The sequence below is a fragment of the Arthrobacter sp. JUb115 genome, from assembly GCF_004365035.1.
GTDB lineage: Bacteria > Actinomycetota > Actinomycetes > Actinomycetales > Micrococcaceae > Glutamicibacter.
This window is the reverse complement of sequence record NZ_SOBS01000003.1, coordinates 396,402-452,837: the sequence shown is the minus strand read 5'-3', so window position 1 is coordinate 452,837 and position 56,436 is coordinate 396,402. Positions and strand designations below refer to the sequence as shown.

Here is a 56,436-nt window from a genome sequence, read left to right as displayed (position 1 = left end):
GACCGGCACTAGCCCCGCGGAATCCGTAGATGGATTGGTTAGGGTCACCCACCGCGGTGACCGGATGGCCTTCGCCATAGAGTTGAGAGAAGAGCACCATCTGCGCGTGCGAGGTGTCCTGGAATTCATCCAGCAGCACCACCTTGTGGCTAGCCCGTTCGGCGAGCGCAGCTGCCGGCACCTCCTGGGCGATACGCGCTGCGTGGGCCACCAAGTCGCCGTAGTCCATCACCCCGAGGCGCTTCTTTTCCCGGGCGTACTCTTCAGCCAACTCAGCGATGGTGGCACGTGAAGCCAGCTTGTCGATGAGCTTGAGGGCTGCTTGGGTAGTTTTCTTGGGCTTCTCTGCGTCCATCGGCAAGGTGCGCAGGCGTGCCACCAGGTCATCAATCCACTGATGGGCCTCAGGTGCGGTGACCAAGTGCTCGGATGCTTCCGAACTGAAGGAAACGATGGCATCAATCAGTGTGCTGGTGGCACTGTTCAGGTGCTCGTAGTTGCCGGTGTATCTTTCCAGCACCGAGTGGGCCACCTGCCATGATTGGGCCGCGCCCAACAAGGCACTGTCTTCTTCAAGGCCAAGCCGCAGCCCATGGTCTTGGACCAGGGTGTTGGCGTAGGAGTGGTAGGTGGATACCGCAGGGTCAAGGAAGTCCCGGGTTTCTTCTGGGCTGAGCAGACCGGTGGCCACAAGCTGCGCGATCTTGGCACGGATACGCACGGAAAGCTCTCCCGCTGCCTTGCGGGTAAAGGTCACCCCGAGAATCTCTTCCGGCCGGACCAGCTGGTTGGCTACCAGCCAGACGACTTTATCCGCCATGGTTTTGGTCTTGCCCGAGCCGGCGCCGGCGATGACCAGCATCGGTTCCAATGGCGCAGCGACTATCTCAGCCTGCTGCGCGGTGGGCGGAAACTGCTCGCCCAGGGCTGCGGAGAGTTCTTCTGGAGTGAATCTGATATTGCTCATGGTTCGGTGACCTGTCGTCCTTGGGCGCACAAAGGGCAGATTTCAGGCAGCGTGCAGTTGCCGAGGATCCCTGCGGCTCCCGAAACGTGCCGGGTGATGAATTCACTGTTTCCCATCAGCGAGGCAGCTTCGAAGATGAGCGCGCGGGCCCAGTCCCCTTCACCAATTGATGGTTGTTCACGGACCGAGGCGCCCTTGGTGCTGGTACCGACGTAGACCAAGGATGCGCCGGCTGGCTCATCCGGGAGTCCTGCAGTTTCCTCGTGATCTTGCAACGCGCCGAGCTGGATTGCGGTTTGGTAGACGCCTAGCTGCGGGTGTTCCAAGGTTGCGTCCTTGGATGGCGCAGTGGAACCGGTTTTCAGGTCAACGACCCTCACCTTGCCGTTGGCGTCAGCTTCGACGCGGTCGATAATTCCGCGAAGCTGGATATGCGTGCCGTCAGGGGCCGGGACCTCGATCTGGAACGGCATCTCGCGAGCCACCAGTTCGCGTCCTTCTTGGCGCATGGTGACGCAGTAGGCGGCGAACTTCTTGAGCATGCTATTGGCACGGTCGAAGTCCCTTTGACCTTCCCAGTTCTCCAGTTTTTCCAGCTCTGGCCAGCGTTGCTCCAGGATCTGCTGGTATTCGCTTCCGCTTGCATCGGGATGCTCTTCGGCGATGGAGTGGATCAGCGTACCCAAGGAGGCCGCGAAATCGCGGGCAGCGGTTCCACCAGCGCTTTGCACAAACCAGTTCAGCGGCGATTTCACCAGGGTTTCCACCTTCGACGGTGACACCCGCCGAGGCTGGTCTTCCGGGATAACCGGTTCATGGGTAGTCAGTTCGCGCAACCCCCACCAGGAACTTGGATGCGCTCCTCGCACCGGGCGCTCTGCCTGAGCCAGGCGTCCAAGCACGTGGGTGGCGTCCTGGTACAGGTTAGCTGCTTCCACATCGTCCGGCGCTGGCGCTGCCCCAAGGCCGGCGGCCCTGGCTCTCTCGGCGGTGCTGCGCAGCTCTGCCACCAAGGTTGGAAGCGAACGGATGCGCGGAACCGCGGTTGGTTCCCTGCCTTCTGGCCCCGGTGGCTCGACCAGATCCAGGAAAGAGGAAGGCTGGCTGTCTTCGTTATCGACCGCCGTGCAAATCAGCTGGTCTCCAGCACGGGAGACGGCATTGCTGAAGCTGCGCAATTCGTCGTTGCGGATTTGGCGTACCAGATGCGTTGGCGTTCGGGTGGCCAGGAATTCAATGCCATGCTCCGCGGCGTCGGCGAGCGCATTGGAACCGAGCAGCTCGCCACGGAGCCGGAGGTTGGGCCAGGAGCCTTCTTGCAGCCCGGGGATAAAGACCACTGGCCATTGCTTTCCGGCAGCGGCAGCGGTAGTGAGAACCGTGACGGTTTGCCCACCGGCAGCACGGGTTGCCAAGGAGTCCATGGGCAATTCCTGCTGCAAGATGTGCTCGATGAACTGCTGGACGCTGGCGCCGGGAAGCTGATCCACAAAACGTTCTGCGGCTTGGAAAAGCGACAGGACAGCATCCAGGTCATGATCTGCGCGGCGGGCGGCAGTGCCGGTGCCCAGGGCCTCTTCGCGCCAGGCCTTTGCCCGGCCCGAGGCCTCCCACATCACCCAGAGCGCTGTTTCCGGTGTAGCGGTTCCGCTGGCCAGTTCGTCTTGCAGCGCGGAGTACATCTTCAGCAGCCGGTTCAATCCGTAACCCGGCTTGCCCAATTTCTCGGCCATTGCCGGTTCACGCAGGCAGGATTCAAGCAACTCCTGGCTGGAGCGGCGTCCGCCGGCTGCGGCTTCCTGCTGGCGCAAGAGCTGGCGGATCCGGCGGATTTCCAAGGCAGTGCTCATCCCATAACGCGACAGCAGCAGGTTCTGCATCAGGAGCGGGTCATCGGTGACAGAATCGCTGAACGCCAAGTTCAACAGGTCAAGCAGCGGACGGACCGCACCTTCATCCTTCAATGGAATTTCGGCCGGCGGCACCTGCACGCCGATTCCCTGGCCTTCAAGAAAACGGCTGAAGGAGCGCACCTGTGAACCGTTGCGCACCACAATCGCAATTTCAGCGAGGCTGCGGTTCTCGTAGAGGTTCAGATGCACTATCCGCTGGGCAATGAAACGTTCTTCCAAGGTGGAATTCTCGAATACCAGTGCCTGGCACAGTTCGTGTTCCGGCACGTTCAACGGCTCAATAGCTCGTCCGCGCAAGCCTGCAGCCAGCGGCACGCGGCTGACGATCCGTTTCCATGCCTCGGTGATCTGTCCAGACATTCGATAGCCGTGGGTCAGTTCGAGGCAGGTCGCTTCGCCAGCACTCGCGTAATTCTGTGCGAAACGATGCAATTCATCGGTGCGGGCACCGCGGAATCCCTGAACTACGCTGTCGGGTGCAGCGAAAGCGACCATGGCGCGGTCCTTGCCGAGCAGAGCCAGGAGGCGGTGCTGCGACAGGGTGGCTTCTTGCAGGTCATCCACGAGGATCAGGGCCAACCGGTCCTGTTCTGCGTGCAGGAACGCTTCATTGTCTTCCAGAATTTGTGCCGCCCGGGTAATCAGCCCTGCCGGGTCGAAGGCTTCGGCGCTGCCCAAGTCCAGCAGGTCGCGGTATTCCTGGTAGAACAGCGCAGCAGCGTGCCATTCGGGGCGGTTGGCTTGCTGGCCGAGGTCAGCGATGTCTGCAGGTTCCAATCCCAGCTCTGAAACACGGTCGAAGAACTCGCGGATTTCCTTGCGGAAGCCGCGAGTCCCTACTGCCAGCGCCAGTTCGCTTGGCCACTGCGGTCCTTCGGTGAGGCCTTCGGCATGGCCTTCCAGCAGGTGGCCGATGAGGGTGTCCTGTTCCGGACCGGAGAGCAAGCGGGGAATGCGTTCGAGCTGGGGCAAGAGTCCTTCAACGCGGGCACGGCGGATCAAGTCAAAGGCATAAGCCGACCAGGTGCGAACCACCGGTTCGGTGAAAGTCCGTTCTGCTCGGCGGCTGAGCTCATCACGGATCGAGGCAGCGGTCAGTCGAGTTGGCCCGATGATCAAGAGGGCCTGCGGATCGAGCCCGGCGTCAAGGTGCGCCACCGCGGTGTCGATGAGCAGATGGGTCTTGCCGGTACCCGGAGCCCCAGTGACCAGGACCGGGCTTTCCACCGAATGCAAGTGGCCAAGGACCGAGGTGGCTTCTTCGCGGGGCTGGCTTCGGGTCTCTTCCATACTCATAGTTGATCATCCATCTCGGACATTTTGGGGTTGCCCAGCGCCGTACGCAGCGCGTCAATTTTTTCCCACGCCCAGTCGTTGGGGTTCCAGCGGTATCTATTCATGTTCACGTGACGGCCAGGTGCTGCCAGTTCTTCTGCGATCCAGTGCCGTTCTGCTGCTTCGGCAAGCGCATCGGCCATGGAACCGTTGGAGCGGATAATCCGCCACCATGGTGTCCCTTCCGGCGCGCTTGCCATCGCCTTGCCCGTTTGGCGTGCTCCCCCGCTTCCGAGAAGTTCTGCCACGTCCTTGTAGCTGAGCACCGCCCCTGCCGGGACGAGTGCTGCGAGGCGATGCACCGCCTCTGAATAGTCCAGGGGCTTTTCGGCTGCGTCAGATGTCATAGCCCTATTCTGCCAATTAGCTTGCAGGACTCCACAACACGCAATTCGCAGGGCCGTCCTGTCCCGCCTTGGCTGTAGCGTTATATCCATGACTGAATGGCACAAGGGCCTGGCAATTGGCTTTGATTTGGAAACCACTGGTGTTGATACCAATACTGCACGCATCGTTACGGCATCGGTTGTCTTGCTGGATGCCGATGGCAAAGTGGTGAACAACCGCGAGTGGCTGGTAAACCCCGGGGTCGAGATTCCAGAGGCCGCGGCCGCAGTTCACGGAATCTCCACCGAGAAAGCCCGCGCCGACGGTGCCCCGGCGAAACAGTCCGTTCAGGAGATCTTGAATTTGCTGAAGTTCGCCTCGGAGCAAGCGCCAATCGTTGCTTTTAATGCTTCGTACGATTTCTCAGTGCTCTACAGCGAAGCCGTTCGCTACGACCTTGAGCCGTTTTTCCCGGGCAATGTGATCGATCCGTTCATCATCGACAAGCAGGTTGACAAGTTCCGCAAGGGGAAGCGCACCCTTGCGGCGGCTTGCGAGTTCTACGGTGTAGTCCTCGAAAATGCGCACACCTCGTTGGCCGATGCAGTTGCCTGCGTCGAGGTCGCTCGCCAGCTGGGCGAACGCTATCCGCAGTTGCAAGTAGATCCGATGGTGCTGCACGGCTGGCAGATCGGTTGGGCGAAAGAACAGGCAGAAAGTTTCCAGAAATACTTGCGCAAGACGAAGCCTGAAGCTGTTGTCGACGGCGCTTGGCCTATCACCGAGTCGTAAAGATTGAAATAATCAGCTTCTTGTGCCCCGTTTCACATGGGGTCAACAGGCCTCGCGACCACCATGCGGAAGCCAATCGTTCATTTTCTGTCACAAATCAACAAATTATATTCGAAGGCTCCCCCATTAAGGCCTCATACTAAGAATCTTGACTGTAATTTCCCCTTGATTCGGGCGATTTTGTTCGATGATGATTCAATGGAGGGTACTCTCTACACCCTTTGAGAATCTGAAGGAACACGCCTAGTGATCACAGTCAGTGACCTGCGCAAGGTCTACCAGCAAGACGGCAAGGATGTTGTTGCCCTTGATGGTGTCAGCCTTGAAGTCCCTACCGGGAAAATTCATGGCATCGTCGGACATTCCGGAGCGGGTAAATCCACTCTCGTCCGTTGCTTGACCTTGCTCGACCAGCCCACATCCGGAACCGTTGCCGTTAACGGCAAGGAGCTGACCAACGTCAGCACCGACGAGTTACGGAATGCGCGACGTCGAATTGGCATGGTTTTCCAGCACGCGAACCTCTTCGACTCGCGCACCACCGAGCAGAATGTGGCATACCCGCTGGAGCTTGGTGGCATGCCCAAAGCCGAAATTGATGCCAAGGTCGCTGAACTCCTGGAGCTCGTGGGCCTGACCAGGTTCGCCAAAGGGTACCCATCCCAGCTTTCCGGTGGCCAGCGCCAGCGCGTTGGTATCGCCCGGGCGCTGGCCACCGATCCGGATGTCCTGCTCTGTGATGAGCCGACCAGTGCCTTGGATCCGAAGACCACCGATGAAATCCTCGATTTGGTCAAGAAGCTGCGCGATCGGTTGAACATCACCGTGCTGATCATTACCCACGAAATGCACGTCGTGAAGCAAGCCTGCGATTCCGTTTCGCTGCTGGAAGGCGGCAAGATCGTGGAGCACGGCAATATCGAACAGGTCATCACCAACGCCGAAGGCACTTTGGCTTCCACGTTGCTCCCGCTTCCGGGCGACGCACCACGCATCGAGGGCGAAGGACCGATCCTGGACCTGCTCTACACCGGCGGCCAGGCGACCCAGCCTGTCATCTCTTCCATTGCCCGCTTGTTCAATACCGATGTCAATGTCTTGGCTGGTTCGGTCGAGCAGCTTGGCAACCAGCAGTACGCGCACTTGCGCCTGCAGCTGGCTCCCGACGCGGATCTGGATGCAATCGTGAACCACCTGAAGTCCACCGGCATCGCCGTAACCGTGAAGGGAGCCAAGTAAGCAATGGATTTCTTCACCCCCACCGTACTCAAGGCCGTAGGCCAAGCGACCGTCGAAACCCTGCAGATGGTCTTGATCTCAGGTGTGATCACCGTGATCATCGGACTGCTGCTGGGTATCTTGCTGCATGTCACTGGCAAAGGCGGACTGGCGCCGGTCCGCTGGCTAAACGCGATTCTCTCCACGGTGATCGTGAACATCACCCGTTCCGTCCCGTTCGCCATCTTAATGGTCGCCCTGATTCCGTTCGCCGCGATGCTCATCGGCACCGCGCTGGGCCCGATCGCTGCCTCGGTCTCTTTGACCATCGGCACGGTCCCATTTTTCGCCCGCCTGGTGGAAACCGCCTTGCGCGATGTTTCCGCTGGCAAGGTCGATGCCGCGCTGGTGATGGGTTCCACCAAGCTGCAAACCATTCGCAAGGTCCTGGTGCCTGAAGCCATGCCCGGCATCATTTCGGCCGTCACCACCACTCTGGTGACCTTGATCGGCTACTCCGCGATGGCTGGCTTGGTAGGCGGTGGCGGTTTGGGTCGTCTGGCCTACAACTACGGCTACGTCCGCTACAACATGCCCATCATGCTTGCGACCATCGTGATTATCGTGATCATGGTCCAGCTGGTGCAGGTCATCGGTGATGCGATCGCCCGCAAGGTCGATCACCGCTAGTCAAAACTTCCGCCGGTCTATCCGGCGGAGCCGTGGAACCGCTGAGGACACGGCAAATCCACTCGCATCGTGCCTCACGGCTCTACCTAAGGAAAGACAAGTTATGCGCAAGAAACTCGCACTCGCCATCACCGGTGTTGCCACCGCATTCGCCCTGACTGCTTGCGGCAGCAGCGAACCAACTGCTGATGCTGCAGCGACCCTGGATCCGGCAAACCCTACGGTTATCAAGGTAGGCGCCAGCCCGGTCCCACAGGCAGACATCCTGAACTTCATCGATGAGAACTTGGCGAAGGAAGCCGGCATCGACTTGGAAGTCATGGAGATCGATGACTACGTCACCCCGAACACCGGACTTGCCGACGGCTCGCTGGATGCCAACTACTTCCAGACCGAGGCCTACCTGGCTACCGAGATGAAGGAAAAGGGCTACGAGTTCGCGCACGGCGCTGGCGTTCATGTGGAGCCAATGACCGTCTTCTCGAAGAAGTTCAAGGACGCCAAGGACGTCGCAGAAGGCACCAAGGTACTGCTGAACAACGACCCGGTGAATCAGATCCGCGGCATGCGCGTCCTGGAAGAAGCAGGGCTGCTGCAGAACCTCAGCGATGATGATTCCCTGCTGACCGTCAACGGCAACGCGGACAAGAACCCGCTGAACCTCGAAATCACTGACGCCAACGCCGAGCAGGTCGTCCAGTACTACAAGTCCGATGATTCCATCGGCTTGGCGGTCATCAACGGCAACTACATCGTCCAGGCCAAGCTGGACAAAGCAGAGATGCTTGCCCAGGAGTCGGGCGCGAACAACCCCAACGCCAACTTCCTGACCTGGCGCGACGGCGAAGAGACCCCGGCTGTTGCGAAGCTTGAAGAGCTGTTGCACTCCGATGAGGTCCGCGATTACATCGAGAAGACCTGGACCGACGGCAGCGTTATCGCCGCTTTCTAATCCGGTTTCCAGCCACGGGGCATTCCCGAACGCTTGAACCTTGACTGCCCGAGTTCCGTATACGGAACTCGGGCAGTTCCGTTTCCCACCGTCTTTCCAGGCTTAAATGAGCCAGGGCCAGGCAAGCACCTCACGGTGCCTGCCTGGCCCTGGCTGTTGCCCTCGGGAGCCTGCAATTAGGCCGTGGCGGCCGCAGCGGCCCGGGCAGCTGCTGGGAGGGCCGCGAAGATCTTCTCCATTGCGGCATCATCATGGGCCGCCGAGACGAACCATGCTTCGAAGACGCTTGGCGGCAGGTACACCCCGGAGTCCAGCATCGAGTGGAAGAACGGTGCATAGCGGAAGGCTTCCTGCCCCTGCGCGTCAGCGTAGTTGCGCACTCCCCTTTCGGAGGTGCCGAAAGCTACCGAGAACAAGGTACCGGCGCGCTGGATCGAGTGGTCCAGGCCAGCAGCATTGAAGGATTCGGTGATGGCACCCTGCAGCGCCTCGGACTGCTTGGCCAGGTGCGCGTAGACGTCCTCGGTCGCGTGGGTCAGCTGGGCGATGCCGGCAGCCATCGCTACCGGGTTGCCCGACAGCGTGCCTGCCTGGTAGACCGGACCCAATGGTGCCAGGTAGTCCATGACCTCAGCGCGTCCGCCCAGGGCCGCGGTGGGCAAACCGCCGCCGATGACCTTGCCGAAGGTGTAGAGGTCTGCGTTCCAGCCCTCTTCCTTGCCGGTCAGGCCCCAGTAGCCCGATGAGGAAGCGCGGAAGCCGGTGAGGACCTCGTCGAGGATCAGCAGCGCGCCGTGCTTGGCGGTAGTTTCCTTCAGGAACTTGTTGAATCCGTCCTCTGGAACTACGACACCCATGTTGCACGGAGCAGATTCGGTAATCACCGCAGCGATATTCGCACCGTGCTCGGCGAAGGCCGCCTCGATGGCGGCGCGGTCGTTATAGGGCAGCACCAAGGTCTCTGCTGCCGTGGCAGCGGTCACGCCGGCGGAACCTGGCAAGGCCAGGGTGGCAACACCCGAGCCGGCGTCGGCCAGCAGGCCATCGAGGTGGCCGTGGTAGCAGCCGGAGAACTTGATGACAAGGTCACGGCCGGTGTAGCCGCGGGCCAGGCGGACGGCGGTCATGGTGGCTTCGGTGCCGGTGGAGACCATGCGCACGCGTTCCACCCCGCCCATGCGGGACTTGATCAGCGCGCCGAGCTTGGCCTCATCCGGAGTGGATGCGCCGAAGGACAAACCGCGGTCCACGGCCGCGTGCACGGCAGCCTGGATCTCCGGGTGGGCGTGGCCCAGCAGTGCCGGACCCCATGAGCACACCAGGTCGACATACTCCTTGCCGTCGGCGTCGGTCAGGTATGCGCCCTTGGCACCGACCATGAATGGAGGAACACCGCCGACCGAACCGAAGGCGCGCACCGGGGAGTTCACGCCACCTGGCATGACTTCGCGGGCTTCGGCGAAAAGCTTTTCAGAGTTCGACATGTTATTACTTGCCTTCCTTGAGCCAGCCGGCAACTTCGGCTGCATAGTAGGTGAGGATCTGCTGGGCACCGGAGCGCTTGATCGACAGCAGCGATTCAAGCACGGACGCCTTGCGGTCAATCCAGCCGTTGGCGGCGGCGGCCTCGATCATCGAGTACTCGCCGGAAATCTGGTAGGCGGAGACTGGAACTGGGGAAATATCGGCAATATCGCGCACGATATCCAGGTAGCTCATGGCCGGCTTGACCATGATCATGTCCGCGCCTTCGGCAATATCCAGTTCAGCTTCCAGCACCGCTTCGCTGCGGTTGGCCGAATCCATCTGGTAGGTGCGGCGGTCCCCCACCAGCTGGGAGTCCACTGCCTCGCGGAACGGGCCGTAGAAAGCGCTGGCGTACTTGGCGCTGTAGGCGAGGATGGAGACATCCTGGCGCCCGGCAGCATCCAGTGCCTGGCGGATGACACCGATCTGGCCGTCCATCATGCCCGACGGGCCCAGCATGTGGGCGCCGGCTTCGGCCTGGGCCACGGCCATCTGACCGTAGATTTCCAAGGTGGCATCGTTATCCACGTTGCCCTGGGCATCGAGCACGCCGCAATGGCCGTGCGAGGTGAATTCATCCAGACAGACATCGGACATGACCACCAGTTCATCGCCTACCTCGGCGCGCACCGCGGCAATGCCGCGGTTCAAGATGCCCTGCGGGTCCAGACCGGCCGAGCCGTTCTCGTCGCGTACTTCCGGGATGCCAAAGAGCATGATGCCACCCAGCCCCAGCTCGGCCGCGTACGCCGCGGCAGCCTTCAGCGAGTCCATGGTGTGCTGGTAGACCCCCGGCATGGAGGTGATCTCGTTGGGTTCGACCAGTCCCTCGCGCACGAAGGCAGGCAAGATCAGTTGGCGTGCCGAAAGCTCATTTTCTGCCACCAGGCGGCGGATGGCAGGATTCTGCCGCAACCGGCGCGGGCGATGCTGAGGGAAACCCATGGCTCCTCTTTCTCCAGTTCTCATAACTTCTTATTCCGTTGTGCACACTTCCGGTCCCGGAGTTACCGGTGCCGGAGCAAATCTTGGGCCGCACGGGCCAGGCCCTGCGGGGTGGGAGCGGAGGCCACGGCATGCACCGGCAGCCCGGCACGCTCCATAGCCCGGGCCGTTGGATGGCCAATCGCGATGGTCTGCAGCTTCCCGGGCAGCTGCGTCCCTGCCAGCTGCACGAAGCGGCGGACCACGCTGGGCGCCGAGAAGACCACCAAATCCTGTTCTTCCAGTCTGTCACCGATCCGGTTCGCCGGTAGGACGTTGAGTCCGGCTGCCGCTTCCGGCTCAGAGACCGGGGTGCCGGGCGCCGGGGCATCCACGGTTTCATAGGCAATGAATTCGTTGACCTGCACCGGGTATTTGCCCAGCCCATCAGCCAGCGTGGAGCTGGCCAGATCGCCGTGCGGATAGCAGATCCTGGCACCCGGCTCAGGGATCCATGCCGCAAGCATGCCGGCAGCCGATTGCTCTTCAGCTTCGAAGTCCACGCTGCGGCCCAAGTGCCGCTTGATGGCCTCGGTGGACTTCTCTCCAACCGAGGCCAGACGCAGCTGCTCCGGCAGGAGCGCTCCAGCCAGCACCTGCTGCACCACCTTGACGGTATTCACCGAGGTGAAGACCAGCCAGGAGTAGTCTCCGGCGACCAGATCGCTGGCCATGCGCTGCAATGCGCTGCGGTCGGCGGGCCAAACAGTTTCGATCAGCTGGGCGCACCACGAGGTGATGCCCAGCCGATCGAATTCCTGCACGGTGGCCGCGGCACGTGCCGGGTTGCGCAGGATCAGTGCTTGATAAGCCATGGTCCGGAACTAGGCCAGCCCGGCAACTACGGCAGCGCCATCAGCGATCATCGACTGCGCCAGCGAACGGCCCAGCTGCTGTGCTGCATCCGCCGTGCTGCAGGAGATCCGCGCACTGCGGCGCATGGTCTGCGAGCCATCGGGGTTGCAGGCCACCGCTTCGAGGACCAGCTCATCGCCCTCGATATGGGCCAAGGCGCCAATCGGGGCAGCACAGCCGGCTTCCAATTCGGAGAGCAGCGCACGTTCGGCCTCCACCTGCATGCGGGTGGCGGCATCATCGAACTGCGCCAGAGCCGCATCCAATGCGCCGTGGCCGGTGCCCGCGGTACGGGTTTCCAGCGCCAAGGCGCCCTGGCCCGGGGCGGGCAGCATGATGGAGGGATCCAGGTACTCGGTGATGTGCTTGTCCAAGCCCAGGCGGCGCATCCCGGCAGCTGCCAGGATCACCGCGTCCAGGTCACCCTGGGTGCCGCGGCCCACGCTGCCATCATCCAGCGTCTTCCCGACACCCTTGACCCGGCCTAAGCGGGTGGGGACGTTGCCGCGGATATCGACAATCTCGAAGTCGCTGCGGTAGGCCAGCAGCTGGGCTGCACGGCGCGGCGAACCGGTACCGATCTTCGCACCCTGGGGCAGCTGGTCCAAGCCCAGCGAGTCGCGCGAGCACAGGGCATCGCGGACATCCTCGCGCGGCGGGATCGAGGCCAGGACCAAGCCCTCGGGCTGCGCAGTGGGCAGGTCCTTGAGCGAGTGCACGGCCAGGTCGCAGCCGGAATCGAGCAGGTGCTGGCGCAGCGCGGCGGCGAAGACGCCGGTGCCTCCGAGGGTGGCCAGCGAGCCGGTCACCACATCGCCTTCGGTCTTGACCAGCACGGTCTGCGCGGCCAACCCGGAAATCCCGGCCAGCTTCTGCGCGGCCCATCCGGTCTGGGTGGTCGCCAGCGCGCTGCCGCGCGTTCCTACGCGAAATGCTTCGGTCATGGCTGGGGTACACCAACTTCTGAATCGACTGCGCCGATGGTCGGGCGCAAGGTTCCGTCCAGGGCGCGCTTCTCGCAGCAGCCCGGACGGCAGACATCAAACCATGGGCCGCATTCGAGAACCGAGGTGCGGCCGGCGCGCAGGGCCTTGCCATCGGGGCCGGCCAGGCGTTCTTCGACCAAGTCCACCAGTCCGGAGATGAACGCCTGGTGGGTGCCCGGGGTGGCGACGCGGTCAAAGGCCAGGCCCAGTTGGGCGCAGCTGTCCTTGGCTTCGGTATCCAGATCCCACATGACTTCCATGTGGTCCGAGATGAAGCCGATGGGCACGACCACGACGCCGGCGACACCGGCTGCGGCATCCTCTTCCAGCGCGTCGTTGATATCCGGTTCCAGCCATGGCACATGCGGTGCCCCGGAGCGGGACTGGTAGACCAGGCTGTGCTCCAGGCCCTTGGCCTCCTCCACCTGGGACAGGATGTAGTTGGCCACCGCCTGGTGCTGGCTGGTGTAGAGATTCCCGTAGCCTGCGGCCCGGATACCTTCGGGTCCTGCGGCCTCGGCGTCGGCCATCGGAATGGAGTGGGTGACGAAGACGATCTTGATCGCCCCGTCTTCCTTGCCCGCTTCGGCCAGCTGCGCACGCACATTGGCCAGCGAGGAACGCAAGGACTGCGCAAAGGGCGTCACGAAGGCAGGAGTGTCGAAGAACTGGCGCAGCTTGTCCACTTCCACCACACCGTCCAGCCCGGTGTTGACTAGGCCCATGCCCGCATCCTCGCGGTACTGGCGGCAGGCCGAGTAGCCGGAGTAGGCGCCGGTGCCCATAAGCAGCACCTTGCGGTGGCCGTCGGCAGCCAGCTGCTTGAGGGTGTCGTCGATAAACGGGTGCCAGTTGCGGTTGCCCCAGTAAATGGGCAGGTCGATGCCGCGGGTAGCCAGCTCTGCCTCCAGCGCGGCCTTCAGTGCACGGTTCTGCGCGTTGATTGGCGAGACGCCGCCGTTCTTGCGGTAGTGCACCGCAACTTCTTCCAGGCGCTCGTCAGGGATGCCGCGGCCCTCGGTGACCTTGCGCAGGAACGGGATGACATCATCCTGCCCTTCCGGTCCGCCGAAGGATGCCAGCAAGATGGCATCGTAGGACTTGGGAATCATCTGGCCGTTGCGGTCATATCCCTCGCGGGGGTCAAAGGCCTGGCTCACTTCAGTACCTCTAGCGCTTCAGCTGCCGAGATGCGGCGGCCGGTGTAGAACGGAGTCTCCTCACGCACATGGTGGCGAGCTTCGGTGTAGCGCAGGTGGCGCATCATGTCGACGAGATCGATCATGTCGTCGGCTTCGAGGCAGATCTGCCATTCGTAGTCGCCGAAGGAGAAGGCCGCTACGGTGTTGGCCAGCACGTTCGGGAATTCGCGGCCCAGGATGCCGTGGTCGCGCAGCATCTTGCCGCGGGCCGCCGGATCCAGGGTGTACCACTCGGTGGAGCGGACGAATGGGTAAACGGTCATCCATTCCTTCGGATCCAGGCCGCGCGCGAACGCTGGCGAGTGGTCCTTGGCGAATTCCGCTTCACGGTGCACGGCCATGGTGGAGTAAACGATTTCGGTGCCGGCCAGCAGGGCCGAACGGCGGATCTTGCGCATCGATGCCTGCAGCAGCTGGGCCGATGGCCCGTGCACCCAGAACATCACGTCAGCGTCCTCGCGCATGGCCGAAACGTCGTAGATGCCGCGCACGGTGGCGCCTTCGGCGGCCAGCTCGGCGACCAGCGCATCGAATTCAGCGGCAGCAGCCTCGGAACGCTCGACAATTTCCGAACGCTTGAAAATGGTCCAGAGAGTGTAGAAGAACGTCGGGTTTTCTCCTGCATTTTCGCGTTCACGAATTACTGGGGAATTATGCTCCGGTGCGTTGCTCACTTGATATTCTCCTTGATCTGGTTTCGGACAAAAGTCCAGGATAGTTGGCCCGGGTGCGGTTAGCGGGCGCTGATCGCGACGGCACTGCGGGCTTGGGCGATAACTCGCGCCAGTCCGGTGCCGGCAATCCATGCGCCAACCACATCGAGCCCTTCGAAGCCCGACAGGCTGCGCTGCAGTTGCGCGCGGCGCGTGGTAGCGGCCTGGCCCTGCAGCGGAACCATGTCGCTGAAGCGTGAAACGGTGCTTCCCAAGACATCATCAAGATGCAATTGAACACCGAGAATCTTTGAAGCATCTTTGATTGCCTGGTCGATGAGAGCTGAATCATCTCCGGATTCGACAAGTTGCTCATGTTCGCCGATTCGTCCAAAGGACAGGCGCAGTACGTGGGTGCCAGGGCCGGCCTCTGCGGCGAGCCAGGGCCACTTGGCCGTGGAATGGGTCAGCGCCTTGGCCGTCAGCGGGGCGTTCCTGGAGACCAGCACACCCGATCCGCGCGGGGCATCATCGAGTTCCGGCTTATCGACCACCAGGATCGCCAAGGCAATGGCATTGGCACCGCTTTCGCCGGCGATCCGCTCTTCTGGTGCCAGCAGGGGGTTCAGCAGGTCCAGTGCCGGCTCTGCCGGCGTCGCGAGAACTACCCGGTCAGCGAGCAGTTCATGGCCCAAGGTCGTGACTGCATACGGAGTTGGCGACTGCGCATCGTGGCGCAAGGAGGTCACCGGCGAATTGCGCACCAGCGCAACGCCAGCCTGCTCCAGCTGGGACACCAGGGCTTCGACCATGGTGTACATGCCGCCGTTGAGGCCAGCCACACGGGAACCAGCCGGAGCCGAAGCCTGCAGCCGGGTGACGGCGCGGGCCAGCGAACCGGTCTCCTGCATGGCTTGGCGCAGGCCAGGCGCGGCGGCGTCAATGGAAATCTTGGCAGGGTCGGTGGAATAGACGCCGTTGATGACCGGGGCCACCAGCTGGTCCAGTACCGCCTGTCCCATGCGGGAACGGACCACTTCAGCGATGGTCAGGTTCTCCGTGGCCCACTTCTTGTTCATGGGCGTGATCAGATCCGCTGCGGCACGCACGGTGGCCGGTCGGCCAATGATGCCGCGCACCTCGTCGGTGCGCACATTGCCCGGGATGCCCAGCATTGCGGTGGCAGGCATCTGGTGAGCATGAATTTCCTGCTCTTCCCCCTGGATGAGCCAGGCCCGCTCTCCGGAGGTCCTGGCGATCTGCCCGCCTAGATCCAGCTCGTCGAGGTAGGAGGAAACAATGCCGCCACGCAGGGCGAAGGATTCCGCGCCAGCATCAATCTCCATGCCGGCAACTTCGGTGGTGCGCACGCAGCCACCGAAGTTCGCGGTTGCTTCCAGCACGGTCACTTCGTGTCCGGTCTGGCGAAGTTCACGGGCAGCGACCAGGCCGGCGATGCCGCCACCGATCACCACCGCATGCGGGGCCAATGGCTTCTGGGCCTGATCGGCCGATTCGCTCTTCGCTAGGCGTGCTTCGCTGGCGCTGCGCACCTTTTCCAGCAGGCGCAAGGCATGCGCTGCGGCATCGTTGGCAATATCGCGTCGCGGTTTGGACGCGCCGGTGGCTTCAGCTGAATCCCCTGCGCGCAGATTGCGCTGTTCCTTGCTCACGTGCCTAGCACCTTCTACCTTCACAATATGCCGATGCCCTGTTCCCTGCCCATGGCCTCGAGGGCCAGTTGGAACACAGCGTTAAACCTAGCTTAGACCTGTTGAATTACAGCGAGTGAATGAGCTCCACCACACGGGTCAACACGGTTGGGTCGGTGGTTGGCGGAACGCCATGGCCCAGGTTCACCACATGTCCGCGGGCCTTCTTGCCTGCTGCAACCACTTCGCGCACGTGCGCCTCGAGGACTTCCCACGGGGCATCGAGCAACGCCGGGTCGATGTTGCCCTGGACCGAAACGTCCTGGCCCAAGCGTTCAATCGCGGTTTCCAGCGGGATGCGGTAATCCACGCCCACGGTATCCACGCCAGCATCGCGCATGGCGGTGAGCAGTTCGCCGGTGCCGGTTCCGAAGTGGATCAACGGCACGCCCAGGTCGCGGACGTAGTCCAGGGACTTCACCGAGTACGGGGCGACGTGCTTCTGGTAGTCCGGAAGCGAGAGCGAACCAGCCCAGGAGTCGAAGAGCTGCGCGGCCGAGGCGCCGGCTTCAACCTGCGCCCGCAGGAACTTGCCCGAGGCGTCGGCAGCCCAGGTCATCAGTCCGTCCCAGACATCCGGGTCGGTGTGCATCATGGTGCGCGGGCCCAGGTGGTCGCGGCTTGGCTTGCCCTCGACCATGTAGGCGGCCACGGTGAATGGCGCACCGGCGAAACCGATCAGCGGGGTCTTGCCCAGCTCGGCCACGGTCAAGCGCACGGCTTCGCGGATGGGTTCCAGCGACTCGTCCGTCAGCTCCGGAAGGGCAGCTACCTGCTCCCTGGTGCGAATCGGGGTGTCCAGCACCGGGCCAACGCCTGGCACGATGTCCACGCCAATGCCTGCAAGGCGCAGCGGGATGACGATGTCCGAGAAGAAGATGCCGGCGTCCACCTTGTGGCGGCGCACCGGCTGCAAGGTGATCTCGCTGGCCATGGCAGGGTCAAGGCAGGAGTCGAGCATGCTCACTCCTTGACGCAGCTTCAGGTATTCAGGCAGCGAACGGCCAGCCTGGCGCATGAACCACACCGGGTGATGCGACGGCTTCTTGCCGGTCAAAGCGTGGATCAAAGCGGAATCTTGGGTACGTCCATCAATCAACGGATGGTTCTGCGACAGGGTCATGCCCCAATTCTGCCAACTCTTCAGATTAAAAGCCCATTTACTGCGTTCGCCCGCAGGGGAAGGTGAGCAAACTAACCCCTTGGAACCATGCGGATTTAGGCACACCTGCGTTGTCTGCCGGTATTTTCCGGCCTATTCTGGGGTCACTGTGGTTTTCTTATCTCTTGTCGCATCGCATTCCCAGCTCGATCTGGAGACCGTCGCACAAATCAGTGCTTCGGCCGACGGGCTGGCAGCTGCCTCCGTTAACGGTTCGGCGGCTATCAATGGCGCCGTCGTGCTGGCCACCTGCAACCGCTTCGAAGTCTACGCAGACGTGGACCACGTGGAGGACGCAGCAGAACATCTGGTCAACGAGCTGGCAGCAAGCACCGACCTCTCCCCCGAATTCCTGGCCCGCCGTCTCACCACGCTGGAAGGCGACCCGGTAGTTGAGCACCTCTTCTCCGTAGGCGCCGGACTGGACTCGGCCGTTGTCGGCGAACGCGAAATCGCTGGCCAGGTGCGTCGAGCACTGACCCAGGCGCAGCAAGAGAAGACCACAACCAGCAACCTCACCCGCCTGTTCCAGAACGCCACCCGCGCGGCCAAGGATGTCGGTTCGAATACCGACCTTGGCACCCAGGGCAAGTCCGTGGTTTCGGTGGCCCTCGATCTGGCCGAAGAACTGGCCACTGAAGGCCGCGACTGGTCCGAGCAGGATGTTGTGCTCTTTGGCACCGGTTCCTACGCTGGCGCCACCATGGCGTTGCTCAAGGAACGCGGCGTCCAGCGCATTTCGGTTTACTCGCATTCCGGGCGCGCCGCAGATTTCACCGCGAAGCGCGGCGGTTTCCCGCTCAGCGACGAATTGCTGCCGCAGGCCCTGCGCGAAGCTGACATCATCGTTGGCTGCTCCGGCGGCGGTCACCAGTTGGCCCGTGCAGAGCTTGAAGCGCTGCGCGTGAAGAAGCACCCGCTGATCGCCATCGACATGGCGCTCACCCACGACTTCGATCCGACCATGGTCGAACTGCCCGATGTTGAACTGATTACCTTGGAATCGGTGCGCATGGCCGCCCCGACCGAGCAGGCCATGGCCGTTCACGCGGCTAGCCGCATCGTCAAGAACGCCACCGCAGAATTTGCCGCCGCTCAGCGTGAACGCGAGGCCGACTTCGCGATTGTCGCGCTGCGCCAGCACACCAAAGCCGTTCTGGATGCCGAGATCGCGAAGGTCCGTGCCCAGCACGGCTGCAGCGCCGCGGCCGAGGAAGTCGAGCTGGCCATGCGCCGCATGGTGCGCCAGCTTTTGCATGTGCCTACCGTGCGTGCCCGCGAACTGGCAGGCGAAGGCCGCACCGGCGAATACGTCTCGGCCCTGGAAACCCTCTACGGCTTGGAGCTCTCGCAGCCGGAGCCCGGGAAATCGGAGACTACGCAGGCCCTGGGCAACTGTCCAGCCGCCCCGGAAGCCAAATCAGCGTAGAAAACCTGATTTCCCCCAGCATATTTCCACTTTCCGCACAGAAGCATGGAATACTACTTCCAAGTAGATTATCCACCCGAGAATTCCTTTGATGACTTGGGAGCTGATCACTCTGCAGCTGGAAAGGCCCCATTCGACATGACGGAACTCGAAAATATCAAAGGCACCCGCCCGCAACGGATGCCCCGTGAAGCGCGTCGTCGCCAGCTGCTGCAGGCAGCGCACCAGGTTTTCGTGGCCCATGGGTACCATGGTGCGTCCATGGACGAAATCGCTGAAGTCGCCCTGGTTTCCAAACCGGTGCTCTACCAGCATTTCCCCGGCAAACGCGAACTCTACCTCGCCTTGCTGGATTCGCACCTGGCCGACTTCAGCCGTCAGCTGGATGAAGCGATCCGCTCCACCAGCGACAATCGCGAGCGCGTCTTCGCCACCATCAACACCTACTACAGCTACATCAAGGGCGAATCCCAGGCGTACCGCCTGATCTTCGAATCCGATGTGCTCTCGGACCCGCTGATCGCCCATCGCATCGAGCAGTTCAACAGTTCGCTGGCTTCCTCCATCGCCCGCGTCGTGGTCGAAGATACCGACATGAGCGAGGAGGAAGGCCTGCTGGCAGGCCGTGCCCTGGCAGGCCTCTCCCAGGTTTCGGCGCGTTACTGGGCCACCAGCAGCTCCTCGGTGGACCAGAATGCCGCCGTGGATCTCATCTCCCGTTTAGCTTGGCGCGGAATTTCGCAGTTCCCGAAAGAAAACTAGCTAAATTAGTGTTCAGAGGCCCCATACGGGACACCTATTTCGTTCGAGAGGATCTGCGACAATCATGGAAATCCGCATTGGCATTCAGAATGTAGCCCGCGAAGTTGTACTTGAATCCGAGCTCAGCAACGCCGAAGTCAATGAGCTGGTCTCGAAGGCGATCGCCGACGGCACCGTTCTGGCACTGAAGGATCCAAAGGGCCGCGAGGTCCTGGTGCCTGCTGCTGGCATCGCTTACGTTGAGGTTGGCCCGGAAGAAGTCCGCCGCGTCGGCTTCGCACAGTAGAGCTTGTTGCGCGCCGAGGCATCGCCTTGGCAGCTGGTGGCCGGTTTCGCTTAGAAGCGAAACCGGCTATTTCTTCGCCCAAATGGTGATTTGACTCACCGAGTCATGGTATTGCTAAGGGGTGACTGAACGAAGAATCCGCAGCCCCCGCCCGGTTCCCGCCAACTCGCTGGCCCAGCTACTGCTCGGCCTTGAAGCAGAGTTCGAGGTACCGGCACCCTTCGACGAGCAAACCCTGAAAGCCGCGGAACTGGCGGTAGCCCAGGTCCAGCACCCCGAAGAAGACGCCACCGGCATCCCGTTCTTCACCATTGACCCGCTCGGCGCCACCGATCTCGACCAGGCGATGTTCCTTGAACGAAACGGCCAGGGCTATACCGTGCACTATGCGATCGCGGACGTTCCCGCGTTCGTGACCTTGGGCAGCCAGCTGGACCAGGTGGCCCGCCAACGCGGTCAGACCTATTACCTGCCGCACCGCAAGATCACCTTGCACCCGCCCCTGATTTCCGAAGACCAGGGCTCGCTGCTGCCAGACCAGGACCGGCCGGCCTTCCACTGGAAAATTTCCCTGGATGCCGATGGCGCCCTGGGCGAGGTCCAGCTGAACCGCGCGCGCATCCGTTCCCGCGCCCAGCTCGACTACGCCTCCGCCCAGGCCCGGCTGGATTCGGGGGAACCCGATGAGCAGCTGGAATTGCTCGCCGAAATCGGTGCTGCGCGCCTGCTGCAGGAGCAACTGCGCGGCGGCGCCTCATTGAACCTGCCGGACCAGGAAATTGAAGAAGCAGGCGACGGCTACAAGCTGGTCAGCCGCACCCCGCTGCCCCTGGAAGGGCACAACGCGCAGATTTCCCTGCTCACCGGCATAGCCGCAGCCCGCATCATGCTCGAGGCCGGTGTGGGCATCCTGCGCACCATGCCCGCACCGGATGAAGCGGACCAGCAGGAATTCCGCACCCAGACCCAGTTGCTGGGCACGCCGTGGGACGCAACGCAAAGCTATGGGCAGTACCTGCATGCATTGGATGTCAGCGACCCGAAGCAACTGGTGATCATGCATCGTGCCGCTGCGCTGTTCCGCGGTGCGGACTACCGGGTCATAGCCGGGCAGCCCGAAGAGGAACTGATCCAAGCGGCACTGGCGGCACCCTACGCGCACACCACCGCGCCGCTGCGCCGGCTCGTGGACCGCTTCGTGCTGCTCACCTGCCACCTGCTTTCCACCGGCCAACCGATCCCCGAGCAGCTCGCCTCGGCCCTGGAAGAGCTGCCCGGGCTGATGCGTACCAGCAGCATTGCCGCCAACCGGGTGAACAATGCGGCCGTCGACCTGCTCGAAGCCTATGTGCTCAAAACACGTGTCGGGGGAGAATTCCAAGCCATCGTGCTGAAGTCAGCCGAGCAAAAGGAAGATGGAAAGATTCGTCCCGGAGTGCTGCAGCTGGCCGATGAACCGGTCACCGGAGAGTTTTCCGGTTCCGCCCAGCCGGGCACCTTGGTGCGCGTAAAGCTGGTCCAAGCTGATCCCGTGGCCCGCAAGATCAGCTTCGAAATCGTGGCCTGAGACTCCTAAACCCGGGTTTCCGGGCAAAACCGGCTATGCTTGGCCTATTAGTAAATAGGATGCCCGATCGCAATGGGCTGATAGATGAAACAGTTTTATGGCGACTTCCCAGCGGCCGCCATCCCGCAGGTGCTTGACCAAGCCACCTAACGTGAAAGTAGCGATCGGCTCCGCTGGATTCGTGCGGTATCCGCATGCTCCTGGCTTGTTGCAAGCCGGAATGGAGCAGGTACCGTGCCCACATGAAACGAGAACAAAGACATCGTGACTGACACGACGCTTTCGGCCCCAGTGGCCGAACCACAAGACAATGAGCCAACCATCGCAGAGCCGATCAAGCAGAGCTTTGCCGATTTGAAGGTTCGCGAAGACATCGTTGCTTCGCTTTCGGAAGCCGGGATCGAGTACCCGTTCCCCATCCAGGCCCTGACCCTGCCAGTTGCCCTGGGCGGCAACGACATCATCGGCCAGGCCAAGACCGGCACCGGCAAGACCCTGGGCTTTGGCATCCCTGCCCTGCAGCGCGTGATCCGCGAAGGCGACAAGGGCTACGGGGATCTTGAATTCCCCGGTGCCCCGCAGGCACTGATCGTGGCCCCGACCCGCGAGCTGGCCATCCAGGTCGGCGCCGACCTGGCCCAGGCATCGAAGCACTCGAACATCTCGATCACCACCATCTACGGCGGCCGTCCCTACGAAGAGCAGATCAATGCCCTGAAGGCCGGCACCGACGTGATTGTCGGCACCCCGGGCCGCTTGATCGACCTGAACCGCCAGCGCGTGCTGAACCTCAAGCAGGTTCGCACCGTGGTACTGGACGAGGCCGACGAGATGCTGGACCTGGGCTTCCTGCCCGATGTCGAGCGCATTCTGGCCGCGTTGCCGCCGGTACGCCAGGCGATGCTGTTCTCGGCCACCATGCCCGGCGCCGTGATCACCATGGCCCGCCGCTACATGACCCGTCCCACCCACATCCGCGCCCAGGATCCCGGTGATGATGACTCGCTGACCAAGCGCAACATCCGCCAGCTGGTCTACCGCGCGCACAACATGGACAAGGACGAGATGGTGGCCCGCCTGCTGCAGGCCGAAGGCCGCGGCAAGACCATCATCTTCACCCAGACCAAGCGCTCGGCTGCCAAGCTGTCCGATGAGCTGGTGGACCGCGGCTTCAACGCCGGTTCGCTGCACGGCGATCTGGGCCAGGGCGCCCGCGAGCAGGCCTTGAAGGCCTTCCGCGCCGGCAAGGTCGACATCCTGGTAGCTACCGATGTCGCGGCCCGCGGCATCGACGTGGATGACGTCACCCACGTGGTCAACCTGCAGTGCCCGGATGATGAGAACACCTATCTGCACCGCGTAGGCCGTACCGGCCGTGCCGGCAACACCGGTATCGCGGTCACCTTCGTGGACTGGGATTCGGTGCCCCGCTGGTCGCTGATCAACAAGGCGCTGGGCCTGAACGTTCCCGAGCCGGTAGAGACCTACTCGTCCTCGCCGCATTTCTTCGCCGACTTGGGAATCCCCAAGGGCACCAAGGGCCGCTTGCAGCGTGCCAAGAAGACCGCGGCAGCTGAGGGCGATGGCTCGCCACGCCGCGAGGATTCGGCGCGCACCCCGCGCCGCCGCAGCAATTCGCGTACCCGCACCCGCACCGTGAACGGCGAGCAGACCCAGCAGCGCGGTGCGCAGGACTCCGGCGCCGAGCAGGAGGGCGCACGCCACGGCCACTCCAAGGGCAAGCAGGACCGTCCGGCACGCGAAAACGAGCGCCACCGCGAAACCCATGCTTCCAGCGGGGAGCAGGAGGCGACCGAGGGCGCATCCGCTGCCCGCCGACGCCGTCCGCGCCGCCGCACCCGCAGCACCGAAGCAGGCGGCCAGGACTAATCCCCAGTCCAACCGGTCAGCCAACTTTTCCGAAAGGAACCTACACCAGCGGTGCTCGCTCTACCCGAAGAACCAGCTTTGCCCGACGCTGGAACGCAGGATGCTCCGGCATCCGTCGTTCCAGCTTCGGGTAATACCGTGTATCACGGTGATAACCTCTCCATCCTTGGCACCCTGCCCGATCAAAGCTTCACCTTGATCTATGTGGACCCGCCGTTCAACACCGGGCGCAAGCAGACCCGTGCCCAGCGCACCATGGTTCGCGCTGCCGAAGGCGAAGGCGACCGCACCGGATTCAAGGGACGCGAGTACAACACCGAGCTGGGGATCGCCCGTTCGTATCACGATACCTTCGACGACTACCTCAGCTTCATCGAGCCGCGGCTACGCGAGGCCCACCGCCTGCTGGCCGAGGACGGCACGCTCTATGTGCACCTCGATTACCGCGAGGTGCACTACGTGAAGGTGCTGCTCGATGGGATTTTCGGCCGGGACTGCTTCCTGAACGAACTGATCTGGGCCTACGACTATGGTGCCCGCGCCAAGAGCCGCTGGCCGGCCAAGCACGACACCATCCTGGTCTACGTGAAGGATCCGAAGAAGTACCACTTCGATTCGGCTGAGGTGGACCGCGAGCCGTATATGGCTCCCGGCCTGGTCACCCCGGAGAAGCGCGCCCTGGGCAAGTTGCCGACCGATGTCTGGTGGCACACCATCGTCTCGCCGACCGGCAAGGAAAAGACCGGCTACCCGACGCAGAAGCCCGAAGGCGTGCTGCGCCGGATTGTGGCCGCATCGTCGCGCCCCGGCGATTGGGTGCTGGACTTCTTTGCCGGCTCAGGCACCACCGGTGCGGTGTCCGCGAAGCTGGGACGCCAGTATGTGCTGATTGACCAGAACCCCGAGGCCATCGAGGTGATGAAGGCTCGTTTGCCTGGAAGCACCAGCTATATCGAGGCTTGAGTTCCGGTCCCCTGGGCAATAATCCTATGCAGCATTTCCGGCTCGGTGAGATTCTCGCCGAGCCGGTTCAGCTTTCCGGTGCCGTGGTAGTCGGAAGATCCGGTGACAATCAGATCGCGATCGGCGGCCAGCTTGAGCAACCAGGCCTTTCCCTCGGCGGTATTGTCCCGGTGGTGCGCTTCGACCCCCGCTAGCCCGGCATCGATCATCTCGTAGAAGGTGGAATCGGGAACTACCCGTCCGCGTGCAGAGGCCTTGGGATGCGCGAACACCGGAACGCCACCGGCTTCCCGCACCAATTGCACCGCAGTGGCAGGATTCACCGCTGGATGCGAAACGTAGTAGCGCGAACGCGAGGAGAGGATGTTGGCGAACGCTTCATTGCGGTTATCCACCACCCCCGCAGTCACCAGCGCATCGGCAATATGCGGGCGGCCCACGGTTGAACCCGGCAGGCAATGCTCCCCCACCAGATCCCAGCTGATCGGATAGTCCTCGGCCAGCAGGTCGACAATGCGGCGGGCACGAACGATCCGCGAGTTCAGCGCAATATCCAGCTCATCGAGCAGCGGCTGGTAGGTGGGGTCATGCAGGTAGCTGAGCAGATGCACGCTGATGCCGTGGGTATCCTGGCAGGTGATTTCCATGCCCGGTATGAATCCCAGTCCCAGCTTCCCGGCTTGCGCCGCGGCTTCGGCCCAACCGGTGGTCTGGTCATGATCTGTCAACGCCACGACATCCAGGCCCGCAACCGAAGCGGCGCGCATGAGCTCGGCCGGAGTTTCAGTTCCGTCGGACACATTGGAGTGGGTGTGCAGGTCGATTCGCATATGCCTAGGTTATCCCCTGCGCTGATTCTTTGCTGGGATACAGCTGATGGTGACACACTTGGAACATGACCAATCAAGATTCATCTGCACCAAGCACTGATCAGCCGTTGGAAGACCGCGTGAACAACCGTTCCCAGCGTCCAACGTCCAAGGCATTCCAGGACTTCATGGCCTCCTCGTGGGCGCAAGACACTTCTGATCTGCCAGAACAAGATGCCGCTGCCAGCTACGCAGCCGCTCGCCGTGCCAAGCTCTCGGAGAATTTCCCCGGTGAGCGCATCGTCATTCCGGCAGGCCCGCTCAAGGTCCGCTCCAACGACACGGACTACCGTTTCCGCCCTCATTCTGCGTTCGCCCACCTGACCGGCCTGGGCGTCGACCACGAGCCCGATGCCGTACTGGTCATGGAACCGACCGATGACGGCGTGGGCGAGCACGGCTCCAACCACGTTTCCACCCTGTATTTCGCGCCGATGGCCGGCCGCGACACCACCGATTTCTATTTGAATTCGCGTTCCGGCGAATTCTGGGTGGGCCCGCGCCCAACCCTGTCCTCGCTGTCGGCGCGCACCGGGATGCCCACCGATTCGTTGGAACAGCTGGAAATCGCGATCACCAAGAATTCCGGCCCGCAGGCCCTGGGCGGCATCCGCATCCGTCTGGTGCGCGAGGTGGATCTGAACATCGAGGCGCTGGTGGATACCTCGCGCATCAACACCGGCCAGGACCTGGAAGCCAGCGATGCCCTGGATACCGAGCTGGCCGAGTTCGTTTCCGAGCTTCGCCTGGTCAAGGACGCGTACGAAATCGCCGAACTGCGCAAGTCGGTTGCCGCGACCATCAACGGCTTCGAAGACGTGGTGCGCAACCTGGACAAGGCCGTCGCGCACGAACGCGGCGAACGCGTTGTCGAAGGCGCGTTCTTCGCCCGCGCCCGGCTTGAAGGCAACGAGCTGGGCTACGACACCATCGCCGCCTCGGGCAACAACGCCACCATCTTGCACTGGATCCGCAACACCGGAACCGTCAAGCAGGGCGAGGTGCTGCTGCTGGATGCAGGTGTCGAGGCCGAATCCCTGTACACCGCAGACATCACCCGCTCGCTGCCGGTGTCCGGCAAGTACACCGAGGTGCAGCGCAAGGTCTACCAGGCCGTGCTGGATGCCGCCGATGCCGCCTTCGCTGCGGCCAAGCCGGGCCTGAAGTTCCGCGACCTGCATCTGGTGGCTACCCGCGTTTTGGCTGAGCGGCTCTCCGAGTGGGGCATCTTGCCGGTATCTGTGGAAGAAGCCATGGATCCAGAGGGGCAGCATCACCGCCGCTGGATGCCGCATGGCACCAGCCACCATCTCGGTCTGGACGTGCACGACTGCGCCCAGGCACGCGCCGAGCTGTACCTGGATGCCGAGCTGGAGGAGGGCATGGTCTTCACCATCGAGCCCGGACTCTACTTCAAGGACGAGGATCTGGCGATCCCCGAGGAGTACCGCGGCCTGGGCGTGCGCATCGAGGATGACATCCTGGTCACCGCCGATGGCGCCGAGAACTTGAGCGTTGCCCTGCCACGCAAGCCTGAGGAAGTTGAAGCGTGGATGGCTAGGTTGCGCGGCTAATTCGTCCCGCAGCGTTAACCAGCGAAAGGCATGGGCGCAGTTACCGAGGTAACTGCGCCCATGCCTTTCTTTGGCCTAGCTGGTCCCTATGCTTCAGGATCCTTGCGAGGCGCTGGTTCCTGGACCGGGGCCTGAGGCTGCTGCGAAGTATCCACTCGCGGCTCTACCTGCGACAGGTCCTGCGTGTCCTTGGCCTCGGCGGCCGGTGCTTGCGCTTCGTCCTTGGCTGGCTGCTCGACCGGCTCAACTGGCGCAGCTGGCTTGGCTTCGTTGACGCGCACGCCATAGCGGGGACGCCCATCGGGCAGGTCGGGGAACTGCGAGCTGCGCTCTTCCTCGGCGGCCGGCTGCGCAGGCGTGGCCGGCACTGCGGCGGCTGCCTGGGCCGACGGTGCGGCAGCTGCGGCAGGCTGCTGCTGCGGGGCTTGGGCAACTGGTTGCGCAGGTGCCTGCTGCGGACGCATGGGCAGCTTGGAGGCCAGGATGCGGGCCGACTGCGCATGCTCGAAATCCACCACCACGTCAAAGCTGGTGGCCACGAACTGGCTGGAGGACGCGAAATCGCGCTTGCCGCGACGGGTCGAATAGCTGATCACGCCGGCGATCATCCAAATAGCCATGCCCAGGCCGATGGCGGAGAGAATCTGGTACAGCCCGTTGCCGCCACCGCCGAAGAGGGTCAGGAGCAGGCCGACAAACAGGCCCATCATGCCGCCCTGGGCCGCGCCAGCCAGCGCCACGCGCGGGTAGGAAAGTTTCGCGGTGACTCGCTCCACGGTGCGTACGTCATTGCCGACGATGCTTACCGCGGCGACCGGGAAATCATTATCGGCCAGGTAATCCACGAGCTTCTGCGCGTCGAGATAGCTGGTGTAACGTCCAAGCAGTTCTCCGCGCGGCAGGCCGCTGGTGCTAATCGAATTTACTCCATGAGGCGAGGTCATAACTATATTGTGCACAGGTTTACTGTGAGCCTGCCTAGTTGTGAAGCAACTATCGCTGAGGGTGAAAGAAACAGCACTGGCCCTGTGGCTTTGCACACCGGGAACGGGGCTGAAACGCGATAGTCTAGGAGGGTGAGCGCACAAGTGTCTAAAATCTTCGTCGCCCGGCTGCTCGGGCTTGATGTCTTTGACCCCTTGGGCGACCGCTTAGGCCGCTTGCGCGATGTCGTGGTGGTCTCCCGCGGCCCCAAGAAACCCGCCGCCTGCGTGGGCTTGGTCGTCGAGGTCCCCGGCAAACGGCGGGTGTTCGTTCCGATGACCCGCATCCAGTCTATGGAAGCCAACCAGGTGATCTGCAACGGCCTGGTGAACATGCGCCGCTTCCAGCAGCGCGGCCAGGAAATTCTGGTTGTCGCCGAAATGTTCGACCGCACCATCACCTTCGTTGATGGTTCCGGTCGCGGTGTCATCGAGGACATCGGTTTGGCGCAGACCCGTCGCGGGGACTGGGAAATCAACGAATACTATGTCCAGCGTGGAGAACCGACGGCCAATTTGCTGGGACTGCGTTCGCGCCGCCGCAACAAGGTGCTGGTCTCCTGGGACGAGGTCAGCCACGGTTCGAAGAATGAACCGCAGTCCGCTGACACCTTCGTGGCCGCCCACGATGAGATGAAGCCTGCCGACTTTGCTGACGCCCTGCATGAAATGAATGAGAAGCGCCGCCTGGAAATCGCGGCCCATCTGCAAGATGAGCGCCTGGCCGACGTGCTCCAGGAACTTCCGGACCGCGAGCAGGTGGAGATCCTTTCCGCCCTGGGCCTGGAACGTGCCGCGGACGTGCTTGAGGAAATGGACCCGGATGACGCGGCCGACCTTCTGGCTGAAGTCAGCGAAGAGACCAAGCACCAGCTGCTGGATCTGATGAACGAGGAAGAGGCCAAGGATGTCCGCCGCTTGCTCGCCTACCCGGAAGGTACCGCCGGGTCGATCATGACCCCGGTTCCGGTGATTCTCACCCCTGAATCCACGGTCGCTGAAGCCCTGGCTTCGGTGCGCCTGGAGGAATTGAGCCCGGCGCTTGCTTCGACCGTATATGTGGTGCGCCCGCCGCTGGAGACGCCCACGGGACGCTACCTGGGCCAAGTCCACATCCAGGCGCTGCTGCGTGCCGCTCCCCCGGAGCCGCTGGGCGATATCCTTGATACGGAGCTGGAGCCCATGTCGGATCTGGCCAATATCACCGAAGTGGTTCGCCATTTGGCCACCTACAACCTCACCAGCGTAGGCGTGACCAACAAGGAAGGCCGGCTTGTAGGGGCCATCACCGTGGATGACGTGCTGGACCACATCCTCCCGGATGACTGGCGTTCCCAAGACTAGCCAACGCCCCACCCACCCATCAGCAGCAAAGGAGTTCCAGCTATGGCTGAGCAGCGCAAGAGTAACGGCCTGGATACCCCGCTTGCAGCACGACAACGCTTCTGGCCCCGGTTCTCCCCGAACCCCGACCTCTTTGGTTCGGCCACGGAGAAGTTCGCCCGCTTCATGGGCACCCCGACCTTCCTGCTGTACATGACGGTGTTCTGCGCCTTCTGGCTGATCTGGAACTCGGTCGCCCCGATCAATTGGCGTTTTGACGATGCCACCATCGGCTTCACCGCGCTGACCTTGATGCTCTCCTTGCAGGCCTCCTACGCGGCTCCGCTGCTCCTGCTGGCGCAGAACCGCCAGGATGACCGCGACCGCGTCTCGCTGACCGAGGACCGCGCCCGTGCTGAACGCAATCTGTACGACACCGAGTACCTGACCCGCGAGCTGGCTTCCCTGCGCTTGGCACTGCGCGATGTTGCCACCCGCGACTACGTGCGTTCCGAACTGCGCAATGTGCTTGAAGAGCTGCTGGAAACCTCTGATGGCGAAGAGCTGCACCTGCGCGCGAAGAAAAAGGGCGGCAATAAGAATTCGCACCCGCAAACCGGGATGATCGAAACCGTCAAGCCCCAGCAGGGCCAGCACCGGAAGAGCAAATAAGCATTGAGCACCACGCCAGAACTCCTAGCCGCCCTCGCAAAGGTCAACGACCCGGAGCTTCGCCGGCCGATCACCGAATTGGGCATGGTGGAATCAGCTGTCCTGGCCGATGGCACCGCCAAGGTCAAGATCTTGCTGACCATCGCCGGTTGCCCTATGCGCTCCACCATCGAGGAAGAGGCCACCGCGGCCCTGCTGACCGTAGCAGCGGTGCAGCGCGTTGAGGTGAGCCTGGGCGTCATGGATCCGCAGCAGCGCGCGGAGCTGCGCGAGTCACTGGCCAGCCGCCGCACCCCGTTCTCCGATCCTGCTTCCCTGACCCGGGTGATCGCTGTGGCCAGCGGCAAGGGCGGCGTGGGCAAGTCGTCGATTACCGCGAATCTGGCCTGCCAGCTAGCCTCCCAGGGTTTGAAGGTCGGCCTGATCGACGCCGATGTCCATGGTTTCTCCATTCCCTCGCTGATGGGTATTTCGCAGAACCCCACCCGGGTTGATGACATGATCCTGCCGCCGGTGGCGCACGGAGTGAAGGTCATTTCCATTGGCATGTTCCTGGATTCCAACCAGCCGGTGATCTGGCGCGGCCCAATGCTGCACCGGGCCCTGGAGCAGTTCCTCTCGGATGTCTACTTCGGGGACCTGGACTACTTGTTGCTGGACCTGCCGCCAGGCACCGGGGACATGGCCATCTCCGTGTCCCAGCTGCTGCCCAATAGCGAGCTGCTGGTGGTCACGACTCCGCAGTCCACGGCTACCGAGGTTGCCGAACGCGCCGGCACCATCGCCTTGCAGACCCATCAGAAGGTGATCGGGGTGGTTGAGAACATGAGCTTCCTGCAGCTGCCCGACGGGTCGCGCATGGAGGTCTTCGGTTCCGGTGGCGGTGCCAAGCTCAGCGAATCGCTGAGCCAGCAGCTGGGCTACCCTGTTGGGATGCTGGCCCAGATTCCGCTGGAAGAGTCCGTACGCGTGGGTTCGGATCATGGCCAGCCGGTAGTGCTCAGCACCCCGGGGGCACCGGCCGCGGCAGCGATGCGTGAATTGGCCGGGAAATTGGAACAGCGACCGCGCGGGCTTGCCGGGCGATCGCTGCCGATGTCTTTCTGAGGACTTCTGGGCCTAGGTGGCTTCTGAGTCGAAGGGTGCCGGTTCGTTGGCGCCCAGCTGCAGCTGCTGCGCGGTAGCCGAAGGGACCGCGGTGCGCACCGGTGCTGGGGCCACGGTCTTGGCTGGAGAACCCTTTGCGGCATTCACGGCGTCGTCGAATTCATCGACAAGCGCCTCCTTGATGATTCGACGTGGATCATACTGGCGCGGGTCCAGCTTCTTCCAGTCGATGTCGGCAACCTCGTCGCCTACTTCCTCGCGCAGCTGCTCCTTGGCGCCATTGGCCATGCGCCGCACTTCCTTGACCAGGTTCGCTAGCTTTTTGGCGTACTCAGGAAGCTTTTCGGGGCCCAGAATAACGACCGCCAGCACGGCGAGAACGATAAACTCGCCACCATTAATACCAAAAAGATCCACGTAAGAAGATTACCTTGTTCCAGTGCCACTAACGAAGTCACCGCGCCACGCCAACGGTGAACACGCGATGAACGGGGTTAGCTGGCGGCGCGCAAGCCTCGCGGGATGCGCGGCAACGACATGGTCTTTGCAGGGCGGTTGGCTGGATTGCGGTGAGCGAGCGCATCACGAAGCATGGCGCGGCCACGGTGGATGCGAGAACGCACGGTCCCGAGCTTGACATCCAGGATGCGTGAGACTTCCTCGTAGGAGAAGCCTTCCATATCGCACAGGACAATAGCGGCACGGAACTCCGGCGACAACGCACGCAGGGCTTCTTGCACGTCGACATCCAAGTTGTTGAATTCGAAATAGCGTTCCGGGGTTACCGCGGTACCGGGCATCCGGTCTTCGGATCCCTCGGCGAAACGGTCGAAGCGGATCTTGCTCTTGCGCCGAGCCTGGTCCAGGAACAGGTTGGTGGTAATGCGGTGCAGCCATCCGCCCATGGTTCCGGGGGTGTAATTTTCCAAGGCTTTGAATGCGCGAACGAATGCCTCCTGCGAGAGGTCCTCGGCATCTTGGCGGTTACCAGTCAAACGGTAGGACAAACGGAAGACCCGTTGCCCATGTTCTTGGACCATCTGATCCCATGTCGGAGTCGTGGTTTCGGCAGTCACCGTAGAAGAAACTGTTTCACTTCGTGCATTGTTCACACTCCAAGTATGAAATGGGAAGCTGAGCTGAAGCTAAGAATACCCTGCGCGAGAACCTCCAAGTTCAACAACTTCAGGTAACGACGTAGGTACGATGGGAACTGGCCCCGCCAATTCAACCCTTGAGGACCTCCGCCGATGCCATCGATGAATCCAGAACTCTTCGCGAGCTGGACCTACACCCAGAACCACGTCAACGAACCAGAGCATGTCGCCCCGGTTCGCGAACGTGCGGAAGACCTGGGCGTGCGCTGCATCGATCAGGCCGGCCGCTCGATGCTGCAGATGCTCTGCACCCTGCGCCAGCCGCGCAATATCGTGGAGATCGGATCCGGTGTGGGTGTCGCATCGCTGGCGATGCTCGAGGTCATGGGCAACGCCATGACGTTGACCGCGATTGAATCGGATCTGGAGCACGCCAACGCGATGCGCCAGGGCCTGCGCGATTCAGGCATCCCCACGGCCCGCGCCCGCATTATCAATGAGCGCGCAGAGAACGTGCTCTCGCGCTTGGCCGACCACGCCTACGACCTGGTACTCATCGACGCCGGCGCTGAGCTGCTGCTCGAGTACGTGGCCGAGGCCAAGCGGCTGGTCGGAACCGGCGGGGTGATCATAGTGAACAACGCCTACGACGAGCACCGCCTGGCCAAGCCCGCGGTTCGCCGCCCCTCCACCGTCACGACCCGAGATGCGCTGCGCATGCTGCGCGAGGACCCGCGCTTGCAGACCCACCTGTTCCCTACCGAGCAGGGCCTGTTTGTGGCCACTGTCCTTCCCGCCAAGGCCGCGACCCGCCTCTAGCGGCTGATTTCGGGAAAAACAAAGGACCGACATTTCTGTCGGTCCTCGATTGCCGCACCAGCAACCCGTGCGGCCAAAGCTAGAACTTGGGCAAGCTTACTCAGTTACCTTGAGCAGGCACTCACGCAATTCGGTTGCCTCGTCGTTGTTCAACTCGACTACCAGTCGTCCGCCTCCGTCGATTGGCAGGCGCAAGATGAGGCTGCGGCCTTCCTTAGCGACTTCCATTGGTCCATCACCGGTGCGTGGCTTCATAGCAGCCATTAAGCTGTTCCCTTCGTCTGTGGCTAACGCATGCACTGGCGCTTGCCGTGCATACAACCGAATGCCTAGTCCATCCTCAGCAAGGATTCCCTGCTGAGTTGGGACACTTATCTTTTATTATTACTAATTTTCGCCCGTGTCGCTAATCACACGCCGTGACTCAAGGTCACGAACCGTATTCTCCAGCTCGGTAATTTCTGCCGCGAGGACATCGAGCACCTCATCCACCTGGTCGCAGCGGTAACCGCGCAAGCCCAAGGAGAAGCGAACTTTCTCCACATCTTCAGCGCGCGGATTCTTGGCCAGCAGCACCGGCGGCAACGAAGCCTGGTGCTCTACCAATCCCGTGATGGGCTCCCCAGTGGATTCGAAGTGGCGACCTGCCGGTACATTCTTCCGCTGGCTGGACAGCAGCAGCGCAACAGCACCCACCAGCAATACTGCGATGGCAACAAGGAGGAACGGCATCGCCTACTGCCCCTTCGCCAGGTCGCCGACCTTCAGGTTTTCTTTATGCGCACGCAGCACCAGATCCACCGCTTCATCAGGATCATCGGTGATAGTGAACAAGTCCAGATCACCGGGCGAAATGGTGCCTTCAGCAACGAGCGTCTTGGTCATCCAGTCCACCAGGCCGCCCCAGTATTCGGTGCCCACAAGCACAATCGGGAAGCTGGTGATCTTCTTGGTCTGGACCAAGGTCAATGCTTCGAACAGTTCGTCCAGGGTGCCAAAACCCCCGGGGAGCACGATGAAGCCCTGCGAGTACTTCACGAACATCGTCTTGCGCACGAAGAAGTAGCGGAAGTTCAGGCCCTTGTTGACCCAGGCATTCAGTCCGGTTTCAAAAGGCAGCTCAATGCCCAGGCCTACGGAAACGCCGTCCTTGTCAGCAGCTCCCTTGTTGGCCGCTTCCATGGCGCCGGGGCCGCCACCGGTGATGGTAGTGATGCCTTCCTCGGCCAAGCGGCTGCCGACACGCTGGGCCATCGCATAGTACGGGCTGCCTGGATCCGTGCGCGCGGAACCGAAAACCGCGATGGCAGGACCGGTGCCGGCCATATTTCCAAAGCCGGAGACGAATTCCGATTGGATTCGCAACACGCGCCACACGTCGCTATGCGTGACATCGACCTGCGGGCTTTCCAGAAGATGGTGGTCAAGCTGATCTTCCGGTTGCTTTCCTGGCCAGCTCGCTTCGATGTGGCGCTTTTGCCCGACCCGGGCATTTTCTTCACTCTTACGCTGATGAACCATAGCTTCACTCTATCGGTTACTCCTGCGCATCTTCGGATGTGACCTACCGCGGATTGGAGAACAGTTTGATAACAACTAGGTGTGACATGGTCGACGGGTCGCGTAGTCGCCGTCACATCAAGTAATGTCTACAACATGAAAAGCGATCATCAGGCTCAAGCTTCTTCTGAAGGCCCTATCGTCCAGCTGACTGGGGTCAATAAGCACTACGGTGCGCTGCATGTGCTCAACGGCATCAATCTCGAAGTGACCAAGGGCGAGGTCGTTGTGATCCTCGGCCCGTCGGGCTCGGGCAAGTCCACGCTGTGCCGCGCCATCAACCGACTGGAAACCATCGACGAAGGCACCATCAAGATTGATGGCAAGACCCTTCCCGAAGAGGGCAAGGCACTGGCCAATCTCCGGGCCGATGTCGGCATGGTCTTCCAGTCCTTCAACCTCTTTGCCCACAAGTCGATCTTGGAGAACGTGACCCTCGGTCCGATGAAGGTCAAGGGCATGAAGAAGGATGAGGCCAAGAAATTGGCGATGCAGCTGCTGGAGCGTGTGGGCGTGGCCAATCAGGCCGGCAAACTGCCCGCACAGCTTTCTGGCGGCCAGCAGCAGCGTGTGGCGATCGCCCGCGCACTGGCCATGAAGCCGAAGGTGATGCTTTTCGACGAGCCAACCAGTGCCCTGGACCCGGAAATGATCAACGAGGTCCTGGACACCATGGTGGGTCTTGCCAAGGAAGGCATGACCATGCTCGTGGTCACCCACGAGATGGGCTTCGCCCGCAAGGCGGCGGACCGCGTGATCTTCATGGCCGACGGCCAGATCGTCGAGCAGGCCACTCCTGAGGAATTCTTCACCAATCCCAAATCCGACCGTGCCAAGGATTTCCTTGGCAAGTTGATCACCAACCACTAATTTCATCATCACGCATCCAATAGGAGGAACAATGCGCAAGACTCGTTTCGGCACTGTAGCCGCAATGGCCGCCGTCGCAGCCCTGGCCCTGACTTCATGTGGCGGCTCCGGCGACAGCGAAGCCGACGGCGACAAGATCCGCATCGGCATCAAGTACGACCAGCCGGGACTCGGCTTCAAGGACGGCGATAACTACACCGGTTTCGACGTTGACGTCGCCAAGTACGTAGCCAGCGAACTGGGCTACACCGAGGACAAGATCGAATTCATTTCGGCACCGTCGGCCAACCGCGAGACCATGCTGCAGAACAACCAGGTTGACATGATCTTCGCAACCTACTCGATCACCGATGAGCGCAACAAGGTTGTCGACTTCGCTGGTCCATACTTTGTCGCCGGCCAGGACCTGCTGGTTCCATCCGACTCGGATATCGCCGGCCCAGAAGACCTCGATGGCAAGAACCTGTGCTCGGTCACCGGTTCCACCTCGGCCCAGAAGGTCAAGGACAACTACGCCCAGAACACCAACCTGCAGGAACTTCCGGGCTATGCAGAGTGCACCACCCAGATGAGTGGCGGTACCATTGACGCGGTTACCACCGATGACATCATCCTTGCCGGCCTGGCTGCGCAGCCTGCCTACAAGGGCAAGTTCAAGGTTGTCGGCGCGCCATTCACCGAAGAGAACTACGGCGTGGGCCTGCCTGATGGCACCGACAAGTGCGGCGACATCAATGCGGCAATCACCAAGATGATCGAGTCCGGCGAGTGGCAGAAGGCCCTGGACAAGAACACCGAAGGCACCGGCTACAAGCCGAACGCTGAAACCAACCCGCCAACCCTTTCGGATTCCTGCGCCTAGCAGCATCTGATGCGATGGGGGCCAAACGCAGCGTGTTTGGCCCCCATCTGCAATCTGCGTTTCCCAGGTACCAGCTAATGCAGGTACCGGACCCATAGCCGCTTGGCCGGTTTTCCGGCCATCGAGACAGAGGCTTGCAGTGGAGAATTACTTATCCATATTCACTGAGTACGACATTCCCGGAGCTTTCTGGGTCAATATCCAACTAACTTTCTGGGCTGCCATTGGCGCCCTCGTGCTGGGCACCATCTTGGCCTTGCTGCGCATCTCCCCCGTGGGGAGCTTCCAGGCCCTGGGCACCAGCTACGTTAACCTGATTCGCAATACCCCGCTGACCATCATCATCCTGTTCTGCGTGCTGGCCCTCTACGGCCAGCTCGGATTCGTGCTCAGCAGCGATTTCCAGGGAAACTTCTTCCGCCTCGCCGTCCTTGGCCTTGCGGTTTACCACGCGGCGTTCGTGTGCGAAGCGATCCGCTCGGGCGTGAACACGGTTCCCCTGGGACAGGCAGAAGCTGCTCGTGCCATCGGCCTGAGCTTCTTGCCCGCAGCGCGCTTGGTGATTCTGCCGCAGGCCTTCCGCGGCGCGATTGTCCCCTTGGGCAACACCTTGATCGCCTTGATCAAGAACTCCACCGTCGCAGCGGTCGGTTCGGTTGCCACGGAATCCTCCTCGGTCATGAAGACCATGATTGAGTTCCGCGCAGATATCGTGATCCCGATCTTCTTGACCTTCGCAGTGGGCTTCGTGATCATCGTCATTCCGGTGGGCCTGTTGACTACTTGGGCTTCTAAGAAACTGGCGGTGGCACGATGAGCGCGTCGATTCTTTTTGATACTCCCGGGCCAAAGGCCCGCCGCCGCATCTTGGCGGTAAACATAGTCGGCGCCTTGATTGCCTTGGGCATCGTGGCGTGGATCGTCCTCGGCCTGGCCGCCAAGGACCAGATGCAGCCTTCGCAATGGGATGACTTCATCGAAGGCAGCACCTGGAAGAACTACCTGCTTCCGGGCTTGTGGAACACCACCAAGGCAGCAGTCCTGGGCATCATCGGCTCGGTGATCTTCGGCCTGATCTTCGGTGTCGGCCGCTTGGCGCAGAATAAGCTGATCAACGGAATCTCCACCGTGATTGTCGAATTCTTCCGCGCGGTACCAGTGCTGCTGATGATCGTGTTCTTCAACGTCTTCTTCTCCCGTTCCCTGCAGCTGTCAGGTGATACGGCGATGTGGGCCGTGGTCGCGGCGCTGATCTTCTACAACGGCTCGGTCGTTGCGGAGCTGGTCCGTTCCGGCGTTCACAATCTGCCCAAGGGACAGCGCGAGGCAGGCATAGCGATCGGCCTGACCCGTGGCATGTCGCTGCGCCACATCGAGATTCCGCAGGCGCTGGTCGCCATGCTGCCGGCGTTGATCGGCCAGTTCGTTGTGATCTTGAAGGACTCGGCTTTGGGCTACATCATCAGCTTCAACGAGTTGCTGTTCTTCGCCCGCACCTACTCCTCGCCTAACGGCAACGTCCTGCAGGCGCTGATTGTGGCGGCAGCCATCTTCATCATCATCAACTTCACCTTGAGCAAGATTGCCGTGATTGTCTCGCGCCGGCTGAGCAGCCGGGTGAAGAAGGAGAAGAATGCCCCGGCCGGCCCGGCCGCAGCCATAGTCGGCGCCCCAGCCGGCCTCGACGTGCCAGCGCCACAGGATCCTTCCGATCCCAAGGCCTAGCAGCTGAAACAAAAAAATCTCCGTACCGCATGATTCGCGCGGTACGGAGATTTTTTGTCTCTTCAAAGGCTGATCATCCCAGCCTCGCTAGCCCAACCAAGTACGCAGGGTCTGCAGGCAATCGCGGATGGCCTGCTGCGGCACATGCTCATCATCGCTGTGCGCCAGCAGCGCATCGCCCGGGCCGAAGTTCACGGCAGAGATGCCCAGGGCGGAGAAGCGGGAAACATCGGTCCATCCGTACTTCGGCTTCGGTTCCTGGCCCAGTACCTTGATCAGGTCTGCGGCGATCTCCTGGTCCAAACCGGGTTTGGCGCCATCAGCGCCATCGGTGCGTTCAATGTCGAAGCCGTCGAAAAGCTCAAGGACCACGGCTTCAGCTTGGGCCAGTGTCTTGTCCGGAGCGAAGCGGTAGTTCACTTCCACCTCGCAGTAATCGGGAATCACGTTGCCGGCAATGCCGCCGGCAACACGGACCGCGTTCATGCCTTCACGGTAGTCCAAGCCCTCAACGGTGATGGTCCGGGGCTGGTAGGCAGCCAAGCGCTGCAGGATCTCCCCCGCATCGTGGATCGCGTTATGCCCCATCCATGCACGTCCCGAGTGGGCTGCCTTGCCGCGGGTGCGGATGACGAAGCGGCTGGTTCCGTTGCAGCCGCCTTCGACGGTGCCGTCGGTCGGTTCCAGCAGGATCGCGAAGTCGGCCTCCAAGAGTTCCGGGCTGTTCTTGGCCAGGCGGCCCAGACCGGATTTGGCTGCTTCTACTTCCTCGTGGTCGTAGAAGACGTAGGTGATATCGTATTTGGCCTCGGTCAGTTCTGCAGCCAGCGCAAGCTGCACGGCGACCCCGCCTTTCATGTCCGTGGCACCACGGCCATAGAGCACCCCGTCGATGACTTCTGCGGGCACGGTGCCCTTGGCGCCCTCGGTGCGCGGCAAAGGCACGGTATCGAGGTGCCCGGCCAGCACGACGCGGCGTTCGCGGCCGAAGTTGGTGCGCGCTACGATGGCGTCCTGGTCCCGGTGCACATCAAGGTGCGCCTGCTTCCGCAGCGCCTGGTGCACCTTGTCGGCCAGCTCTTGCTCGTTGCCGGAAACGGATTCAATGTTCATGATCTGCTCGGTAAGCAGGGCAACGTCTTGCTGCAGGTCCAATTCGTTCACGGCTGGCTACGTCCTGAGTCTCTAGCTTCACTTTTTTGTCATTTATCAACGTTACTCCGGGCAACAAAGATACGATCAGTGTATGACTTCAGAATCTGTGACATCCAGCGAATCATCTGTCCGTTTAGCCTCAGCCCATGGCCTGGCAACGGTCGCATCCGATGGAACGATCCTTGATGTTTGGTACCCGGCTCCAGTCTTGGGCGAACTCGCCAAGGCTGAAGGGCTCTCCGGTGAACTCGCTGCCGCCGCGCAGGACGATGCAGCCCGCGGCACCACCCAGAAGGTCGTTTCACTGACCATTAATCTTGATGTAGCACCAGCTGACACCGCCGATGTGTGGCTGCGCCTGCACCTGCTCTCGCACCGTCTGGTCCAGCCGAACAGCATCAACCTCGACGGCATCTTCGGCCACCTCGCCAATGTCGTGTGGACCAACTTCGGGCCTTGCCAGGTAGAGGGCTTCGAGGTGACGCGCTTGAAGCTGCGCGCCCGTGGAGCGGTCACCGTGTACGGCGTGGACAAGTTCCCGCGCATGGTCGACTACGTGGTCCCAGCCGGCGTACGCATTGCCGACGCTGGCCGCGTGCGCCTCGGCGCACACCTGGCCGAAGGCACCACCGTCATGCATGAAGGATTCGTCAATTTCAACGCCGGCACCTTGGGCACTTCGATGGTGGAAGGCCGCGTGTCCGCTTCGGTCGTTGTCGGCGATGGTTCGGATGTCGGTGGCGGCGCCTCGATCATGGGCACCCTCTCCGGTGGCGGCAAGGAGCGCATTGTCATTGGCGAACGCGTACTGCTGGGCGCCAACGCCGGTGTAGGCATTTCCATCGGTGACGACTCGGTAGTGGAAGCTGGCCTGTACGTGACTGCCGGCACCCGAGTGGTTCTGGGCGAGAAGCAGGTCAAGGCGCTGGAGCTTTCCGGCGTGCCGAACCTGCTCTTCCGCCGCAATTCGATCACCGGCGCCGTTGAGGCGTTGCCGCGCGCCGGCCAGACCGTAGAGCTGAACAGCGCACTGCACGCCAACTAGTTCTTGCCCTGCAATCCAACTGGCAGATCACGGAAGTGATCTGCCAGTTTTTTATTGCTCGGCTATCCGCCGGGGAAGATGATGGTCACCATCGGCTGGATGAAGCCGTGGAAGGCCTTGGAGTCGCGTAGCAGCGACGTACTGGCAACGATGGTAGCCGTGCCGGTCAGCCATGCCCTGGGCTCGTCCAGGGGCACGTCAATGAGCTGGATTTCCTGGCGGGTGGATTGCATGCCGTGCTCCACCCCGTGGTCGATGAGGATTCTTTCCAGCTCATCCATGCGGTGCGGCACGTACTTGCCACTGTTTTCTGCAAAGTCCTGGGCATGCTGCTGGGCAAAAACCGTGGCCTGGCCGTAGTGCGCGCGGGCCAGCCGGGCCAGGGCCGGGTAGCCGTCGTCTTGAAGCCGTTCAATCAGTGCATCGCTGGCCGCCGGCTCCTTGGCCGGCGCTATTGCGGTCAGCGAATCCCACCAGGAGCTCCATTCCTGCTTGAGCTGTCCATGCGAGTCGTCGATCTTGTTGCGGTTCTTGATATTGGAAGCCAGCCGGCTATTGGGTCCGGCCTCCGCGGGGTGGACGCCTGACAGTTCGCGCAGGTACAACGCCATCAGCATATTCTGATTGGTATTTATGGCTAGCGACCAATTATTTCCACGACGTTGGTACATGCATACCACCTGACTCTTCGGCACACTTGTCGTTCCCTCTGCCTCATAGGATACTCCCGAAGTACCGCTTAAAACAGGGAAGGACCTGTCGCCCCACTTGTGTGGGAAGACAGGTCCTGCCGCCGGGATCCGGAAACTCGCCCTAGGCCTGGTAGCCGGGATAGTCGCGAGCGGTTTCACCCATGTACAGCTGGCGTGGGCGGCCGATCTTCAGCTCTGGGTCCTTGATCATTTCGCGCCACTGTGCGATCCAGCCTGGCAGACGGCCGATGGCGAACAGCACGGTGAACATCTTCTCCGGGAAGCCCATTGCGGTGTAGATCAAGCCGGTGTAGAAGTCCACGTTCGGGTAGAGCTTGCGCGAGATGAAGTACTCATCATTCAGCGCAGTCTCTTCCAGCTTCATCGCGATCTCAAGCAGCTCGTTCTTGCCCTGCTTTGCCAGCAGGTCGTGAGCGGTCTTCTTGATGATCTTGGCGCGTGGATCGTAGTTCTTGTACACACGGTGGCCGAAGCCCATCAGGCGTACGCCGTCTTCCTTGTTCTTGACCTTCTGCATGAAGTCTTCTGGGGAGATGCCGGAGGACTGGATCTCGCGCAGCATCTTCAGCACGGCTTCGTTGGCGCCGCCGTGGGCTGGGCCGGACAGTGCATGGATACCTGCAGAAACCGAAGCGAACATGTTGGCTTCGGAGGAACCGACCAGGCGCACGGTGGAGGTGGAGCAGTTCTGCTCGTGGTCAGCGTGCAGGATCAGCAGCAAGTCGAGGGCCTTGACCACATCCGGATCCGCAAGGTAAGGCTCGGCAGCGGTGCCGAAGCACAGGCGCAGGAAGTTCTCGACCATGTTCATCGAGTTGTCCGGGTACAGCAATGCCTGGCCGATGGACTTCTTGTGCGCGTACGCAGCCAATACCGGCAGCTTTGCCAGCAGGCGCAGGGTCGAACGCTCAACCTGTGCGTCATCCTTCGGATCCAGCGAATCCTGGTACCAGGTCGACAGGGCCGAAACAGCCGAGGACAAGACCGGCATCGGGTGCGCGTCGCGCGGGAAGCCGCCGAAGAAGCCCTTGAGCTCTTCGTGCAGCAGGGTATGGCGGCGCAGCGAATTGTCGAACTCGGCCAGCTGATCAGCAGTCGGCAGTTCGCCGTAGATCAGCAGGTAGGTTACCTCGATGAAGCTGGACTTCTCGGCCAGCTGCTCGATTGGGTAACCGCGGTAGCGCAGGATGCCCGCGTCGCCGTCGATGTAGGTAATCGCGGACTTGGTAGCCGCGGTGTTCATGAAGCCGGGATCGTAGGTCACGTTCCCGGTAGTCTTCAAAAGTGGGGCTACGCCAAATCCGTCATTGCCCTCTGCTGCCTGAATTACTGGCAGCTCGAGGTTGGATTCTCCAAAGTGTAGCTGTGCAGATGTGGTATCTGTCATTGCATCTCCTAACCGGAAAGCGTGTAGTTCCGAAAGGTCAGTCGTCACCGTAGAACATACCGCGATTTGACCCATTCAAGCTAATTAGGGTGTCATCTTCACCGGTTGGCGGAAGAATTCAACCGTTCAACGGCAGCCGCGATCCGCTCATCGGAGGCGGTCAAGGCCACGCGTACATGGCGTTCCCCCGCGGTGCCGTAGAAGACGCCAGGACCGGCAACGATGCCCAGTTCCGCCAGCGCCCCGATGGTTTCGAAGCTTGGCCGCCCAGCGGTGCACCACAGGTACAGTCCTGCCACCGAATCATCGATGGCCAAGCCGAAGTTCTCCAGCGCTGGCCGCAGCATGGCCCGGCGTGCCCGGTACAGCTCGCGCTGCGCCGCAACATGCTCGTCGTCATTCAATGCCACCACCATGGCGTGCTGGATTGGACCGGGCACGATCATGCCCGCATGCTTTCGACTGTTGACCAGAGTTGGCATCAGGTTCGGGGCGCCGGCAACGAAAGCGGCGCGGTATCCGGCGAGGTTCGACTGCTTGGACAGCGAGTACAGGGCGAACAGGTCATCGAGGTTTCCTCCGTTGACCGCCGGGTCCAGGATGCTTGGCACCTGGCCCTCGTATTCATCCCATCCCAGTTCGGCGTAGCACTCATCGGAGGCCACGACGGCACCCATCTCACGCGCCTGGGCCACGATGCTTGCCAGCTCGGCAGTAGCACGGACCTTGCCGGTCGGGTTGCCTGGCGAGTTGACCCAGATGAGCTTCACGCGTTCACGCTGCTCAGCAGTCAAATCCGAAAGGTCGTCGGTGGCGATGGGGGTCGCGCCAACCAGCTGGGCGCCGATGTCATAGGTGGGGTAGGCGATCTCTGGACGTACCACTATGTCGCCGGCACCCAGGCCCAGGAACAGCGGCAGCCATGCCACCATTTCCTTGGAACCGACCGTTGGCATGACATCATCGGTGCTCAAACCGGTGACATTGCGGCGACGGGCGAACCAGTCGACGATGGCCTCGCGAACTTCAATGGTGCCGTGCGTGGTCGGGTATCCGTGCGAGTTCGCCGCCTCGGCCAGCGCCTGCTGGATCAGTTGCGGCGTGCCATCGATCGGCGTGCCGATCGACAGGTCCACGACTCCCCCCGGATGCGTGGATGCTTGCTCGCGGTATGGGGCGAGCTGGTTCCAGGGGTAATCGGGGAGCTCAAGCATAAAAGTGAAAACCTAGCCTTGGTTCTGTGGTGGCAAGGCGCTGATCAGTGGGTGGTCAGTGCCGGTGTTACCAATTTTAGCGGCGCCGCCCGGGGATCCAAGTTCGTCGAAAAAGTCGACGTTTGCCTTGTAATAGTCGGCCCATTCATCCGGCACGTCATCTTCGTAGTAGATGGCTTCAACGGGGCAGACAGGTTCGCAGGCGCCGCAGTCAACGCATTCATCCGGGTGAATGTAGAGCGAGCGCTCACCTTCATAGATACAATCTACCGGGCACTCTTCGACGCACGCCTTGTCTTTAACGTCGACGCACGGCTGAGCGATGATGTAAGTCACGAGGGCCGAGACCTTTCCTTGCACTGGGTGGTTTCAACAGGAGCTAGTGGTTTCCTCAGATGCTCTTTGAATCCTTTACCAGCTCAAACTACAGTCTAGTCCTGATACCCATGCATCGGACCGCCCATTGGCTCGCTGTGACGTAATCGACCATTCACATTTCAGCTTCCCGGGGTCCAGATGAATTCTTCTTACGAAAAGATGACGCTTCCAAATGCTTAATTTCAGTGATGTGACGCCCGGTGAACGGCTTGTTGTCCGCTACCGCTTGGCCGACGGCCGGGCCGGTGAGCATTTTTCCGATGCACTGGGCGAGCTGCAGGAAGTGACGGAGGAATCGGTGAGCATCCAAACCCGGGCTGAACTGGTATGCATCCCCCGCGCGGCGATCACTCACGCCAAGCGGGTACCGCCGGCTCCGGCGCGCCGCAGGCCCCGTGCCCCTCGCACCGAGTAGCAGCCTGCAAGCCGTGCAATTTTCCTGCTTCCAGGTGTTGCTGCCGCGGGCACACCCATACCGCTTGGGACGACATGTGATTTGAAACTGCCAATCACTCAGCGCTTTTCGCGTATGCTGTTTCCATGCCCTCCGATAAACTTGTCCAATCGCGAGCACGAGCCCTCAGCTCCCCGCTGAGGCTTCGCATCTTGCGCTTGTGCCTGCATGAGTCACGAACGAACAAGGAAATTGCGGACATTCTCGATTTGAATCCCGCCACCTCCTTGCATCACGTGCGAACCCTGGTCAGCAACGGTTACCTCGCGGCAGAAGAATCACGCCGAGGCAACCGTGGCGCCAAAGAAGTGCCCTACCGCAGCACCAAGCAGTCCTGGGGCACGCGCATTCCCGACGCGGCCCCCATGCTGGTGGACACCTTCCTGCAGGAAATCGCGGGACTTGATCCCCAGGAGATACAGGTAATCCGCTTGGGCCTGAAGCTCAATGAAGAAAGCCAGAAGGATCTCATGAGCCGGCTGCGCGCTGTGATTGAGGACTACGCGATGCGAGATCCGGATCCAGATGGCGTTGCCACCTCGTTGTTCTTGGCCCACCACCTGGATATCACCGGCAATGCGCGCAAAGACCAGTAGCCTGCGTTTCGCCTAGTTAAACACAGAAGGAGCTCTTCCCGTTGGGAAGAGCTCCTTCTGTTTTCAGTTCTGGCGTTGTTGCTTGCGTAGCACTCGCAAGGAGCACAGCAGGGCAATCACCGATGGAATAACCATTCCATACATCCACAAGGCCGAGGCCAGCGTTGGCCCGGGCAGGTACTTGTAGTACTCCATGCCCAAGATCAGCTGGTCATCGCCCACATAGGAAATCAGGCCAACGGTCACATAGCAACCGATGAACCCCAGCGCACCGGCCCACAGCTTCGATGAAGAAACCGCAGCCCAGTACACCAGAACTCCGAGCAGGAGCCAGGCCAGACCCACACCCCAAACCAGCGGGATGTCGTTTCCGACATAGCTGATGGAGGCGTGGATTGCGGTCCCGAATAATCCTGCTGCCACGGCGGCAACAACACCGCGCCAGAGCGCGGAGAAGTTGCTGCCGAGGGATTTGCGCTTATTAGGAGCGAGCGCGTGCACGGGTAGCCTTGGCACGGTCGTTGGCGTTCAGCAGAACCTTGCGGATGCGGATGGCTTCCGGGGTAACCTCAACGCACTCGTCTTCGCGAGCGAATTCGAGCGACTCTTCCAGGGTCAAGTTACGTGGTGGGGTCAGGTTCTCGAACGAGTCCGAGGAAGCAGCACGCATGTTGGTGAGCTTCTTTTCCTTGGTGATGTTCACGTCCATGTCGTCGGCGCGGGAGTTCTCGCCGACGATCATGCCCTCGTAAACCTCTTCGGTTGGCTTCACGAAGAAGTTCATGCGCTCCTGCAGGTTGATCATCGCGAATGGAGTCACAACGCCTGAACGGTCGGCAACGATCGAACCGTTGATGCGGTATTCGATTGGGCCTGCCCATGGCTCGTAGCCTTCAGCCAGCGAGGCAGCAATGCCGGCGCCGCGGGTTTCGGTCATGAAGCGGGTACGGAAGCCGATCAGGCCACGTGCTGGAACCATGAATTCCATGCGAACCCAGCCGGTGCCGTGGTTAGCCATGTCGGTCATGCGGCCCTTGCGCGATGCCATCAGCTGGGTGATAGCACCCAGGTACTCTTCAGGTACGTCGATGGTCATGCGTTCCATTGGCTCGTGAACCTTGCCGTCAACCATCTTGGTAACAACCTGTGGCTTGCCAACGGTCAGCTCGAAGCCTTCACGGCGCATCTGCTCAACGAGGATGGCCAGTGCCAATTCGCCACGGCCCTGGACTTCCCAAGCATCTGGACGCTCGGTAGGCAGGATGTTCAGCGAAACGTTGCCGATCAGTTCCTTGTCCAGGCGATCCTTGACCTGTCGTGCGGTGACCTTGGCGCCCTTGACCTTGCCAGCCAGTGGCGAGGTGTTGATACCGATGGTCATCGAGATCGCAGGTGGATCAACGGTGATCAGTGGCAGCGGCTTAGGGTTCTCAAGGTCGGTGAGGGTCTCGCCGATCATGATGTCTTCGATACCGGCAACTGCAACGATCTCGCCTGGACCAGCTTCGTCAGCTGGAACGCGGGTCAGGCCCTGGGTGGCCAGCAGTTCGGTGATCTTGACCTGCTTCATGGTGCCATCCTGGCGGGCCCAGTTAACCTGCTGGCCCTTGCGCAAGGTGCCGTTGATCATGCGCAGCAGCGCCAGGCGGCCAAGGAATGGCGAAGCGTCAAGGTTGGTGACGTGGGCCTGCAGGACTTCACCTTCGGTGTAGGTCGGTGCAGGAACGTGCTTGATGATGGTCTCGAACAGTGGCTCAAGATCTTCGTTATCCGGCAAGGTGCCATCGCCAGGCTGGTTCATCGAAGCGTAGCCGGCCTTGCCCGAGGCGAAGACGACAGGAACGTTCAAGATTGCGTCCAGGTCCAGATCCGGAGCTTCGTCAGCCAAGTCCGAAGCCAAGCCCAGCAGCAGGTCCATGGAGTCGGAGATGACGCCATCGATGCGGGAGTCGGGACGGTCGGTCTTGTTGACCACGATGATCACTGGCAGGTTGGCGCTCAATGCCTTGCGCAGCACGAAGCGGGTCTGCGGGAGCGGGCCCTCGGATGCGTCAACGAGCAGAACCACGCCGTCAACCATGGACAGGCCGCGTTCCACCTCGCCACCGAAGTCGGCGTGGCCTGGGGTGTCAATGACGTTGATGGTCATCTTCTTGCCCTCGGCTGCTGGGCCGTTGTAGAACACGGTGGTGTTCTTAGCAAGAATGGTGATGCCCTTCTCGCGTTCCAGCTCACCTGAGTCCATCACGCGATCTTCGGTTTCACCATGGCTGTCGAATGCGCCAGTCTGCTGGAGCATGGCGTTGACGAGGGTGGTCTTGCCGTGGTCAACGTGCGCAACGATGGCTACATTGCGAAGTTCATCGCGAGTAATGGTGTTTGCTGACATGCGTGAAGGCTCACTTCCGCTCGAAAATTTGGGTCTGTGGAGTCGGGGCCAAAGTCGACCCAACAATCCAGTTTACGCGCTCGAGACTCATAGTCTGTTGATCTGTGTCAGAACATACAGGAATTTCATGTATCTGTCGCAAAGAATTCAGCGGATTAACCGCGTTGGCATCCAAAAACGCAGCTTGCTAGGCCCAAAGTTGACTTCAATTTCCGGGAGTTCAGCGTCAAGCAAGCCGCCGCATTTTTCTATGGTGGATTTTGAACCGATGTTATCGGAATCACAGGTAACCAGCGCATGTTCAATTCCTGATTCGCGAAGTTCCTGCAACCCGAATTTGCACAGTTCCTGTGCCGCACCACGGCGACGATACTCGGGAACTACACCATAGCCGATATGTCCGCCGACCTGAAACAGGCTCTCGTTGATTTCATATCTGACGGAAACCCGGCCAACCAGGTCCCCCTCGTCAAAGGCGGCGAACAGCGCCGAGCGAACCCAGCCTTCTGGAATGTGCTCGCCTCGGCGCCCGGCCTTCATCCGGTAGATATAGTCCTCCCAGTCCTCGGCTGCAGACCAAGTCGGCAAGAACTCGAAGTCTTCGCAAAGCATCAAGTGGTGGGCATCGATTGCCTGCTGTTCGTCCTGGCTTTCCAATTCACGGATCTCCAGCGTCTTTCCCAACGTCATAGCGCCAGTATGCCAGAGCGCCTCCACCTCCCACCGGTGAATTGCGCGCCAAAGATGCGCCTGAGCCCTAGTAGGCCACCTGCTGGCCCCGCACTTGCCTGGCCCATTCCACGGTTCCGCCGCTAAGGCTGTAGACCGCAATGCCTGCATCCCGACCGGACATGGTGATCCGCGCCGCCTGCTGCGAACGGGCACCGGTTTTGCACACGAATACGACCGCCGAAGCGCCGTGCGCGAGCTTTCCCAGTCCCCGTTCTTTGAGCTGCGCGAGCGGAAGGTGCTGGCTGTGCGGGATCGCTATGATGTCGCGTTCCCAGGATTCGCGCACATCCACCAGCAATACCGGTTCAACCGCTTCCAGCTCCGCTAGCTGCTGAACCGTGAGCTCCGGGACATGCCCTTCGGCAGCGCAGGAAACCGGCTGGTACTCCCCCAGCCCGGTCACCGGCTCACGTTGCGGATCCCTGGCGAATTCGAGGGTCCGCACACTGGCTTCCAGCGCATCATAGAGCCAGAGCTTGCCGCTCAGTGTGGTCCCGATTCCGGTAATGAGCTTCAGGGCTTCGGCGCACATCACCGAACCGATAACGCCGCACAGTGCGCCGAAGACTCCTCCTTCGGCGCAGCTGGGCACGGAGTCCGCGTCGGGGATTTCAGGAAAAAGATCACGCAGCATCGGGCCGGTGCGCGGATCGAAGACGGACACCTGCCCGGAGAACTGGACGAGGGTTCCCCACACCAGCGGGGTGCCGGTGATTTCCGCGGCATCATTGGACAGGTACCGCGTGGCAAAGTTGTCGCTGCCGTCGATGACCAAGTCGTATTCACTGAAAAGCGCCACGGCGTTGGATTCATCCAGCTTTTCATCCACGGTGATGATCTGGACGTTCCGGTTCTGCTCGTGGGCCATCCGCCGCACCGAATCCACTTTCAGGCGCCCTGCATCCTGTTGCCGGTGCATGGTTTGTCGTTGCAGATTGGACAGCTCGACGGTGTCATCGTCGATGACCCCGAGGGTGCCGATTCCCGCAGCGACCAGGTAGCTGGCAATGGGACTGCCCAGGCCCCCGGCTCCGATAACCAGCACCTTGGCGTTGGCGATGCGGCGTTGCCCTTCTTCTCCCACCCCGGGCAGGGACAAGTGCCGGGAGTAGCGCGCCAGCTCTTCCGGTTCCAGCTCCGCGCCGGGTGCTACCAGGGCTTCCCGGCTCACGAGAAGTCACCGACCAGGGTTTGCATCATGCCTTCGTCCGGCGAGGAGGCCAGTGCGGTATCGCGGCGCGGGATCCGGCCAGCGAGCCGCGCGGCGCGCCCGGCACGCACAGCATCCTTCATGGCCCTGGCCATGAGCGGCGCGTTGTGCGCCCGGGTCACCGCGCTGGCCAGCAGCACCGCGTCGCAACCGAGCTCCATGGCCAGGGCCGCATCCGAGGCGGTGCCCACCCCGGCGTCAAGGATCACCGGTACCTGCGCGCGCGAGACGATGGTGGAAATATTGTGCGGATTCAGGATCCCCAGGCCCGAGCCGATCGGTGCTCCGGCCGGCATGATTGCCGCAACCCCGGCGTCCTGCAGGCGCTGGGCAAGTGCCGGATCATCATTGGTGTAGGCGAAAACCTGGAACCCGTCGGCCACTAGTTGCTCGGTGGCCGCATGCAGTTCCAGCGGGTCCGGCAGCAGCGTGTGCTCATCGGCAATGACTTCGAGCTTGATCCAATTGGTTTCCAGAGCTTCACGGGCCAGGTGCGCGGTGAGGATCGCATCGCGGGCGGTGAAGCATCCAGCGGTGTTGGGCAGCGCAATCACGTTGTTGCGCTGCAGCAGTTCATACACGTTGCCTGCGCCGGCCGCCGAAAAGTGGCGGATGGCCACGGTGGTCAGCTCCGTTCCGGAGGCCTGCAGGGCGCTTTCCAGGGTGGTCAGCGAACTCGCTCCCCCGGTGCCGAGGATCAGGCGCGAGGACAAGGAGCGTCCGGCGATCTGGAATGGGTCGCTGTGGATGTCCAGCTCGGTGATGTTGCGCGTTTCCATGCCTAGCCTCCCTGGGCCGCGGTAACGAGTTCAATGCTGTGCCCTTCGGCCAGCAGGTAGCTATTCCAGGCGCTGCGTGGAACGACAGCGCCATTGACGGCGGCGGCAACTCCGAGCTTGCTGCCGTCAGCGGCCACCGAGTTGGCGTCCAGTTCCTTGCCGATTTGCGTGCTGATGAATTCGCGAAGGGTGGTTCCTTCGTCCAGGTTCAGTTGCCGTGAATTGAAATTGATGCCGATGCTTGTCATGGTTGCTGCTCCGTTCGGTGAGCGGTCTAGGTTGCGTTGGCAAAGCGGTGGGGATCCACAGCCTGGTGCAAGGGGTGGGATTGGTGGCCGTGGGCGAGATCCGCAGTGAGCGTTGCGCCCAGCGGAGCCAGCAGCACGCCGTGCCGGGAGTACCCGGTGCAGAGCAGCAGCCCTGGATCAAGGCGTCCCAGCAGCGGCCGGTCATCTGGCGTGGCGGGACGTGCCCGGGCCGTTGCCTCGTTCAGCGTGCAGTCGCTGATGCCGGGGACAAGCTTTCTCGCGTTGTCCAGCAGCAGGTGCATCGCGCCAATGTTCACCGCTTGTTGCCGGTCTTCACGGACGCTGGCGCCAAGGACGAGGCTACCGTCCCTTCTCGGCACCAGATACACCTGTTTCCGGTGCACGATGCCGCGGATGGTGCGGGTGATGAGCGGCGGGCCTGCTGGTCCTTGGATCCGGAGGATGTCCCCGTAGACCGGGCGCAGCGGAAGTTCGTTCAAGCCATCGAGGGTGCCAAGACCGGTGGCCACGATGGTCTGCTCCGCTTCGAGGATTCGGCCCGATGCGGTCCGCACAGCGGTGGTCCGCTTCCCGTCGGTCACCAGTGCCTGCGCCCGTTCCTCGACCAGGTGCGGACGCAGATGCTCCAACAGGATCTTGACGATGGATCGAGGGTCGACCTGGTGGTCATCTTGGCACAGGACCGCGCCAGCAATATTGGCGGCCAAGGCTGGTTCGAGCTTGCGGGCTTGGCTGGGCAGCAGCTTTTGCGCTGACAGGCCGAGGGATATCTGCAGTTCGGCCAGCTCGTGCAGGGCTTCGCGGTCCGCAGGCTCTGCGGCGACAACGAGCGTGGAGTTCTGCAAGTAGTCCGGGCGTTGCCCGGTGGCCGATGCGATGCGCTCGATGAACTGCGGATAGGCGGCATTCGAGGCGGCAAGCAGCTGGTGCAACGGGCCATTGCCCCAGACCGTTTCAGCTGCCGGGGCCAGCATTCCTGCTGCCGCGTAGCTTGCACCTTGGCCGGGTGCCGGATCGATGAGGGTGACGGTGTGTGCGCGTGATTCCAGCTCGAACGCGACGGCCAGGCCGATTATCCCGGCGCCAACAATGTTGACATGCACAAGGGCACGCTTCCTTCCTACGGCGGCATGACCCGCATCAGGTGTAGCGGTCGGCTCGGTGCCCTCTCAGCCTGGTCGATTCAGGCTCCCGCGGATTACAGCGATTATAAGCATGATGCAGCTCATAAAGTCGAACTTCATTGAACGCAGTTCCGTCATCTTCTGTGATGTACTTGCTGACATGGCATTCCATGACTTCCCTATCGTGCTTCCCCAAGGTTCTGCGCTATCCAGCACCATCATCTCGTTGGAGCAAGAACTCTTGGAATCCAGCCAACGCCATAGCCAGGAGCAATTGCAGCGGCGCTTGCATCCTCGGTTCGCCGAGGTGGGAGCCAGCGGGCGAGTCTATGATCGCGAGGCCATCATTGCCCAGCTGGCCCGGGAGCCGGCACGGGATGCCGGGGCGTTGAAAGTCGAAAGCCCGGTGGCTCTCCAGCTTTCAGACCAGCTGGTGCTGCTGCGCTGGAAGCTGCTCGCCGGTTCCCCCAGCGAACGCAGTTCACTGTGGATCCATGAGCAGGGCCGCTGGCAGCTGCTCTTCCACAAGGGCACGGCCGCCGCTCATCCGCAGCCATCTGCAGGACCGAAGGAAACCGTGCATGCCGACGGTGAATTCACGGTGCGCCGGCTGCGCCTTTCGGATGCCGAAGCGGTCTTCGAGGCATTCTCCTCGAACCCCGACATGTTGCGCCAAGGCGACGCCGATTCCCCGCAAAAGGCTGAGTCGTATGTGCGCGCACTGCTGGAGGCCGGGGAACGCCAGCAGGCGATGGCCGTCGCATATCGGGATCGGCTGGTGGGACTGGTGTGCGGTACGGTCGACCCGGCCAATCGGAACGCGTGGATTTGGTATTGGATGAACCAGAATTACCGGGGCCGATCGCTGGCCACCCGCGCCGTGGCAACCTTGGTGGATTACCTGTTCGACGAGCTGGGACTGTACCGCTTGGAGCTGGGCTTGCGGGCAAATAATCCCGGGTCGAAGCATGTGGCAGAAAGCAACGGCTTCCTGCACGAAGGTGTCGAGCGGGGCAAATTCCTGGTTGCCGGAGAACGCATCGATGTGCACACCTACGCGCGGTTGCGTACCGATGGCGGCTCTGCGGTCATGCCCTTGCCGTGGGGCACGCAGCAGTAGCTTGGCGGGCATCAAAAAAGTCGCGGAATCCGGTTTTGGATTCCGCGACTTCTTATCTGTCCCTCAGGTTTTGTGATGCGTGGTTAGATGCCTGGGTTCGATGCCGGTGGCGTCGAGTCCGGGCCATTGGTGGCCTGTTGGGCCTCCATCTTTTTCAGCGTGCGGGCCGCAGCATCACGACCGCCGAGGCCAAAGGCCAGAGCCGCTGCCAATGCTGCGCCAATGACGATTGCGCCGAAGGCCATGTTGATGATCGAATCGGCGATACCCATGTACTTCAGGCCCATCGCCACGAACAGCGCAATTGCCGTGTAGCGGATGATCTTCGAAGCAGTAGTGTCACCCAAGAAGCGGCCAATCACATTGGCGATGACGAAACCTGCGGCGATAATTGCTGCGCCGAAGAGGATCTTGCCGCCCAAGGCCAGGATCTCATTGAGGATATTGGTGATCGCTGGGAAGTTCAGCATCTGGGCCGCCATCACACCGAAGAACAGCACGATAGCAATCTTGACGATGCCAGCGATGATTCCCGAAGCGCTCTTGCCCTCGGGAACTACGCCCCACTGGGCAACAACAGTGTCGGTACCCACGCCGTGGAGGGTGGATTCAAGTAGCTGCCCGACGAACTTGGCAATCAGGATACCCACGGCCAAGAGCGCCAAGGCCATGATGACCTGCGGGATTGCGGTGAAGACCAGCTGCAGCATCTGCTGGGCAGGTACCGAAATTGCCGCGATGCCCAGAACCTGCAGGGCTGATATTGCGACGACTAGCAGGATCAAGGCGAAGACGATGTTGGCAATGATGTCAACGATCTTCGCTTGGGATTCGCGAGACTGAACTTCATCTACTGGTTCGTTGCCTGGGGTGACCTTGCGGACCAGTCCGCTAAAATCGACAGTTCCCAAACCGGTCCTCAGCAGCTGGCGAACGATATTCGCGATGACGTAGCCAATGAAGAAGATGAAGCCCGCACCGATGAGGTTGGGGATGAAGGCCATGACGCCGCCGAGCATGCCCTGCACCGGCGATAGCACTTCGGATAGAGCGAAGACCTGCAGGATTGCCACGAGGCCGAAGAGCCAGACAATCAACCCCGCGACCTTGCCCAGGGATTGGCCTATTTGTTCTCCGTCATTGCCCTGCTTTTGCAGGAACTTCACCCTGTTCACCAGTTTGGCGGCAGCCCAACGAATTATGCGTGCAACTAGCCACGTAATGATGAGGATGATTAGCGCGATGCCAACCTTTTGTAGCATCGACGCCCAGTCGATATTGCCTAAAACGTTCTCAGACTGCATTGCTGCTCCTTCAACGTAGGGACAGTCCGACCCTACGATGAAGGTTCTCCGCTGACTAGGGCAAAGACCCATGCTCCCAGCTTGAATCATTGGACTTTCACAGCTCGAATTGCGAAAAGCTGACTATATCCCGATGTATTCAACGAATTCCGAACAATAAGACCTTGCCGACAACTGATCCACGCAATGTTAGAAAGTTCGCGGTTGCGTCCAAACCCGTGAATTGCCATGGAAGCTATTGCGGATTCAGCCATTGACCTTTATTCATCCGGGAATTGCCGGAAGTCCCGCTACCTAGTTGATGACTTCGCTCCGCACGGAAGCGCCCAGTTCAACGGTGCGGGAGACGGTGCAGTATTTGTCATGCGAAAGCTTGACGATGCGCTCCACCATGCTGGCTGCCTTGCGGCCTTCCTCGGTATCGGGGAACTTCAAATCGAAACCAAGATGGATGTCCTCCATCCGGCTCGCCGAGTTCTCAGAGACCTTGTAGCCGCCCGCTTTGACTTCGAATTTCTCAGGCTCGCTTCTCCTGGTGGTCGCCACATCAACATCAATTGCGGAACATCCTGCGATGGCAGCAAGCAGCAACTCCACCGGGGTTAGCAATCCTTCGCCCTGGCCGAATTCTAGGCTGGCTCCCGATTCGAGGCTAGTGGCCCTGTACTTGCGTGCCTCGACGCGTTCGATGCTGACTTCACGGATCTCACGGCTATTTTCACTCATGAAACTATCGTGCCACGATCCAGGCTGAAGACTACACGTGGCGCAATACGACTCGTTGCGGCGACGATGCAGATTCCCCGGGCACAGGCACGAATCCGCAGTCGCCAAAGAACGCAATGGCAGGCTGGCGCTGGCAATCGAGATGAACGCTGATCCCGGGAATGCTGGCGATGATTTCATCCAGCAGGATGCGGCCCACACCCTTCTGGCGATCAGTGTGCCTCACCCAGAGCAGTTCGATGCGTGTACTGCTCCATGCCGCAAAGCCAACAATGCGTCGACCATGCTGGGCAATCCTGACTGAGACCGATTGGCTATAGACAGCTTCCAGGGCGACGGCCACCGCATCAATATCAGCAGCCGAGAGGAAGTCTCCCCGGCGTTCCACCGAACTGCGCCAAATGTCGAGCAGGTCAGGCACTTCATCCACGCTCGACAGCTCGCGCAGCAGGAGAGTCTCTTCCATGCCATATTCCTTCATGCTCAAGCGAATCCGTACTTGCTGATTCGAAATGTAGCCGGGTGCCAGCGATTCCTCAAGTTTTCATGGATCGTTGCGGCACACCAGCATGCGGATTTTCCCCGGCTCAAGCCGGCTCGTTCATGCGGCCCGTGCGGTGGGCCCAGTCCCGCAATTCGGCCGCGGCCTGCTCGGGCTGCTCAAGGTGCACGTTATGCCCTGCAGAATCAAGCACGCGGATCCTCATCGAGGGGTACCGGCGCGATAGCTGCTCGGGATCCCGGTATCCGGTGATGTGGTCTTGTTTCCCGCACAGGATGGTTACCGGAATATCCAGCTGGCGTTTACGCTCCACGGGCAGAGGATCCAGGAAGTAGCGCTTGGATAGCTTGGCCATCGAGCGCAAGTTCGCGCAGTCCAGCCCGGGCAGCACCCACTGCGCGAAGCTCTGCCACGCCTGCTGCGATTGCACCACGGCAATATCGGAGAATTGCTGTGCTTGGCGGGGATCTATCCGGGCCAGCAGCCCGGGATCCTCTACGACTACCTGCGCTTCGGGCACAGTGCGCCGCGAGGCATCGGGAAAGACCACTGGGGCCAGGAGGAATAGTCCTTGGGCCTGGCCGGGAAACCTGTCGGCCATCTCCTGGCAGAGCAAGGCGCCAAGAGAGTTGCCCAGCAGTGCGAACGGCCCCTCTCCCGCGGTTTGCCTGATCAGTTCCTCCAACCAGTTTGCAAGTTCTGGCAGTCCCCCGGGGTTCCCTAGCGGTGGACAGGTTCCGAAGCCGGGCAAGTCGACGTAGTGCAAGTCGAAGATCTGCGCGTTGGCCAGCTCTGCTTCCAGCGGCTTGAGGATACGGTGGTCTACCCCGTTGCCATGCACCATGAACAACGGGATCCTGCTCTTTGGGGCTACTCGCATTTCACCGTGCTCTTCTCCTGTGCCTCGCGCTGGCTCGCAGCGTAGCTGATCATCCATTGGCCAGCTACGTAGGTGAGCATAATCCAGAATCCCATTCCGGGGACATCGATATCCGCAAATGAGCGCAGCGCGATCAAGGAATCGGAGAGGAAGAATATTGCGCCGCCGAAGCCTGCGATCGGACCCAGCCCGGTACTGAGGATGGCCATCATCATCAATGCCAAGCCATAGATGATCACCGGGGCGAGCAGCACTCCTGCACCGGGTGAGCAGAGGACCAGCAGCAGGGCAAATGCGGCAAGATAAGGAAGCGGCATCCACCAATGGCGCAGTATCGAGGATTTCCAGTATCTTGCCAGAGCGGCGATGTAGAAGAACTGCGCAACCAGGAATGCGCTAACCATGGCCAGGAATGCAGAATCGCCGTCCATGAACCGGGGCAAGGTGTCACCAACCCAGGAGAAGAAAAGGGCTATGAGCACCAACCGGATCAGTGTGCCACGCGGCGAGGTGGTGAGGGCGAGAACCGTTCCTGCCAACAGCGGCATCAGCAGGATCTGCGTGGCGTCCGCCAGCAGCCCCGAAGGCCAGAACAGTTGTGCCAGCAAATGGGTGGCAGTTGCGAGCAGGAGCGCCAGAGCCGCGATCCCGCGGCGTGACTGCCCCGGGATCACCGCAACGGTGTGCTCATTGCCTAGGTGTGGTTGCACTTTCTTCCTTGGGTAGTGCCGATAATTGCGCCCGGCGGCCCCGGGGCGTTGCCGGATCCGTCACCGGTTGGAAGCCGACGGGGCCAGGACGCAGAATTCATTGCCCGAGCGGTCCT

59 protein-coding genes and 1 riboswitch (2 of these 60 running past the window's edge) are annotated in these 56,436 nt (G+C 61.5%); of the genes, 23 read left to right on the top strand and 36 right to left on the bottom strand.

The genetic code is table 11. The features are described from left to right. The 3 genes in view from EDF61_RS07720 to EDF61_RS07710 are tightly spaced (each overlapping or abutting the next) and all read right to left on the bottom strand, a layout consistent with a single transcriptional unit that may run on beyond the window. Positions 1-967 carry the beginning of an ATP-dependent helicase gene (locus EDF61_RS07720; RefSeq protein WP_105661508.1) on the bottom strand. The gene continues 2,351 nt to the left of window position 1, outside the view, so only the first 967 of its 3,318 coding nucleotides appear in the window; its start codon is at positions 965-967; its stop codon lies beyond the left edge, outside the window. After that, a complete protein-coding gene (locus EDF61_RS07715; protein WP_133833705.1) occupies positions 964-4,176 on the bottom strand; it encodes an ATP-dependent helicase in 3,213 nt (1,070 codons plus the stop codon). Before EDF61_RS07715 ends, EDF61_RS07720 begins: the two co-directional genes overlap by 4 nt. Continuing rightward, positions 4,173-4,562: an MGMT family protein gene (locus EDF61_RS07710; protein WP_166650728.1), complete on the bottom strand. Its 390-nt coding sequence runs from the start codon at positions 4,560-4,562 to the stop codon at positions 4,173-4,175. Before EDF61_RS07710 ends, EDF61_RS07715 begins: the two co-directional genes overlap by 4 nt. 88 nt (positions 4,563-4,650) lie before the next feature. On the opposite strand from EDF61_RS07710, the gene EDF61_RS07705 reads away from it, so the two are divergent. From EDF61_RS07705 to EDF61_RS07690, 4 genes are all read left to right on the top strand, one after another. Then, the gene (locus EDF61_RS07705; RefSeq protein ID WP_105657505.1) at positions 4,651-5,334 is read left to right on the top strand and encodes a 3'-5' exonuclease; all 684 of its coding nucleotides are present in this window, start codon (positions 4,651-4,653) and stop codon (positions 5,332-5,334) included. Positions 5,335-5,580: 246 nt separating this feature from the next. Next, a complete protein-coding gene (locus EDF61_RS07700; protein ID WP_105657506.1) occupies positions 5,581-6,573 on the top strand; it encodes a methionine ABC transporter ATP-binding protein in 993 nt (330 codons plus the stop codon). 3 nt (positions 6,574-6,576) lie between these two features. After that, entirely contained in the window at positions 6,577-7,242 is a 666-nt protein-coding gene (locus tag EDF61_RS07695; RefSeq protein ID WP_105657507.1) for a methionine ABC transporter permease, read from the top strand. Between the two features lie 103 nt (positions 7,243-7,345). Continuing rightward, entirely contained in the window at positions 7,346-8,194 is an 849-nt protein-coding gene (locus tag EDF61_RS07690) for a MetQ/NlpA family ABC transporter substrate-binding protein (RefSeq protein ID WP_105657508.1), read from the top strand. Between the two features lie 176 nt (positions 8,195-8,370). On the opposite strand, the gene hemL is transcribed toward EDF61_RS07690, so the two are convergent. The 8 genes from hemL to hemE form a co-directional block, all read right to left on the bottom strand. After that, positions 8,371-9,678, bottom strand: a complete 1,308-nt coding sequence (gene hemL, locus EDF61_RS07685) for a glutamate-1-semialdehyde 2,1-aminomutase (protein WP_400288341.1) — start codon at positions 9,676-9,678, stop codon at positions 8,371-8,373. Positions 9,679-9,682: 4 nt separating this feature from the next. Next, positions 9,683-10,666: a porphobilinogen synthase gene (hemB, locus tag EDF61_RS07680; RefSeq protein ID WP_105657510.1), complete on the bottom strand. Its 984-nt coding sequence runs from the start codon at positions 10,664-10,666 to the stop codon at positions 9,683-9,685. A 62-nt stretch (positions 10,667-10,728) separates the two neighbouring features. Then, positions 10,729-11,520, bottom strand: a complete 792-nt coding sequence (locus EDF61_RS07675; protein WP_133833704.1) for a uroporphyrinogen-III synthase — start codon at positions 11,518-11,520, stop codon at positions 10,729-10,731. A gap of 9 nt (positions 11,521-11,529) precedes the next feature. Beyond that, positions 11,530-12,504, bottom strand: a complete 975-nt coding sequence (gene hemC / locus EDF61_RS07670) for a hydroxymethylbilane synthase (protein WP_133833703.1) — start codon at positions 12,502-12,504, stop codon at positions 11,530-11,532. Continuing rightward, positions 12,501-13,706 (bottom strand): ferrochelatase, encoded by a 1,206-nt coding sequence (locus tag EDF61_RS07665; RefSeq protein ID WP_133833702.1) that lies wholly within the window; start codon positions 13,704-13,706, stop codon positions 12,501-12,503. Before EDF61_RS07665 ends, hemC begins: the two co-directional genes overlap by 4 nt. Then, complete coding sequence (gene hemQ / locus EDF61_RS07660) at positions 13,703-14,389, bottom strand: hydrogen peroxide-dependent heme synthase (RefSeq protein ID WP_105657676.1); 687 nt, start codon at positions 14,387-14,389, stop codon at positions 13,703-13,705. Before hemQ ends, EDF61_RS07665 begins: the two co-directional genes overlap by 4 nt. 92 nt (positions 14,390-14,481) lie before the next feature. Beyond that, positions 14,482-16,074, bottom strand: a complete 1,593-nt coding sequence (gene hemG, locus EDF61_RS07655) for a protoporphyrinogen oxidase (RefSeq protein ID WP_166650727.1) — start codon at positions 16,072-16,074, stop codon at positions 14,482-14,484. A gap of 106 nt (positions 16,075-16,180) precedes the next feature. Then, positions 16,181-17,236, bottom strand: a complete 1,056-nt coding sequence (gene hemE, locus EDF61_RS07650; RefSeq protein ID WP_133833701.1) for a uroporphyrinogen decarboxylase — start codon at positions 17,234-17,236, stop codon at positions 16,181-16,183. 148 nt (positions 17,237-17,384) lie between these two features. Between hemE and EDF61_RS07645 the strand changes: the two genes are divergently transcribed. From EDF61_RS07645 to EDF61_RS07620, 6 genes are all read left to right on the top strand, one after another. Continuing rightward, entirely contained in the window at positions 17,385-18,704 is a 1,320-nt protein-coding gene (locus EDF61_RS07645) for a glutamyl-tRNA reductase (RefSeq protein WP_105657516.1), read from the top strand. A 138-nt stretch (positions 18,705-18,842) separates the two neighbouring features. Next, entirely contained in the window at positions 18,843-19,466 is a 624-nt protein-coding gene (locus EDF61_RS07640) for a TetR/AcrR family transcriptional regulator (RefSeq protein WP_105657677.1), read from the top strand. A 64-nt stretch (positions 19,467-19,530) separates the two neighbouring features. Further along, on the top strand, positions 19,531-19,752 hold the full coding sequence (locus tag EDF61_RS07635) for a DUF3107 domain-containing protein (RefSeq protein WP_105657517.1): 222 nt from the start codon (positions 19,531-19,533) through the stop codon (positions 19,750-19,752). A gap of 121 nt (positions 19,753-19,873) precedes the next feature. After that, positions 19,874-21,319, top strand: a complete 1,446-nt coding sequence (locus EDF61_RS07630) for an RNB domain-containing ribonuclease (protein ID WP_133833700.1) — start codon at positions 19,874-19,876, stop codon at positions 21,317-21,319. A gap of 264 nt (positions 21,320-21,583) precedes the next feature. After that, entirely contained in the window at positions 21,584-23,209 is a 1,626-nt protein-coding gene (locus EDF61_RS07625) for a DEAD/DEAH box helicase (protein ID WP_133833699.1), read from the top strand. Between the two features lie 78 nt (positions 23,210-23,287). Next, entirely contained in the window at positions 23,288-24,172 is an 885-nt protein-coding gene (locus EDF61_RS07620) for a DNA-methyltransferase (RefSeq protein WP_105657678.1), read from the top strand. On the opposite strand, the gene EDF61_RS07615 is transcribed toward EDF61_RS07620, so the two are convergent. Then, positions 24,157-25,002, bottom strand: a complete 846-nt coding sequence (locus EDF61_RS07615) for a PHP domain-containing protein (RefSeq protein ID WP_133833698.1) — start codon at positions 25,000-25,002, stop codon at positions 24,157-24,159. The genes EDF61_RS07620 and EDF61_RS07615 overlap by 16 nt on opposite strands. 65 nt (positions 25,003-25,067) lie before the next feature. On the opposite strand from EDF61_RS07615, the gene EDF61_RS07610 reads away from it, so the two are divergent. Further along, entirely contained in the window at positions 25,068-26,615 is a 1,548-nt protein-coding gene (locus tag EDF61_RS07610; RefSeq protein WP_133833697.1) for an aminopeptidase P family protein, read from the top strand. 86 nt (positions 26,616-26,701) lie between these two features. Here the strand turns inward: EDF61_RS07610 and EDF61_RS07605 are convergent, their stop codons facing one another. Beyond that, a complete protein-coding gene (locus EDF61_RS07605; RefSeq protein WP_208294236.1) occupies positions 26,702-27,559 on the bottom strand; it encodes a YflT domain-containing protein in 858 nt (285 codons plus the stop codon). A gap of 132 nt (positions 27,560-27,691) precedes the next feature. Here EDF61_RS07605 and EDF61_RS07600 point away from each other — a divergent pair, with 132 nt between their 5' ends. The 3 genes from EDF61_RS07600 to EDF61_RS07590 are packed head-to-tail and all read left to right on the top strand — an operon-like array spanning position 27,692 to position 30,700. Then, positions 27,692-28,942: a magnesium transporter MgtE N-terminal domain-containing protein gene (locus EDF61_RS07600; protein ID WP_105657522.1), complete on the top strand. Its 1,251-nt coding sequence runs from the start codon at positions 27,692-27,694 to the stop codon at positions 28,940-28,942. A 42-nt stretch (positions 28,943-28,984) separates the two neighbouring features. Further along, positions 28,985-29,593: a DUF1003 domain-containing protein gene (locus EDF61_RS07595; protein ID WP_105657523.1), complete on the top strand. Its 609-nt coding sequence runs from the start codon at positions 28,985-28,987 to the stop codon at positions 29,591-29,593. Between the two features lie 3 nt (positions 29,594-29,596). Then, entirely contained in the window at positions 29,597-30,700 is a 1,104-nt protein-coding gene (locus tag EDF61_RS07590; protein ID WP_133833696.1) for an Mrp/NBP35 family ATP-binding protein, read from the top strand. Between the two features lie 12 nt (positions 30,701-30,712). On the opposite strand, the gene EDF61_RS07585 is transcribed toward EDF61_RS07590, so the two are convergent. Further along, complete coding sequence (locus EDF61_RS07585; protein ID WP_133833695.1) at positions 30,713-31,117, bottom strand: sec-independent translocase; 405 nt, start codon at positions 31,115-31,117, stop codon at positions 30,713-30,715. A 77-nt stretch (positions 31,118-31,194) separates the two neighbouring features. Continuing rightward, positions 31,195-31,812, bottom strand: coding sequence for an RNA polymerase sigma factor SigE (gene sigE, locus EDF61_RS07580; protein ID WP_105657526.1), 618 nt, complete (start codon positions 31,810-31,812; stop codon positions 31,195-31,197). Between the two features lie 138 nt (positions 31,813-31,950). Between sigE and EDF61_RS07575 the strand changes: the two genes are divergently transcribed. After that, the gene (locus EDF61_RS07575) at positions 31,951-32,616 is read left to right on the top strand and encodes an O-methyltransferase (protein WP_105657527.1); all 666 of its coding nucleotides are present in this window, start codon (positions 31,951-31,953) and stop codon (positions 32,614-32,616) included. 96 nt (positions 32,617-32,712) lie between these two features. Here the strand turns inward: EDF61_RS07575 and EDF61_RS07570 are convergent, their stop codons facing one another. The 3 genes from EDF61_RS07570 to EDF61_RS07560 form a co-directional block, all read right to left on the bottom strand. Beyond that, positions 32,713-32,880 carry a DUF3117 domain-containing protein gene (locus EDF61_RS07570; RefSeq protein ID WP_013349509.1) on the bottom strand — a complete coding sequence of 56 codons (168 nt, stop codon included), beginning with the start codon at positions 32,878-32,880 and terminating at the stop codon, positions 32,713-32,715. A gap of 123 nt (positions 32,881-33,003) precedes the next feature. Next, positions 33,004-33,348: a DivIVA domain-containing protein gene (locus EDF61_RS07565; RefSeq protein WP_105657528.1), complete on the bottom strand. Its 345-nt coding sequence runs from the start codon at positions 33,346-33,348 to the stop codon at positions 33,004-33,006. Positions 33,349-33,351: 3 nt separating this feature from the next. Further along, positions 33,352-34,137, bottom strand: coding sequence for an LOG family protein (locus tag EDF61_RS07560; RefSeq protein ID WP_105661516.1), 786 nt, complete (start codon positions 34,135-34,137; stop codon positions 33,352-33,354). A 177-nt stretch (positions 34,138-34,314) separates the two neighbouring features. Between EDF61_RS07560 and EDF61_RS07555 the strand changes: the two genes are divergently transcribed. From EDF61_RS07555 to EDF61_RS07540, 4 genes are all read left to right on the top strand, one after another. Beyond that, positions 34,315-35,046, top strand: coding sequence for an amino acid ABC transporter ATP-binding protein (locus EDF61_RS07555; RefSeq protein ID WP_181148852.1), 732 nt, complete (start codon positions 34,315-34,317; stop codon positions 35,044-35,046). A 31-nt stretch (positions 35,047-35,077) separates the two neighbouring features. Continuing rightward, positions 35,078-35,908: a glutamate ABC transporter substrate-binding protein gene (locus EDF61_RS07550; RefSeq protein WP_105657531.1), complete on the top strand. Its 831-nt coding sequence runs from the start codon at positions 35,078-35,080 to the stop codon at positions 35,906-35,908. A 139-nt stretch (positions 35,909-36,047) separates the two neighbouring features. Further along, positions 36,048-36,725 carry an amino acid ABC transporter permease gene (locus tag EDF61_RS07545; RefSeq protein WP_105657532.1) on the top strand — a complete coding sequence of 226 codons (678 nt, stop codon included), beginning with the start codon at positions 36,048-36,050 and terminating at the stop codon, positions 36,723-36,725. Further along, entirely contained in the window at positions 36,722-37,633 is a 912-nt protein-coding gene (locus EDF61_RS07540) for an amino acid ABC transporter permease (RefSeq protein ID WP_105661517.1), read from the top strand. Before EDF61_RS07545 ends, EDF61_RS07540 begins: the two co-directional genes overlap by 4 nt. Before the next feature lie 87 nt (positions 37,634-37,720). Here EDF61_RS07540 and dapE read toward each other — a convergent pair whose 3' ends face one another. Beyond that, a complete protein-coding gene (dapE, locus tag EDF61_RS07535; RefSeq protein WP_105661518.1) occupies positions 37,721-38,797 on the bottom strand; it encodes a succinyl-diaminopimelate desuccinylase in 1,077 nt (358 codons plus the stop codon). An 82-nt stretch (positions 38,798-38,879) separates the two neighbouring features. Here dapE and dapD point away from each other — a divergent pair, with 82 nt between their 5' ends. After that, positions 38,880-39,833: a 2,3,4,5-tetrahydropyridine-2,6-dicarboxylate N-succinyltransferase gene (gene dapD / locus EDF61_RS07530; protein ID WP_105657535.1), complete on the top strand. Its 954-nt coding sequence runs from the start codon at positions 38,880-38,882 to the stop codon at positions 39,831-39,833. 62 nt (positions 39,834-39,895) lie between these two features. On the opposite strand, the gene EDF61_RS07525 is transcribed toward dapD, so the two are convergent. The 4 genes from EDF61_RS07525 to fdxA form a co-directional block, all read right to left on the bottom strand. Further along, the gene (locus EDF61_RS07525) at positions 39,896-40,444 is read right to left on the bottom strand and encodes a hypothetical protein (protein ID WP_133833694.1); all 549 of its coding nucleotides are present in this window, start codon (positions 40,442-40,444) and stop codon (positions 39,896-39,898) included. A gap of 202 nt (positions 40,445-40,646) precedes the next feature. Then, positions 40,647-41,933: a citrate synthase gene (locus EDF61_RS07520; protein WP_105657537.1), complete on the bottom strand. Its 1,287-nt coding sequence runs from the start codon at positions 41,931-41,933 to the stop codon at positions 40,647-40,649. A gap of 98 nt (positions 41,934-42,031) precedes the next feature. Beyond that, the gene (gene dapC, locus EDF61_RS07515) at positions 42,032-43,147 is read right to left on the bottom strand and encodes a succinyldiaminopimelate transaminase (RefSeq protein WP_105661519.1); all 1,116 of its coding nucleotides are present in this window, start codon (positions 43,145-43,147) and stop codon (positions 42,032-42,034) included. Between the two features lie 12 nt (positions 43,148-43,159). After that, the gene (gene fdxA / locus EDF61_RS07510) at positions 43,160-43,483 is read right to left on the bottom strand and encodes a ferredoxin (protein WP_013349521.1); all 324 of its coding nucleotides are present in this window, start codon (positions 43,481-43,483) and stop codon (positions 43,160-43,162) included. Between the two features lie 214 nt (positions 43,484-43,697). Here fdxA and EDF61_RS07505 point away from each other — a divergent pair, with 214 nt between their 5' ends. Together EDF61_RS07505 and EDF61_RS07500 are read left to right on the top strand one after the other, a co-directional pair. Then, on the top strand, positions 43,698-43,940 hold the full coding sequence (locus tag EDF61_RS07505; protein WP_133833693.1) for a putative acetyltransferase: 243 nt from the start codon (positions 43,698-43,700) through the stop codon (positions 43,938-43,940). A 125-nt stretch (positions 43,941-44,065) separates the two neighbouring features. Continuing rightward, positions 44,066-44,575, top strand: coding sequence for a helix-turn-helix domain-containing protein (locus EDF61_RS07500; RefSeq protein ID WP_133833692.1), 510 nt, complete (start codon positions 44,066-44,068; stop codon positions 44,573-44,575). Positions 44,576-44,638: 63 nt separating this feature from the next. On the opposite strand, the gene EDF61_RS07495 is transcribed toward EDF61_RS07500, so the two are convergent. From EDF61_RS07495 to thiO, 7 genes are all read right to left on the bottom strand, one after another. Then, positions 44,639-45,076, bottom strand: a complete 438-nt coding sequence (locus EDF61_RS07495) for a hypothetical protein (RefSeq protein WP_105657541.1) — start codon at positions 45,074-45,076, stop codon at positions 44,639-44,641. Further along, positions 45,057-46,964: a translational GTPase TypA gene (gene typA, locus EDF61_RS07490; RefSeq protein ID WP_105657542.1), complete on the bottom strand. Its 1,908-nt coding sequence runs from the start codon at positions 46,962-46,964 to the stop codon at positions 45,057-45,059. The genes EDF61_RS07495 and typA overlap by 20 nt, the downstream gene beginning before the upstream one ends. Positions 46,965-47,111: 147 nt before the next feature. Next, a complete protein-coding gene (locus tag EDF61_RS07485) occupies positions 47,112-47,654 on the bottom strand; it encodes a GNAT family N-acetyltransferase (RefSeq protein WP_166650726.1) in 543 nt (180 codons plus the stop codon). A gap of 67 nt (positions 47,655-47,721) precedes the next feature. Further along, complete coding sequence (gene moeB, locus EDF61_RS07480) at positions 47,722-48,867, bottom strand: molybdopterin-synthase adenylyltransferase MoeB (RefSeq protein WP_133833690.1); 1,146 nt, start codon at positions 48,865-48,867, stop codon at positions 47,722-47,724. Continuing rightward, positions 48,864-49,685, bottom strand: coding sequence for a thiazole synthase (locus EDF61_RS07475; RefSeq protein ID WP_133833689.1), 822 nt, complete (start codon positions 49,683-49,685; stop codon positions 48,864-48,866). The genes moeB and EDF61_RS07475 overlap by 4 nt, the downstream gene beginning before the upstream one ends. 2 nt (positions 49,686-49,687) lie before the next feature. Continuing rightward, positions 49,688-49,933 carry a sulfur carrier protein ThiS gene (thiS, locus tag EDF61_RS07470; protein WP_105657546.1) on the bottom strand — a complete coding sequence of 82 codons (246 nt, stop codon included), beginning with the start codon at positions 49,931-49,933 and terminating at the stop codon, positions 49,688-49,690. A gap of 26 nt (positions 49,934-49,959) precedes the next feature. Then, positions 49,960-51,057 carry a glycine oxidase ThiO gene (gene thiO, locus EDF61_RS07465; protein WP_133833688.1) on the bottom strand — a complete coding sequence of 366 codons (1,098 nt, stop codon included), beginning with the start codon at positions 51,055-51,057 and terminating at the stop codon, positions 49,960-49,962. After that, positions 51,055-51,159, bottom strand: a riboswitch (TPP riboswitch). It overlaps the preceding gene by 3 nt. 10 nt (positions 51,160-51,169) lie before the next feature. Here thiO and EDF61_RS07460 point away from each other — a divergent pair. Then, positions 51,170-52,198, top strand: a complete 1,029-nt coding sequence (locus tag EDF61_RS07460; RefSeq protein WP_133833687.1) for a GNAT family N-acetyltransferase — start codon at positions 51,170-51,172, stop codon at positions 52,196-52,198. Between the two features lie 83 nt (positions 52,199-52,281). Here EDF61_RS07460 and EDF61_RS07455 read toward each other — a convergent pair whose 3' ends face one another. The 6 genes from EDF61_RS07455 to EDF61_RS07430 all read right to left on the bottom strand — a co-directional run. Beyond that, positions 52,282-53,502 (bottom strand): mechanosensitive ion channel, encoded by a 1,221-nt coding sequence (locus tag EDF61_RS07455; protein WP_133833686.1) that lies wholly within the window; start codon positions 53,500-53,502, stop codon positions 52,282-52,284. Between the two features lie 294 nt (positions 53,503-53,796). Beyond that, the gene (locus tag EDF61_RS07450; protein ID WP_105657548.1) at positions 53,797-54,228 is read right to left on the bottom strand and encodes an OsmC family protein; all 432 of its coding nucleotides are present in this window, start codon (positions 54,226-54,228) and stop codon (positions 53,797-53,799) included. Between the two features lie 31 nt (positions 54,229-54,259). Continuing rightward, the gene (locus EDF61_RS07445) at positions 54,260-54,694 is read right to left on the bottom strand and encodes a GNAT family N-acetyltransferase (protein ID WP_166650724.1); all 435 of its coding nucleotides are present in this window, start codon (positions 54,692-54,694) and stop codon (positions 54,260-54,262) included. Between the two features lie 121 nt (positions 54,695-54,815). Beyond that, positions 54,816-55,610, bottom strand: a complete 795-nt coding sequence (locus tag EDF61_RS07440; protein ID WP_166650723.1) for an alpha/beta fold hydrolase — start codon at positions 55,608-55,610, stop codon at positions 54,816-54,818. Further along, complete coding sequence (locus tag EDF61_RS07435; RefSeq protein WP_208294235.1) at positions 55,601-56,320, bottom strand: lysoplasmalogenase; 720 nt, start codon at positions 56,318-56,320, stop codon at positions 55,601-55,603. The genes EDF61_RS07440 and EDF61_RS07435 overlap by 10 nt, the downstream gene beginning before the upstream one ends. 60 nt (positions 56,321-56,380) lie before the next feature. After that, positions 56,381-56,436, bottom strand: partial view of a VOC family protein gene (locus EDF61_RS07430; protein ID WP_133833683.1) — the end only. Its footprint extends 631 nt past the window's final position; only the last 56 of its 687 coding nucleotides appear in the window; its start codon lies beyond the right edge, outside the window; the stop codon is at positions 56,381-56,383.

Coding starts and splice junctions, on each gene's coding strand:
- EDF61_RS07715 (WP_133833705.1), bottom strand. CDS start 4,176: ATGAGTATGGAAGAGACCCGAAGCCAGCCCCGCGAAGAAGCCACCTCG.
- EDF61_RS07710 (WP_166650728.1), bottom strand. CDS start 4,562: ATGACATCTGACGCAGCCGAAAAGCCCCTGGACTATTCAGAGGCGGTG.
- EDF61_RS07705 (WP_105657505.1), top strand. CDS start 4,651: ATGACTGAATGGCACAAGGGCCTGGCAATTGGCTTTGATTTGGAAACC.
- EDF61_RS07695 (WP_105657507.1), top strand. CDS start 6,577: ATGGATTTCTTCACCCCCACCGTACTCAAGGCCGTAGGCCAAGCGACC.
- EDF61_RS07690 (WP_105657508.1), top strand. CDS start 7,346: ATGCGCAAGAAACTCGCACTCGCCATCACCGGTGTTGCCACCGCATTC.
- hemL (WP_400288341.1), bottom strand. CDS start 9,678: ATGTCGAACTCTGAAAAGCTTTTCGCCGAAGCCCGCGAAGTCATGCCA.
- hemB (WP_105657510.1), bottom strand. CDS start 10,666: ATGGGTTTCCCTCAGCATCGCCCGCGCCGGTTGCGGCAGAATCCTGCC.
- EDF61_RS07675 (WP_133833704.1), bottom strand. CDS start 11,520: ATGGCTTATCAAGCACTGATCCTGCGCAACCCGGCACGTGCCGCGGCC.
- hemC (WP_133833703.1), bottom strand. CDS start 12,504: ATGACCGAAGCATTTCGCGTAGGAACGCGCGGCAGCGCGCTGGCGACC.
- hemE (WP_133833701.1), bottom strand. CDS start 17,236: ATGACCCTGTCGCAGAACCATCCGTTGATTGATGGACGTACCCAAGAT.
- EDF61_RS07640 (WP_105657677.1), top strand. CDS start 18,843: ATGACGGAACTCGAAAATATCAAAGGCACCCGCCCGCAACGGATGCCC.
- EDF61_RS07635 (WP_105657517.1), top strand. CDS start 19,531: ATGGAAATCCGCATTGGCATTCAGAATGTAGCCCGCGAAGTTGTACTT.
- EDF61_RS07615 (WP_133833698.1), bottom strand. CDS start 25,002: ATGCGAATCGACCTGCACACCCACTCCAATGTGTCCGACGGAACTGAA.
- EDF61_RS07610 (WP_133833697.1), top strand. CDS start 25,068: ATGACCAATCAAGATTCATCTGCACCAAGCACTGATCAGCCGTTGGAA.
- EDF61_RS07605 (WP_208294236.1), bottom strand. CDS start 27,559: ATGACCTCGCCTCATGGAGTAAATTCGATTAGCACCAGCGGCCTGCCG.
- EDF61_RS07595 (WP_105657523.1), top strand. CDS start 28,985: ATGGCTGAGCAGCGCAAGAGTAACGGCCTGGATACCCCGCTTGCAGCA.
- EDF61_RS07575 (WP_105657527.1), top strand. CDS start 31,951: ATGCCATCGATGAATCCAGAACTCTTCGCGAGCTGGACCTACACCCAG.
- EDF61_RS07570 (WP_013349509.1), bottom strand. CDS start 32,880: ATGGCTGCTATGAAGCCACGCACCGGTGATGGACCAATGGAAGTCGCT.
- EDF61_RS07565 (WP_105657528.1), bottom strand. CDS start 33,348: ATGCCGTTCCTCCTTGTTGCCATCGCAGTATTGCTGGTGGGTGCTGTT.
- EDF61_RS07560 (WP_105661516.1), bottom strand. CDS start 34,137: ATGGTTCATCAGCGTAAGAGTGAAGAAAATGCCCGGGTCGGGCAAAAG.
- EDF61_RS07550 (WP_105657531.1), top strand. CDS start 35,078: ATGCGCAAGACTCGTTTCGGCACTGTAGCCGCAATGGCCGCCGTCGCA.
- EDF61_RS07540 (WP_105661517.1), top strand. CDS start 36,722: ATGAGCGCGTCGATTCTTTTTGATACTCCCGGGCCAAAGGCCCGCCGC.
- dapD (WP_105657535.1), top strand. CDS start 38,880: ATGACTTCAGAATCTGTGACATCCAGCGAATCATCTGTCCGTTTAGCC.
- EDF61_RS07525 (WP_133833694.1), bottom strand. CDS start 40,444: ATGGCGTTGTACCTGCGCGAACTGTCAGGCGTCCACCCCGCGGAGGCC.
- EDF61_RS07520 (WP_105657537.1), bottom strand. CDS start 41,933: ATGACAGATACCACATCTGCACAGCTACACTTTGGAGAATCCAACCTC.
- dapC (WP_105661519.1), bottom strand. CDS start 43,147: ATGCTTGAGCTCCCCGATTACCCCTGGAACCAGCTCGCCCCATACCGC.
- EDF61_RS07505 (WP_133833693.1), top strand. CDS start 43,698: ATGCTTAATTTCAGTGATGTGACGCCCGGTGAACGGCTTGTTGTCCGC.
- EDF61_RS07500 (WP_133833692.1), top strand. CDS start 44,066: ATGCCCTCCGATAAACTTGTCCAATCGCGAGCACGAGCCCTCAGCTCC.
- typA (WP_105657542.1), bottom strand. CDS start 46,964: ATGTCAGCAAACACCATTACTCGCGATGAACTTCGCAATGTAGCCATC.
- EDF61_RS07485 (WP_166650726.1), bottom strand. CDS start 47,654: ATGACGTTGGGAAAGACGCTGGAGATCCGTGAATTGGAAAGCCAGGAC.
- EDF61_RS07475 (WP_133833689.1), bottom strand. CDS start 49,685: ATGGAAACGCGCAACATCACCGAGCTGGACATCCACAGCGACCCATTC.
- thiS (WP_105657546.1), bottom strand. CDS start 49,933: ATGACAAGCATCGGCATCAATTTCAATTCACGGCAACTGAACCTGGAC.
- EDF61_RS07460 (WP_133833687.1), top strand. CDS start 51,170: ATGATGCAGCTCATAAAGTCGAACTTCATTGAACGCAGTTCCGTCATC.
- EDF61_RS07455 (WP_133833686.1), bottom strand. CDS start 53,502: ATGCAGTCTGAGAACGTTTTAGGCAATATCGACTGGGCGTCGATGCTA.
- EDF61_RS07450 (WP_105657548.1), bottom strand. CDS start 54,228: ATGAGTGAAAATAGCCGTGAGATCCGTGAAGTCAGCATCGAACGCGTC.
- EDF61_RS07445 (WP_166650724.1), bottom strand. CDS start 54,694: ATGGAAGAGACTCTCCTGCTGCGCGAGCTGTCGAGCGTGGATGAAGTG.
- EDF61_RS07440 (WP_166650723.1), bottom strand. CDS start 55,610: ATGCGAGTAGCCCCAAAGAGCAGGATCCCGTTGTTCATGGTGCATGGC.